General features: G+C 70.3%; 52 protein-coding genes (2 of these 52 running past the window's edge). 23 read left to right on the top strand and 29 right to left on the bottom strand.

All coding sequences use genetic code 11. From position 1 onward, the window contains the following. Together hemQ and ACIA1L_RS01755 are read right to left on the bottom strand one after the other, a co-directional pair. On the bottom strand, positions 1 to 631 hold the 5' portion of the coding sequence (gene hemQ, locus ACIA1L_RS01760) for a hydrogen peroxide-dependent heme synthase (protein WP_396070424.1). 71 nt of this gene lie to the left of the window's left edge; the window shows 631 of its 702 coding nt (coding positions 1-631); its start codon is at positions 629 to 631; the stop codon falls past the left edge of the window. Then, a complete protein-coding gene (locus ACIA1L_RS01755) occupies positions 628 to 2,031 on the bottom strand; it encodes a protoporphyrinogen/coproporphyrinogen oxidase (RefSeq protein ID WP_396070423.1) in 1,404 nt (467 codons plus the stop codon). Before ACIA1L_RS01755 ends, hemQ begins: the two co-directional genes overlap by 4 nt. Before the next feature lie 104 nt (positions 2,032 to 2,135). On the opposite strand from ACIA1L_RS01755, the gene ACIA1L_RS01750 reads away from it, so the two are divergent. Next, complete coding sequence (locus ACIA1L_RS01750; protein ID WP_396070421.1) at positions 2,136 to 2,318, top strand: hypothetical protein; 183 nt, start codon at positions 2,136 to 2,138, stop codon at positions 2,316 to 2,318. On the opposite strand, the gene hemE is transcribed toward ACIA1L_RS01750, so the two are convergent. Continuing rightward, positions 2,315 to 3,361, bottom strand: a complete 1,047-nt coding sequence (gene hemE, locus ACIA1L_RS01745) for a uroporphyrinogen decarboxylase (RefSeq protein WP_396070420.1) — start codon at positions 3,359 to 3,361, stop codon at positions 2,315 to 2,317. The two genes, ACIA1L_RS01750 and hemE, sit on opposite strands and share 4 nt — an antisense overlap. A 76-nt stretch (positions 3,362 to 3,437) precedes the next feature. Here hemE and ACIA1L_RS01740 point away from each other — a divergent pair, with 76 nt between their 5' ends. After that, positions 3,438 to 4,019 carry a DUF3000 domain-containing protein gene (locus ACIA1L_RS01740; protein ID WP_396070418.1) on the top strand — a complete coding sequence of 194 codons (582 nt, stop codon included), beginning with the start codon at positions 3,438 to 3,440 and terminating at the stop codon, positions 4,017 to 4,019. 35 nt (positions 4,020 to 4,054) lie between these two features. Here the strand turns inward: ACIA1L_RS01740 and ACIA1L_RS01735 are convergent, their stop codons facing one another. Continuing rightward, complete coding sequence (locus ACIA1L_RS01735; protein WP_396070416.1) at positions 4,055 to 5,053, bottom strand: trypsin-like peptidase domain-containing protein; 999 nt, start codon at positions 5,051 to 5,053, stop codon at positions 4,055 to 4,057. 161 nt (positions 5,054 to 5,214) lie between these two features. On the opposite strand from ACIA1L_RS01735, the gene ACIA1L_RS01730 reads away from it, so the two are divergent. From ACIA1L_RS01730 to ACIA1L_RS01710, 5 genes are all read left to right on the top strand, one after another. Continuing rightward, positions 5,215 to 6,531 (top strand): ribonuclease D, encoded by a 1,317-nt coding sequence (locus ACIA1L_RS01730; RefSeq protein ID WP_396070415.1) that lies wholly within the window; start codon positions 5,215 to 5,217, stop codon positions 6,529 to 6,531. 116 nt (positions 6,532 to 6,647) lie between these two features. Next, positions 6,648 to 7,844, top strand: coding sequence for a thiolase family protein (locus tag ACIA1L_RS01725; protein ID WP_396070413.1), 1,197 nt, complete (start codon positions 6,648 to 6,650; stop codon positions 7,842 to 7,844). A 50-nt stretch (positions 7,845 to 7,894) separates the two neighbouring features. Next, positions 7,895 to 9,910, top strand: coding sequence for a 3-hydroxyacyl-CoA dehydrogenase NAD-binding domain-containing protein (locus tag ACIA1L_RS01720; RefSeq protein ID WP_396070984.1), 2,016 nt, complete (start codon positions 7,895 to 7,897; stop codon positions 9,908 to 9,910). 146 nt (positions 9,911 to 10,056) lie between these two features. Then, on the top strand, positions 10,057 to 10,917 hold the full coding sequence (locus ACIA1L_RS01715) for a hypothetical protein (protein WP_396070412.1): 861 nt from the start codon (positions 10,057 to 10,059) through the stop codon (positions 10,915 to 10,917). 122 nt (positions 10,918 to 11,039) lie between these two features. Continuing rightward, positions 11,040 to 11,948 carry a hypothetical protein gene (locus tag ACIA1L_RS01710; RefSeq protein WP_396070411.1) on the top strand — a complete coding sequence of 303 codons (909 nt, stop codon included), beginning with the start codon at positions 11,040 to 11,042 and terminating at the stop codon, positions 11,946 to 11,948. A gap of 11 nt (positions 11,949 to 11,959) precedes the next feature. Here the strand turns inward: ACIA1L_RS01710 and ACIA1L_RS01705 are convergent, their stop codons facing one another. From ACIA1L_RS01705 to ACIA1L_RS01675, 7 genes are all read right to left on the bottom strand, one after another. Continuing rightward, positions 11,960 to 13,186 (bottom strand): sensor histidine kinase, encoded by a 1,227-nt coding sequence (locus ACIA1L_RS01705; protein WP_396070410.1) that lies wholly within the window; start codon positions 13,184 to 13,186, stop codon positions 11,960 to 11,962. Beyond that, the gene (locus tag ACIA1L_RS01700; RefSeq protein ID WP_396070409.1) at positions 13,183 to 13,872 is read right to left on the bottom strand and encodes a response regulator transcription factor; all 690 of its coding nucleotides are present in this window, start codon (positions 13,870 to 13,872) and stop codon (positions 13,183 to 13,185) included. The genes ACIA1L_RS01705 and ACIA1L_RS01700 overlap by 4 nt, the downstream gene beginning before the upstream one ends. Before the next feature lie 120 nt (positions 13,873 to 13,992). Next, a complete protein-coding gene (locus tag ACIA1L_RS01695; protein ID WP_396070407.1) occupies positions 13,993 to 15,324 on the bottom strand; it encodes a PQQ-binding-like beta-propeller repeat protein in 1,332 nt (443 codons plus the stop codon). Positions 15,325 to 15,327: 3 nt separating this feature from the next. Continuing rightward, positions 15,328 to 16,797, bottom strand: a complete 1,470-nt coding sequence (locus ACIA1L_RS01690; RefSeq protein ID WP_396070406.1) for a hypothetical protein — start codon at positions 16,795 to 16,797, stop codon at positions 15,328 to 15,330. A 45-nt stretch (positions 16,798 to 16,842) separates the two neighbouring features. Then, positions 16,843 to 18,768: a 1-deoxy-D-xylulose-5-phosphate synthase gene (gene dxs / locus ACIA1L_RS01685; protein ID WP_396070404.1), complete on the bottom strand. Its 1,926-nt coding sequence runs from the start codon at positions 18,766 to 18,768 to the stop codon at positions 16,843 to 16,845. Between the two features lie 96 nt (positions 18,769 to 18,864). Then, positions 18,865 to 20,154 (bottom strand): class I SAM-dependent RNA methyltransferase, encoded by a 1,290-nt coding sequence (locus tag ACIA1L_RS01680; protein ID WP_396070402.1) that lies wholly within the window; start codon positions 20,152 to 20,154, stop codon positions 18,865 to 18,867. Beyond that, entirely contained in the window at positions 20,151 to 22,199 is a 2,049-nt protein-coding gene (locus tag ACIA1L_RS01675; protein ID WP_396070401.1) for an APC family permease, read from the bottom strand. Before ACIA1L_RS01675 ends, ACIA1L_RS01680 begins: the two co-directional genes overlap by 4 nt. Before the next feature lie 115 nt (positions 22,200 to 22,314). On the opposite strand from ACIA1L_RS01675, the gene ACIA1L_RS01670 reads away from it, so the two are divergent. Both ACIA1L_RS01670 and ACIA1L_RS01665 read left to right on the top strand, forming a co-directional pair. Continuing rightward, a complete protein-coding gene (locus tag ACIA1L_RS01670) occupies positions 22,315 to 22,980 on the top strand; it encodes a potassium channel family protein (RefSeq protein ID WP_396070400.1) in 666 nt (221 codons plus the stop codon). After that, on the top strand, positions 22,977 to 23,657 hold the full coding sequence (locus ACIA1L_RS01665; protein ID WP_396070983.1) for a potassium channel family protein: 681 nt from the start codon (positions 22,977 to 22,979) through the stop codon (positions 23,655 to 23,657). Before ACIA1L_RS01670 ends, ACIA1L_RS01665 begins: the two co-directional genes overlap by 4 nt. Here the strand turns inward: ACIA1L_RS01665 and ACIA1L_RS01660 are convergent. The 4 genes from ACIA1L_RS01660 to dut all read right to left on the bottom strand — a co-directional run bounded on the left by ACIA1L_RS01660 (position 23,650) and on the right by dut (position 26,222). After that, positions 23,650 to 24,435, bottom strand: a complete 786-nt coding sequence (locus ACIA1L_RS01660; protein WP_396070399.1) for a DUF3159 domain-containing protein — start codon at positions 24,433 to 24,435, stop codon at positions 23,650 to 23,652. The genes ACIA1L_RS01665 and ACIA1L_RS01660 overlap by 8 nt on opposite strands. After that, entirely contained in the window at positions 24,432 to 24,812 is a 381-nt protein-coding gene (locus ACIA1L_RS01655) for an OB-fold nucleic acid binding domain-containing protein (RefSeq protein ID WP_396070398.1), read from the bottom strand. The genes ACIA1L_RS01660 and ACIA1L_RS01655 overlap by 4 nt, the downstream gene beginning before the upstream one ends. A gap of 174 nt (positions 24,813 to 24,986) precedes the next feature. Then, positions 24,987 to 25,733 carry a DUF3710 domain-containing protein gene (locus ACIA1L_RS01650; protein WP_396070397.1) on the bottom strand — a complete coding sequence of 249 codons (747 nt, stop codon included), beginning with the start codon at positions 25,731 to 25,733 and terminating at the stop codon, positions 24,987 to 24,989. Further along, a complete protein-coding gene (gene dut, locus ACIA1L_RS01645) occupies positions 25,734 to 26,222 on the bottom strand; it encodes a dUTP diphosphatase (RefSeq protein ID WP_396070396.1) in 489 nt (162 codons plus the stop codon). A 93-nt stretch (positions 26,223 to 26,315) separates the two neighbouring features. On the opposite strand from dut, the gene ACIA1L_RS01640 reads away from it, so the two are divergent. After that, complete coding sequence (locus tag ACIA1L_RS01640) at positions 26,316 to 26,810, top strand: DUF3093 domain-containing protein (RefSeq protein ID WP_396070394.1); 495 nt, start codon at positions 26,316 to 26,318, stop codon at positions 26,808 to 26,810. On the opposite strand, the gene ACIA1L_RS01635 is transcribed toward ACIA1L_RS01640, so the two are convergent. Both ACIA1L_RS01635 and ACIA1L_RS01630 read right to left on the bottom strand, forming a co-directional pair. After that, positions 26,807 to 27,667, bottom strand: a complete 861-nt coding sequence (locus ACIA1L_RS01635; RefSeq protein ID WP_396070393.1) for a hypothetical protein — start codon at positions 27,665 to 27,667, stop codon at positions 26,807 to 26,809. The genes ACIA1L_RS01640 and ACIA1L_RS01635 overlap by 4 nt on opposite strands. Before the next feature lie 162 nt (positions 27,668 to 27,829). Further along, positions 27,830 to 28,126, bottom strand: a complete 297-nt coding sequence (locus tag ACIA1L_RS01630; RefSeq protein ID WP_023561654.1) for a DUF4193 domain-containing protein — start codon at positions 28,124 to 28,126, stop codon at positions 27,830 to 27,832. 375 nt (positions 28,127 to 28,501) lie between these two features. Here ACIA1L_RS01630 and ACIA1L_RS01625 point away from each other — a divergent pair, with 375 nt between their 5' ends. Further along, positions 28,502 to 29,041, top strand: coding sequence for a LytR C-terminal domain-containing protein (locus ACIA1L_RS01625; protein ID WP_396070392.1), 540 nt, complete (start codon positions 28,502 to 28,504; stop codon positions 29,039 to 29,041). A gap of 5 nt (positions 29,042 to 29,046) precedes the next feature. Here ACIA1L_RS01625 and ACIA1L_RS01620 read toward each other — a convergent pair whose 3' ends face one another. After that, on the bottom strand, positions 29,047 to 29,865 hold the full coding sequence (locus tag ACIA1L_RS01620) for an inositol monophosphatase family protein (protein ID WP_396070391.1): 819 nt from the start codon (positions 29,863 to 29,865) through the stop codon (positions 29,047 to 29,049). 254 nt (positions 29,866 to 30,119) lie between these two features. On the opposite strand from ACIA1L_RS01620, the gene ACIA1L_RS01615 reads away from it, so the two are divergent. Both ACIA1L_RS01615 and ACIA1L_RS01610 read left to right on the top strand, forming a co-directional pair. Next, positions 30,120 to 31,673, top strand: coding sequence for an RNA polymerase sigma factor (locus tag ACIA1L_RS01615; protein ID WP_396070389.1), 1,554 nt, complete (start codon positions 30,120 to 30,122; stop codon positions 31,671 to 31,673). A 442-nt stretch (positions 31,674 to 32,115) separates the two neighbouring features. Beyond that, positions 32,116 to 32,355 (top strand): hypothetical protein, encoded by a 240-nt coding sequence (locus ACIA1L_RS01610; RefSeq protein ID WP_396070388.1) that lies wholly within the window; start codon positions 32,116 to 32,118, stop codon positions 32,353 to 32,355. A gap of 420 nt (positions 32,356 to 32,775) precedes the next feature. Here ACIA1L_RS01610 and ACIA1L_RS01605 read toward each other — a convergent pair whose 3' ends face one another. The 3 genes from ACIA1L_RS01605 to ACIA1L_RS01595 form a co-directional block, all read right to left on the bottom strand. Continuing rightward, on the bottom strand, positions 32,776 to 34,509 hold the full coding sequence (locus tag ACIA1L_RS01605) for a DEAD/DEAH box helicase (protein WP_396070387.1): 1,734 nt from the start codon (positions 34,507 to 34,509) through the stop codon (positions 32,776 to 32,778). Between the two features lie 126 nt (positions 34,510 to 34,635). Beyond that, positions 34,636 to 35,250 (bottom strand): trimeric intracellular cation channel family protein, encoded by a 615-nt coding sequence (locus ACIA1L_RS01600; RefSeq protein ID WP_396070385.1) that lies wholly within the window; start codon positions 35,248 to 35,250, stop codon positions 34,636 to 34,638. Positions 35,251 to 35,266: 16 nt separating this feature from the next. After that, entirely contained in the window at positions 35,267 to 35,485 is a 219-nt protein-coding gene (locus ACIA1L_RS01595; protein ID WP_396070384.1) for a DUF3039 domain-containing protein, read from the bottom strand. A gap of 196 nt (positions 35,486 to 35,681) precedes the next feature. Between ACIA1L_RS01595 and ACIA1L_RS01590 the strand changes: the two genes are divergently transcribed. After that, entirely contained in the window at positions 35,682 to 36,629 is a 948-nt protein-coding gene (locus tag ACIA1L_RS01590) for a pseudouridine-5'-phosphate glycosidase (RefSeq protein ID WP_396070982.1), read from the top strand. Continuing rightward, entirely contained in the window at positions 36,626 to 37,519 is an 894-nt protein-coding gene (locus ACIA1L_RS01585; protein WP_396070383.1) for a carbohydrate kinase family protein, read from the top strand. Before ACIA1L_RS01590 ends, ACIA1L_RS01585 begins: the two co-directional genes overlap by 4 nt. Here ACIA1L_RS01585 and ACIA1L_RS01580 read toward each other — a convergent pair. Continuing rightward, the gene (locus ACIA1L_RS01580; protein ID WP_396070382.1) at positions 37,516 to 37,866 is read right to left on the bottom strand and encodes a DUF3099 domain-containing protein; all 351 of its coding nucleotides are present in this window, start codon (positions 37,864 to 37,866) and stop codon (positions 37,516 to 37,518) included. The genes ACIA1L_RS01585 and ACIA1L_RS01580 overlap by 4 nt on opposite strands. A gap of 90 nt (positions 37,867 to 37,956) precedes the next feature. Here ACIA1L_RS01580 and ACIA1L_RS01575 point away from each other — a divergent pair, with 90 nt between their 5' ends. Further along, positions 37,957 to 40,332 (top strand): putative bifunctional diguanylate cyclase/phosphodiesterase, encoded by a 2,376-nt coding sequence (locus ACIA1L_RS01575; protein ID WP_396070981.1) that lies wholly within the window; start codon positions 37,957 to 37,959, stop codon positions 40,330 to 40,332. On the opposite strand, the gene ACIA1L_RS01570 is transcribed toward ACIA1L_RS01575, so the two are convergent. Further along, positions 40,329 to 40,907 (bottom strand): HhH-GPD-type base excision DNA repair protein, encoded by a 579-nt coding sequence (locus ACIA1L_RS01570; RefSeq protein WP_396070381.1) that lies wholly within the window; start codon positions 40,905 to 40,907, stop codon positions 40,329 to 40,331. The genes ACIA1L_RS01575 and ACIA1L_RS01570 overlap by 4 nt on opposite strands. Before the next feature lie 119 nt (positions 40,908 to 41,026). Between ACIA1L_RS01570 and ACIA1L_RS01565 the strand changes: the two genes are divergently transcribed. From ACIA1L_RS01565 to deoC, 4 genes are all read left to right on the top strand, one after another. Beyond that, entirely contained in the window at positions 41,027 to 41,707 is a 681-nt protein-coding gene (locus ACIA1L_RS01565) for a DUF4433 domain-containing protein (RefSeq protein WP_396070379.1), read from the top strand. A 5-nt stretch (positions 41,708 to 41,712) separates the two neighbouring features. Beyond that, a complete protein-coding gene (locus tag ACIA1L_RS01560; protein WP_396070378.1) occupies positions 41,713 to 42,792 on the top strand; it encodes a macro domain-containing protein in 1,080 nt (359 codons plus the stop codon). Between the two features lie 283 nt (positions 42,793 to 43,075). Next, positions 43,076 to 43,804, top strand: a complete 729-nt coding sequence (locus ACIA1L_RS01555) for a GntR family transcriptional regulator (RefSeq protein ID WP_396070376.1) — start codon at positions 43,076 to 43,078, stop codon at positions 43,802 to 43,804. Beyond that, positions 43,801 to 44,502, top strand: coding sequence for a deoxyribose-phosphate aldolase (gene deoC / locus ACIA1L_RS01550; protein WP_396070375.1), 702 nt, complete (start codon positions 43,801 to 43,803; stop codon positions 44,500 to 44,502). Before ACIA1L_RS01555 ends, deoC begins: the two co-directional genes overlap by 4 nt. Before the next feature lie 134 nt (positions 44,503 to 44,636). Here the strand turns inward: deoC and ACIA1L_RS01545 are convergent, their stop codons facing one another. Next, on the bottom strand, positions 44,637 to 47,870 hold the full coding sequence (locus ACIA1L_RS01545; protein ID WP_396070374.1) for an NACHT domain-containing protein: 3,234 nt from the start codon (positions 47,868 to 47,870) through the stop codon (positions 44,637 to 44,639). A 56-nt stretch (positions 47,871 to 47,926) separates the two neighbouring features. Between ACIA1L_RS01545 and dtd the strand changes: the two genes are divergently transcribed. Continuing rightward, complete coding sequence (gene dtd, locus ACIA1L_RS01540; protein WP_396070373.1) at positions 47,927 to 48,349, top strand: D-aminoacyl-tRNA deacylase; 423 nt, start codon at positions 47,927 to 47,929, stop codon at positions 48,347 to 48,349. On the opposite strand, the gene ACIA1L_RS01535 is transcribed toward dtd, so the two are convergent. Then, the gene (locus tag ACIA1L_RS01535; RefSeq protein WP_396070372.1) at positions 48,346 to 49,131 is read right to left on the bottom strand and encodes a sporulation protein; all 786 of its coding nucleotides are present in this window, start codon (positions 49,129 to 49,131) and stop codon (positions 48,346 to 48,348) included. The genes dtd and ACIA1L_RS01535 overlap by 4 nt on opposite strands. Positions 49,132 to 49,419: 288 nt before the next feature. Between ACIA1L_RS01535 and sigB the strand changes: the two genes are divergently transcribed. Further along, the gene (gene sigB, locus ACIA1L_RS01530; RefSeq protein ID WP_396070980.1) at positions 49,420 to 50,394 is read left to right on the top strand and encodes an RNA polymerase sigma factor SigB; all 975 of its coding nucleotides are present in this window, start codon (positions 49,420 to 49,422) and stop codon (positions 50,392 to 50,394) included. 404 nt (positions 50,395 to 50,798) lie between these two features. Here sigB and ACIA1L_RS01525 read toward each other — a convergent pair whose 3' ends face one another. Both ACIA1L_RS01525 and ACIA1L_RS01520 read right to left on the bottom strand, forming a co-directional pair. Further along, complete coding sequence (locus ACIA1L_RS01525; RefSeq protein WP_396070370.1) at positions 50,799 to 53,345, bottom strand: GNAT family N-acetyltransferase; 2,547 nt, start codon at positions 53,343 to 53,345, stop codon at positions 50,799 to 50,801. Positions 53,346 to 53,473: 128 nt separating this feature from the next. Next, positions 53,474 to 54,658: an acetoin utilization protein AcuC gene (locus ACIA1L_RS01520; RefSeq protein WP_396070369.1), complete on the bottom strand. Its 1,185-nt coding sequence runs from the start codon at positions 54,656 to 54,658 to the stop codon at positions 53,474 to 53,476. Positions 54,659 to 55,679: 1,021 nt separating this feature from the next. Between ACIA1L_RS01520 and ACIA1L_RS01515 the strand changes: the two genes are divergently transcribed. Next, positions 55,680 to 56,420, top strand: coding sequence for a metal-dependent transcriptional regulator (locus ACIA1L_RS01515; RefSeq protein ID WP_396070368.1), 741 nt, complete (start codon positions 55,680 to 55,682; stop codon positions 56,418 to 56,420). A 294-nt stretch (positions 56,421 to 56,714) separates the two neighbouring features. On the opposite strand, the gene ACIA1L_RS01510 is transcribed toward ACIA1L_RS01515, so the two are convergent. Together ACIA1L_RS01510 and ACIA1L_RS01505 are read right to left on the bottom strand one after the other, a co-directional pair. Beyond that, on the bottom strand, positions 56,715 to 57,257 hold the full coding sequence (locus ACIA1L_RS01510; protein WP_396070366.1) for a hypothetical protein: 543 nt from the start codon (positions 57,255 to 57,257) through the stop codon (positions 56,715 to 56,717). A gap of 63 nt (positions 57,258 to 57,320) precedes the next feature. Beyond that, positions 57,321 to 57,406: the 3' portion of a DUF5522 domain-containing protein gene (locus ACIA1L_RS01505; RefSeq protein ID WP_396070365.1), read on the bottom strand. It continues 148 nt past the right edge of the window; 86 of the gene's 234 nt are visible here — the last part of the coding sequence; its start codon lies beyond the right edge, outside the window; it ends in the stop codon at positions 57,321 to 57,323.

Raw genomic sequence — 57,406 nt, 5'->3', positions numbered from 1 at the left:
CGTGCCGGCGGGCGGTCGAGGCGCGCAGGTCCCGCATCAGGTCGACGATGCGGTACAGCTCGTCGGCCTCGAAAGCCAGCATCCACTCGTAGTCGCCCAGCGCGAACGACGCGACCGTGTTCGCCCGGACGTCCGGGTAGCCGCGGGCCATCTTGCCGTGCTCGGCGAGCATCGCGCGGCGCTCGTCGTCGGGCAGCAGGTACCACTCGTAGGACCGCACGAACGGATACACGCAGATGTACGGCCGCGGCTCCTCATCCGCCAGGAACGCCGGCAGGTGGCTCTTGTTGAACTCGGCCGGCCGGTGCAGCGCCATCTGCGACCACACCGGAGTCAGGTGCCGGCCCAGAGCGGTACGCCGGAACAGCCCGTACGCCTCCTGCAGCGCGTCCGACGACTCCGAGTGCCACCACACCATCACGTCGGCGTCGGCGCGCAGGCCGGCCACGTCGTACGTCCCGCGCACGGTGACGTCCTTGCCGGCGAGCTGCTCGAACAGCGCGTCCACCTCGCCCGCCACATCGTCGCGCAACGCGGGCAGCGGCGACGAGGCGCGGAAGACCGACCACATCGTGTACCGGATCGTGGCGTTCAGCTCGTTGATCCGGGCGGCGTTGGACTGCTCGCTCACAATTCCTCCAGGTGTTTCACCACATCGTCGGCGGCCTGCTCACCACTGGCTACACAGGCCGGAATGCCCACCCCGTCGTACGCCGCCCCGGCCAGCGCGAGCCCACCCCGGCCGGCCAGCGTGGCCCGGACCCGGGCGACCCGGTCGAGATGGCCGGGGGCGTACTGGGGTAGCCCGCCGCCCCAACGCTGCACCCACGAAGCCACCGGCGGCGGCAGGTCGTCACCGATCAGGCGCCCCAGCTCGGCGTGCGCAGTAGCGGTGAGCAGCGAGTCGTCGAGCTGGAGCCGCTCCTCCTCGCCGGACCGCCCGAGCGAAGCCCGCACGATCACCGGGCCACCCTCGCGGCCCAGGTGCGGCCATTTCCGGGTGAAGAACGTGGCCGCCTTGACGAGGGTGCCCTCGGCGGGCGGCACGAGGAAGCCGGACAGCTCGGGCAGCGGCGTGCCCGGTGGCAGTGCCAGCGCGGCCAGGGCAACGCTGGCGTACCGCAGCTGGTCGACCACGGCGGCCGTGATCGGGTCGACCCCGGTCAGGATGCGCGCTGCCGGCTGGGCGGGCACGGCCAGCACGACCGCGTCGACGTCGTCGGTCTGGGGGGCGGGCACCGGGCCGAGCAGCAGCCGCCAGCCGTGTGCCGTGCGGGTCAGCTCGCGCACCGGCAGGCCCAGGCTGATCCGCGCCCCGGCCGCGGCGGCGGCAGCGCCGATCAGGCGGCTCATTCCGCCGTCGACCGCACTGAAGATCGGGCGGCCGGGCACCCGCGGCGAGGCCGACTGCGCAGCCCGGACCGCGGCGCTGAGCGTGTGCTCGGTGCGGGCAGCGCGGGCGAGGGCCGGCAGGGTGGTCGCGAGGGACAACTGGTCGGCACGGCCCGCGTACACGCCGCCGAGCATCGGGTCGACCAGCCGGTCGGCGATCTCGTCGCCGTACCGGGCGCGGACCAGCGCGCCGACCGTCACGTCTTCGCCTGCGGCGAGCAGCGGGCGGCCCTCGTCGCGGTCGGCGTCCGCGGCCGGCCGCGCGACCGCGCCGAGCACACTCAAGTCTCCGGGTACGCCGACGAGCGTCCCGCCGGGCACCTTCTCCAGGCGGCCACCAATCGCCAGCGCGGCGGGAACGGCAGCGGGATGCACGAGCTTGCGGTCGAGGCCCAGGCGCCGGACGAAGGACACCGCCGCGGACTCGCCGCCGTCCGGGCCACCGGTCAGGAACGACTCGGCGCCGCGCTCCACAGTCGTGCCGGCGAGCTCGTCCGTGCGCAGCTTGCCGCCCAGGCGACCGGACTGCTCGTACACGATGATGTCGGTGTTGGCAGGCGCCCGATCCCGGACACGCACCGCGGCAGCAAGCCCGGCTATCCCGCCGCCGACGATCGCCACCCGCATCCGCACGCCCACCACACTCTCAGGTCCTACGCTCCCCCGACCACCGGGGTCCATGGATGTGATCCCGTTCGGGTAAACGCCGCCGGACGCCCGCCGGCCCGGCCTAGCCTGACGCCGTGGACTATCAGGTGAGCGTGACCGTCGAACAGTTGGCCGAGTGGTACGTGCGGCTGAAGGGACTCGCCGACGCCCATCACGGGCAGCCGACCGGCGACCGCCTCAAAGACCTCGCGCAGGAGATCTACGAGTCGGTGCCGTCCGAGTGGTGGGCCACCCAGCCGGAGCCGATCAAGAACTAACGAGCGCTCGCCGTGTGGATCAGATCCACCAGGCGGGTCAGCACCTCAGGGTCGGTCTCGGGCATGACACCGTGCCCGAGGTTGAACACGTGCCCGCGGGCCGCTCTGCCCTCGGTAAGGACCCGGCGGGCTTCCCGCTCCACGGACTCCCACGGCGCGAACAGCACGGCCGGGTCCAGGTTGCCCTGCACCGAGCGGTCCGGGCCGACGATGCCAGCGGCCGTGCTCAACGGCGTACGCCAGTCGACGCCGACCACGTCCGCCCCGGCCTCGCCCATCGCACCCAGCAGCACCGCGGTGCCGACTCCGAAGTGGATCCGCGGAATGCCGGCGTCCGCCAGCCCGGCGAGCACCTTCGCCGAATGCGGCATGACGTATGCGCGGTAGTCCGCCTCCGACAGCGCGCCCGCCCACGAGTCGAAGAGCTGGATCGCACTGACACCCGCGCCGACCTGCACGCGCAGGAACGCGAGCGTAATGTCCGCCAGCCGGGAGCACAGGTCGTGCCAGAGCTGCGGGTCGCCGTACATCATGGCTTTGGTCTTCAGGTACGTGCGCGACGGGCCGCCCTCGACCAGGTAGCTGGCCAAGGTGAACGGCGCACCGGCGAAGCCGATCAACGGCGTCGCGCCGAGCTCCGGCAGCAGCAGCCGGATCGCCTCGGCGACATAGGAGACGGCACCCGGCTCCAACGGCAGCACCCGGTCGACGTCCGCGCGGGTCCGGATCGGCTCAGCCACCACCGGGCCGGTGCCGGCGACGATGTCCAGATCGATCCCGGCCGCCGCCAGGGGCACCACGATGTCGCTGAACAGGATCGCGGCGTCCACGTCGTGCCGGCGCACCGGCTGCAGCGTGATCTCGGTGACCAGGTCCGGCCGGCGGCACGACTCGAGCATGCCCACCCCCTCGCGGATCTTGCGGTACTCCGGGAGGGACCGGCCCGCCTGCCGCATGAACCAGACCGGGGTGTGCGGCACGTCCAGGCCACGGCAGGCGCGTACGAAGGCGGAATCCGCAGATGAGTTGGTCACCCGGGCCATGGTGCCACGTGAGTGAACCGGCCCGTGCGGCGCGCCGCGCGCGGACACAAGGCAGTGATCGGCATAGGCTGCCTCCATGGCGCCCACCCCCGCACCACCCGAGGCGTTCACCCGCGCTGTGGCGGGGTTGCGAGCATCCGCGCCGCGTGAGGAAATCCTGCTTGAGGAGATCACCGCACCGCAGCGCCTGGCCCCGTACGGCTTTGCGCTCAGCGCCACGGTCCTGCGCGACGGCGACGAGGTCGCCAGCGGCCGGCTGATCCTGCTGCACGACCCGGCCGGCCACGACGCCTGGCAGGGCGACCTGCGCCTGGTCACGCTGATCACCGCGGAGCTCGAGTCCGACCTGGCCGGCGACCCGTTACTGCCCGCAGTCGCCTGGACCTGGCTGACGGACGGCCTCGACCAACATCAGGCGGCCTGCACCGCCATCGGCGGCACCATCACCCAGACCACGTCGACCCGCTTCGGCGAGCTGTCCGGCCCAGCCCCCACCGCCGACCTGGAGATCCGCGCCTCCTGGACGCCCACCTCCGACGACCTCGGCGCCCACCTCCTCGGCTGGTGCGCCATGCTCGCCAGCACAGCCGGCCTCCCCCCGCCCGGCGTCACGGCTCTAACATGGCCGGCCTCCGGCCAGCGGGCAGTGCGCCCCTGAGGAGCTGGTGTCGAGGGCGACTTTGGTCGCGCATCTCAACAGATCTTGAAGGCGTCGCAGGCGGTCTTGATGGGGACGGCCAGGCCGATGCCTTCGGCGTCGCGGGCTTTCGCCGTGGCGACGCCGATGACCTGGTCCGAAGAGTTGACGACCGGGCCGCCCGAGTTGCCGGGGTTGATCGGGGCGTCAAACTGCAGCGACGGGCCGCCGCCGGCACGGGTGGCGCTGACCACGCCGGTGGTGACGGTGTCTTCCAGGCCGAGCGGTGCGCCCACCACGACGACCTGCTGACCCGGCTTGACCGTGCCCGGCGCCGAGGCGAGCCCGGCGATCTCCCGGTTGGCGCGCAACAGGGCCAGGTCCTCGCCCTCGTTGACGCGGACGATCGTCGCGGCGACCCGGTCCTTGCCGCGCTCCAGGAACACCTCGCGGTCGCCGGACTTCCACACCTGCTCGATCACGTGGTAGTTGGTCAGCAGGTTCGCCTTGTCGGCGCCGGCAGCATCACCGATCGAGAACGCCGTACCCGTGAAGTCGCCGGCCCGGACCCGGAAGACACTCGGCAGCACCGACGAGGAGATCGCCTCGGGGTCGAAGACCCCGGCGAGCTGCTGCTCGAGCCGCTCGGCGCGGGCGGTGAGCGCCGTCTCCCGCTGTTGGGCCGCGGCGAGCCGGCTGGTGAGCTGGCTGTCGGCCCGTTCGAGCCGCCAGGCCATGAAGCCGGTGCCGCCCAGCAGCGCCAACACCACCAGGATCGGCCCGAGCCGGCTCCGGCGGCGGCCCTCGACCGGCTCCGCCACCACCGGGTACGGCGCCCCACCAGACCCCGAGGGCAGGTACGGGCCGCTGTCGCGCCGGGCCGGCCGGGGGTGGCCGATGGCCCGCGACGGAGCCGGCCGGCGGGACGCGGTGGCCCACTCGCCGGACGGATGGTCGGGCAGGCTGAGCAGCGGGTCCAGCGGCGGCCGGCGCTGGCCCGGCACCGGAGTCTGTCCCGGTCCCGGGACCCCGAACGGGTCGTAGGCGGTGGTCAAGTCCGGATCTCCGATCGTGAGGCTCCGGAGGTAGGTACGGATGAAAGGCACCCTCCGGACGGGTCGTCGGCCATCCGTTTTCCGCGATCAAGTGGATCGAGCTTCGACGCGCCGGTACCCGGCTGCACACGCGACAGGGAGTACCCCCGTACGGTTACGGAGTGACCGACGACGCATCCCCAGACCGTCGGGACTCGCCGGACCACGCGATCGACGGACCGCACGACGCGCCGACCGACACGTCCGGCGGTTCCGAGCCTGCCCGTGAATCTGTTCCGCTGACCGCGCCCCGGGACGGCACTCCCCGGCCGGTGGAGACCGCCGATGAGTTGGCTGAGGTGGTGGCCCGGCTCGCCGCCGGCTCCGGCCCGGTCGCCGTCGATGCCGAGCGGGCGTCCGGCTACCGCTACACCCAGCGCGCCTATCTGGTGCAGCTGCGCCGCGAAGGCGCCGGCACGGTGCTGCTCGACCCGATGCCGCTGGCCGACCTGAGCACGCTGGACGCCGCGCTGGCCCCCACCGAATGGGTGCTGCACGCCGCCAGCCAGGACCTGGCCTGCCTCGCCGAGCTGGGCATGAAGCCGCGGAAGCTGTTCGACACCGAGCTCGCCGCGCGGCTGTGCGGGTTCGAGCGCGTCGGCCTGGCCGCGCTGACCGAGCAGCTGCTCGGCTACTCGTTGGAGAAGCACCACTCGGCCGCCGACTGGTCGACCCGGCCGCTGCCGGAGTCCTGGCTCACGTACGCCGCTCTGGATGTGGAACTGCTCACCAACCTGCGCGACCTCCTCGCCGACGAGCTGGCCCGGCAGGGCAAGGCCGACTGGGCGGCAGAAGAGTTCGCGGCCCTGGTGGCAGGCGCCGACAAGCCGCCGCGCAGCCGACCCGACCCGTGGCGGCGTACGTCCGGCATCCACCGGGTCCGCGGCGCCCGCGCCCAGTCCCGGGTCCGCGCCCTCTGGTACGCCCGCGACGGCGTCGCCGCCCGCCGCGACTCGGCACCCGGCCGGGTGCTGCCCGACTCGGCGATCATCGCGGCCGCCGAGCTGGACCCGAAGGACGAGAAGACGCTGCTGGGCCTGCCGGGGTTCGGCGGCCGCTCGGTGCGCCGACTGGCCCGGGTCTGGCTGGACGCACTGGACGCCGCCCGCGCCCTGGGCGACGACGAGCTGCCGGTGAACCAGCCCGTCGAGGGTCCCCCGCCACCGCACCGCTGGGCCGAACGCGACCCGATCGCCGCAGCCCGACTGCAGCGCTGCCGTCAGATCGTCATCGCCACAGCCGAAGCACACACCCTTCCGCCGGAGAACCTGATCAGCCCGGATTTCGTCCGTAGGCTGGCCTGGTCGCCGCCGGAGGACGTGACCCCACAGGCGGTCGGCGACGCGCTCCGCGGTTTCGGCGCGCGTGACTGGCAGGTCGGGCTGATCGCGGACGCACTCGCCAAGGTGCTCCCGGAAGCCCCCGCTGCTACCGACTGACCAGGCATTTCATCGAGGTAAACACAGCTTTGCCACACGCACTGGCCGAGGTAGTTACCGGCGAGTAGCATTGCCTCGTCAAAAGCCCTGGGTTCACGCCTGCAAGGAGGCTTGTTGTGCCCCGAGTAAGCCGCGAGGTCGTCTTCGTCGACGGCGTACGCACCCCATTCGGCAAGGCCGGCGGCATGTACGCCGAGACCCGTGCCGACGATCTGGTGATCCGGTGCATCCGAGAGTTGATGCGCCGTAACCCGCAGCTCCCGCCCGAGCGGGTCGACGAGGTCGCCATCGCGGCCACCACCCAGATCGGCGACCAGGGCCTGACCATCGGCCGCACCGCCGCGCTGCTGTCCGGCCTGCCCAAGACCGTTCCCGGTTACTCGATCGACCGGATGTGCGCCGGCGCCATGACCGCGGTGACCAACGTCGCCGGCGGCATCGCGATGGGGGCGTACGACGTCGCCATCGCCGGTGGTGTCGAGCACATGGGCCGGCACCCGATGGGTGAGGGCGTCGACCCCAACCCGCGGATCCTGGCTGAGAAGCTGGTGGACCCGTCGGCGCTGGTCATGGGTTCCACCGCGGAGAACCTGCACGACCGCCTGCCGAACATCACCAAGGAGCGGACCGACGCTTACGGTCTCGCCTCCCAGGAGAAGACCGCCAAGGCGTACGCGAACGGCAAGCTGCAGCCCGACATGGTGCCGGTTGCCGTCCGCAGCACCGAGGAGGGCTGGGGCCTAGCCACCGCCGACGAGGCGCCCCGCGCGACCTCGATGGAGAAGCTGTCCACGCTGAAGACCCCGTTCCGTCCGCACGGCCGGGTCACCGCCGGTAACGCGGCCGGCCTCAACGACGGTGCCACCGCGGCGATCCTGGCCGACGAGGAGACCGCCCGCGAGCTGGGCCTCCCCATCGCCATGCGGCTCGTCTCGTACGGCTTCGTCGGCGTCGAGCCGGAGATCATGGGCTACGGTCCGATCCCGTCGACCGAGCGGGCCCTGAAGCTCGCCGGCCTGACCATCGACGACATCGGCCTGTTCGAGCTGAACGAGGCGTTCGCGGTGCAGGTGCTCGCGTTCCTCGACCACTACGGCATCGCCGAGGACGACGCGCGGGTCAACCCGTGGGGCGGCGCGATCGCCATCGGCCACCCGCTCGCTTCCTCGGGCATCCGCCTGATGACGCAGCTTGCCCGCCACTTCGCCGAGCACCCGGAGGTCCGCTACGGCCTCACCGCGATGTGCATCGGCATCGGCATGGGCGGTACGACCATCTGGGAGAACCCGAACTGGGAAGGTGCACAGAAGTGACGGCGCTGCCTGAGTACCCGAACGAGGTCGTGACCAAGGCGCTCGTCCGCATGGTCACCGTGCCGGGGCTGGACAAGCCCGCCGCGCTGATCACCCTCGACAACGGGCTGGACTACAAGAAGCCCAACAGCTTCGGCCCGGGTGGTCTGAAGTCGCTCGACGAGGCGATCACCAAGGCGACCGAGGCGGAGCCGGCGTTCATCGCGCTGACCGGCAAGCCGTACATCTTCTGTGTCGGCGCCGACATCACCGGCATGCCGCTGATCAAGCAGCGGGAACAGGCGGTCGCGCTGGGCAAGCTGGGCCACGAGGTCCTCGCCCGGCTGAAGAACTCCACCATTCCGACGTTCGCGTTCATCAACGGCGCGGCGCTCGGCGGTGGCCTGGAGTCGGCGCTGCACTGCCACTACCGCACGGTCTCCACCGGTGCGGCGGCGCTCGGCCTGCCCGAGGTCGCGATCGGCCTGGTGCCCGGCTGGGGCGGCAGCCAGCTGCTCCCCAACCTGATCGGCGCGCCCGGCGCGGCGCAGATCATCCTGCAGAACCCGCTGACCCAGAAGGTGCTCAAGCCGAAGCAGGCGGCCGAGATGGGCGTCGCGGACGCCATCTTCGAGGCGGCCGACTTCCTGGAGAGCTCGCTCGCCTGGGCTGCCGGAGTCGTCAAGGGTGAGGTCACCGTCGAGCGTCCCGAGATCGACCGGGACATGTGGGACGGCGTGCTGTTCTTCGCCAAGCAGCAGCTCGACGAGCGGCTGCACGGCGCGGTGCCGTCGGCCAACAAGGCCCTCGAGCTGCTCGCCCTCGCCAAGGAAGCTTCGTTCGAGGACGGCACCGCCGCCGAGACCGAGGCCCTGGCCGACCTGATCATGGGCGACGAGTGCCGGGCCAGCATGTACGCCTTCGACCTCGTCCAGCGCCGCGCCAAGAAGCCGGTCGGCGTGCCGGACAAGGACCTGGCCCGCAAGGTCACCAAGGTCGGCATCGTCGGCGCCGGCCTGATGGCGTCGCAGCTCGCGCTGCTGTTCGTCCGCCGCCTGCAGGTGCCGGTCGTGCTGACCGACATCGACCAGGCCCGGGTCGACAAGGGCGTCGAGTACGTGCACGGCCAGATCGACAAGCTGGTCGGCAAGCGCCGGATGGACGAGGGCACCGCGGCCAAGCTGCGCGGCCTGGTCAGCGGCTCGGTCGACAAGTCCGTCTTCGCCGACGCCGACTTCGTCATCGAGGCCGTCTTCGAGAACCTGGATCTGAAGAAGCAGATCTGGGCCGAGATGGAGAAGATCGTCGGGCCGGAGACGGTGCTCGCCACGAACACGTCCTCGCTGTCGTTGACCGCGATGGCGGCCGACCTCGAGCACCCCGAGCGGGTCGTCGGCTTCCACTTCTTCAACCCGGTCGCCGTGCTCCCGCTGCTGGAGATCATCAAGGGCGAGCGCACCGACGATGCCACCCTCGCGACCGCGTTCGCGGTCGGCAAGGAGCTGCGCAAATCCTGCGTGCTGGTCAAGGACGCCCCGGCGTTCGTGGTCAACCGGCTGCTGACCCGCTTCACCAGCGAGGTCTTCAAGGCCATCGACGCCGGCACCCCGCTGGCGACGGTGGACTCGGCGCTGGACCCGCTGGGCCTGCCGATGCGCCCGATCGCGCTGCTGCAGCTCGTCGGCCCGGCCGTGGCCTACCACGTGGGCGGCACGCTGCACGAGGCGTTCCCGGACCGCTTCGGCGACAGCCCCAACCTCAAGAAGATCGTCGACGCCGGCCTGCCCCTGATGGTCGACGACGAGATCAACCCCGAGGTGGTCAAGCTGGTCGAGGGCGGTGACGCCCCGCTGACCGCCGATGAGGTACGCCAGCAGGCGCTGGACGCGCTCGCCGAGGAGATCCGCCTCATGCTGGACGAGGGTGTGGTCGCCGAGGCGCAGGACATCGACCTGTGCATGATCATGGGTGCGGGCTGGCCGTTCCACCTGGGCGGCGTCACGCCGTACCTGGACCGCAGTGGCACGTCCGAGCGGGTCACCGGCAAGCGGTTCCTGCCGCTGGGCGTCGCGAACGTCCCCGCCTGACGCTTCATCCGCTAAATGCCCTCCGTGCCCGTTGCCGGGCGCGGAGGGCGTTTTTGTGCACCCCGACAGTGACGGGCCGGTGACACTACCTGCAACCAGCAGTGGGTACGCTCCCCCGGCCGACGTCTTTGAGTAACGGAGTTCGCATGTCACAGCCGCCCTACCCGCCCCAGCCCGGCCAGCCCGGTTCCGAGCCGGGTGGCGGCTACCAGCCGCCGGCGGCTCCCGGCTCGTACCCGCCGCCCTCGTCCGGCGCTGGTGGCTACCCGCCGCCGCCCGGTGGTGCCGGTGGCTACCCGCCGCCGCCCGGTGGTGCCGGTGGCTACCCGCCGCCCCCCGGCGGTCCCGGGGGTTACCCGCCGCCGCCCGGTGACGCGGCGTACCCGCCCGGCGGTGCCGCACCGCAGTTTGGTGGGCCCGCGCCGAAGAAGTCGTCGGCACTGAAGATCGTGCTGATCATCTTCGCCGTGCTGGCCGTTCTCTGCGTCGGCGGCGTTGCTGTCGTCTACTTCGCCGCCAAGGACACGGTCGACAAGGTCGTGGACGCGTCGAAGATCAAGGTGGTCGAGCCGGCCACCCTCGGCGGCCGTCCGAAGGCCAACGACCCGGCCCTGCAGAGCAACGTCGACGGCCTGAACGGCGCGATGTCCAACGTTCCCGGTGCCACCAGCTCGGTCGGCGCGTTCTACGGCGACCCCAAGGAGCAGGACGTCGTCATGGTGGCTGCGGCCTCCTCGATCACCGGGTCCCCGCAAGAGCGGTACGACGAGCTGATCAAGGGTCTGAACTCGGGCGGCATGCAGGTCGAGAACATGACCGACACCGACCCCGGCCCGCTCGGTGGCATCGCCAAGTGCGGCGACAGCGACACGAACGGCCTCAAGGTCGCGGTGTGCACGTGGTCCGACAACGGCAGCGTCGGCATGATTCTGATGCTCTTCAAGGGCAAGGCAGCGCTCGAGAAGGAGTTCATCTCGATGCGGGGCGAGATCGAGAAGAAGTCCTAGACCGTCCGTCGAGCCCCGTCGCACCGGCGTCCGTCCGGTGTGGCGGGGCTCGCGCCGTCCCGACCGCCCAGCAACCCCGGGATACGGCTAAGCTCGCCCCAGCCTGAGCTGGAGGAGCCTCGATGTCGCAGCCGCCCTACCCCGGTGGTCAGCCCTATCCGTTCGAGGGTCAGCCCCCGCCCACGCAGCCCTATCCGGTGCAGCCCGGCTACCCGGGGTCGCCCTACCAGGGCCAGCCGAACCCCGACGTGCCGCCCTCGGTGCCGCCCGGCTATCCCCCGCAGCCTGCGTACGGTGCGCCGCAGCCGGAATACGGTCCCGCGCCTTACCCGCAGTCCGGACCCCCGATGGGTGGATATCCGCCGCCGCTGCCACCACAGCCGAAGTCGCGGACCCTGCCGATCGTGCTCGTGTCGGTCGCCGTCTTCCTCGTGCTTTGCGTGGGCGGCAGCGTCGCGCTGTACCTGGTCGGCCGGAACGCCGCCGACGACGGCACCACCGCGCGGACGGCCGCACCTGCCACCCCGACGACCGGCACCCCGCAGCGGACTGAGGCCACCCCGGCGCCGGTCGCCGAGATCACCGTCGTGGAGCCCCGGACGCTCGGCGGGCGCCCCAAGCTGACCGACCCGCAGTTCGCTTCGGCGGTCTCCCAGCTGAAGTCGGAGCTCCAGACCATCCCCAACGCGACAGAGACGGTCGGCGCGCTGTACGGCACCGTCGCCAAGCAAGATCTGGTCATCGTCGCCGCGGTGGCAGCTCAGGTGCCGAACCCGGAGCGCGAGCTCAACGCCACCTTCCTCGGCGCGGGCGTCAGTGGCCTCAAGCTCACCGGCATCACCAGCACTGCACCGGGCGACCTGGGTGGTGTTGCCAAGTGCGGCAAAGGCGAGGCGGGCGGCGCGCCCGTCATCCTCTGCGCCTGGGCGGACGAAGGCAGCGTCGGCTGGGTCCTCTGGTACTTCGAGAAGATGAGCACCGCCAAGGCGGAGTTCACCGACCTCCGCGGCCAGGTCGAGAAAAAGAGCTGAGCTGAGGAACCTCAGCTCGGTGCGACGCCGAGGCCCTTGGCACGGCGTACGGACACCGAGGCGGCCACCACCGGGGTCTTGTCAGCAGTCGGCAGGCTGACGGTGACTTCGAGGCCGCCGCCGGGCTGAGCGACCGCCGACACCGTGCCGCCGTGGGCGTCGCAGACGGCGCGGACGATGGACAGGCCCAGGCCCGAGCCGCGGGAGCCGGTCCGCTCCCAGCCGCCCCGCCGGAACGGCTCGAACAGGCCTGGCACGTCGGCCGGGTCCACCTCGAAGCCGGTGTTGCCGACCACCAGCTGGGCCTGGCCGCCGACGATGCCGGTGCGCAGCCACAGCTTGCCCATCAGATGGTTGTAGCGGATCGCGTTCTCGATCAGGTTGCCCGCGAGCCGGTCGAGCAGGCTCGGATCGCCCACCACGGTGGCGGCCTCGAGGTCGGTCGTCACCTCGAGCTTGAGCCGTTCCGCTTCGGCCTTCACCGCGGACAGCGCGTTGTAGACGCTGGTCGACAGGTCGGCCGGGACCTTACGCACCAGGCGTCGGCCCGACTGGGCTTCGCTGCGGGCGAGCACCAGCAGCGCGTCGACCAGGCCGTTCGCCCGCTCAGAGGCGTTGCGCACCACCTTGGCCATCCGGCGGTACTCGGCGACGTCCGCCTCGTCGTCGCTGAGCGTCACGTCGATCTCGGTCCGCATCACCGCCAGCGGGGTACGCAGCTCATGCGACGCGTTGGCGACAAACCGTTTCTGCGACTCGAACGCACCAGCCAGGCGGTCCAACATCGCGTCGAAGGTGCGGGCCAGCTCGGCCACTTCATCATCCGCGCCGGAGTAGCGGATGCGCTGGTCCAGCGTCTCCTCGCCGAGCCGCCGGGCGGTGGCGGTCACGTGGTGCAGCGGTCGCAGCGCGCGCCCGGCTACGGCGTACGCGCCGGCGATCCCGATGATCCCGATGGCGAAGAGCGCCAGGAGGCCCTTGACGAGCACCTCCCGGGAGGCGTCGTTGACCATCCGGTCCTGCCAGGCGGCAGCCTCGTAGGTCTGCCCGTTAGCGAGCAGCACCTGGCTTCCCGCCCGCAGCTTGTCCTCCGGGCTGACCGCGTCGACGAGCAGCCAGGCGAGCAGGATGAGGATGCCGCCCGCACCCACGAGCAGGATGCCGTTCAGCAGGGTCAGCCGGAGCCGCAGGGTGGGCCGCAGCTTCAGCAGCTCGCGCCGGGTGGCATAGACGGTCACGCCGGGCCGCCCGGGCTCACCACGACCGGGTCGGGTACGCGATAGCCGGCGCCGACCACCGTCTCGATCAGCGGAGGATCGCCCACTTTCTTCCGCAGGGTCATCACGGTGACCCGTACGGTGGTGGTGAAGGGGTCGGTGTTGGCGTCCCAGACGCGTTCCAGCAGCTCCTCGCTGGAGACCACGCCGCCGCGGGCCTTGATCAGCTCTTCGAGGACGCCGAACTCCTTGTTGGTGAGCTCGATCGGCGCGCCGCCCCGGGTGACCACGCGGCGGGTCTGGTCGAGGACGAGGTCGCCGACGGTCAGCACCGGCGGCGCGGCCGGGGTGGCCCGCCGGCCCAGCGCCTGGACTCGGGCAACCAGCTCGTCGAAGGCGAACGGCTTGGGCAGGTAGTCGTCGGCGCCGAGCTGGAGGCCCTCCACCCGGTCGGCGACGGTGCCGCTGGCGGTGAGCATGAGCACCCGGGTGAGGGCGCCCGATTCGACCAGAGCGGCGCAGATCTCGTCGCCGTGCATGCCGGGCAGGTCCCGGTCCAGGACGACGACGTCGTACCGGGTGACATACGCCATCTCGTGGCCGCTCGAACCGTCGTAGGCGACGTCGACCGCCATGCCTTTGCGCCGTAACCCCCGCGCGATCGCGTCGCAGAGGTTCCGCTCGTCTTCCACCACCAGCACGCGCACCTGCGGGTCCTCCGGATCATTCGCAGCCCGCCGCCCAGCTTTACCGCAACGGTGTGAAGAGGCTGTGAGGGCCAGGCTACCCGTGGGTCACGATCTGGCACGAGCACCAGCCGGCCGACATCAGGGCTGGTAGCGGTATACCGTCGCGCCTTTCTCCACCATGCAGGCGACGTACCGGTCGCCGAGTTGGCAGTCACCGACGATCCCGGAGATCCGGCCGAGCGGCTGCACCGCCGAAGCGTCGGGCCGCAGCACCCCGAGAGCCTTGTCGCCGCCGTGTTCGAGCCTGCTCAGCAAGAGCGTGGTCCCCTGGTTCCACGAGCCGGTGAAGGTGAGCCAGGCGGACAGATCGGCCCGGGTGCTTCCGGTCTGCCGATCAGCCAGCCGCACCGGCCGGGCTTCCGACTGCGACACGAGGACCGCATCGTCTCCGGTCGCGAACAGTTGGTCCTCGGCGCCGGCGGACCACAACGGCTGGCCGGTGCGGGAGTCCAGGACAATCAGCTCCGTGGGGCTGCTCTGACACCACAGCAACATGCAGCCGCCGGGACTGCCTTGCGGGTCCGGCTGTTCGCCGGTCCAGAGCGGTGCGAAGCCCCCCAGCGCGTAAGCCGCGATCGTGCCGCCCTCGCCGTAGCCGTCGTAGTGGACCAGCACGCTCGAGCCGTCCACCTCCACCCACTGCGGCAGGGCGCCGTTCACCTTGGGCAACGCCCGCTCGTGCACCACCGCGCCGGTCTCGGCCGAGCGCTCGACGAGGCGGCCGGCGGCGAGCACGACAAGCGCCCCGCGCGGCTCTCTGCTCCATTCCGCCACGATCGACCCCGGCTCGGTAGCCGTCCAGAGCTGGCGACCGGTGGCGAGCTCGATGCCGGCCAGGGTGGTGCGCTGGGCGGGCTCGGTGTGCTTGCTGTCGCCCAGGCCGAACAACTGGCCGGGATTGCCGGAGCTGGGATCGTATTCGGTGCCCGGCCGGAATTCCTCGCGCTGCACGAGTCCGATCCGGTTGCCGAGCGGCTGGATGTACTCCGTGGCGGTCCAGCGGGTTTCGCCGGTCCGCGCGTCGAGGACGAGATAGTTGTCCTTGCCGCCCAGCAGGACAAGGTCGGCGCTGAGGGGATAGACCGCGTAGGGCCAGTCGGCGTCGGTTGGTGGGACCGGCACGTCCCACAGCTCGCGCACCGGCTCGATCGACCACCCGCGGACAGTGGGCCGTGCACTGTTGCCGTCGACGGTGACGACCCGATCGCCGACGAGCGCCATCTCGGTGCCGGCGGCAAACGGCACGTCGCCGACGTGCTCCCAGTGCAGTGAGCTCGCCGGCGCGGCGCCGCCGAGAACAAAAACCAGGATGAGGACGAGAAGCAGACCGAGCCGGCGATACACGTACGCGGGCGGCGGGCTGGCCGGGGGCTGAAGGAGCGGCTCAGTGCTCAGCTCGATCAGCGCCACCGCTCAACTCCTTCGTTCGTACGCCCAGACCGTCAGCCCACCCGATGACGAGCGGCAGACCAGGCGGTCCGACCCAGTCTGGCAGTCTCCCGTGCCGACCGGCAGCTCGGCCAACGGTCGCGGCCGGACGTCCCGCGGGCCGACGACCGCGACCATGGTACGACCCTGTGTCCCGGTGATCCGGGTGAGCACCAGGTGGTCCCCGCTCGTCCCCGGCACGAGCCGCCAGCCCTGCAGATCGGTGCGTACCAGGCCGTTGGCGGGATCGATGACGCCGGCAGGGTCGCCCTCGCCGGACGCGGTGCCGTAGGCGAGGGTCAGGCCGCCGCGTTGCTCGACGGACCGCCACCCGGGCCGGAGCCACACTTCGGCGCCACTGGCCGGATCGATCGCCCGGACCCCGTCAGCTCCGGCGACGCAGGTCAACGCTCCGCAGGCGGTGGCCCCGTACGCGGTGTCGCCGGGCCGGCTCCAGCGACGTTCCAGCGTCACCGGGTCGTACGCGGACACCGCGCGCCGCGCTGGCTCGTTGACGGGCGCCGATGCTCCTTGGCCGCCCCGATCCGGGTCGGCGGCCGACGCGGTCCAGCGGCGATCAGCGGGTCGGCCGAGCGCAGCCGAGGCGGAGGAAGCAGACGGGGCTGCGGGCGACGCAGCAACGGCTTCGCCGGCCGGGACCGGGTGGCGCAGGATCAGCTGGCCGCCGGAGATGACGGGGTTGTCCGGGCCGTAGTCCGCGGGCGGCAGTTCGGCGCTGGCGAGGATCGCGCCTGTGGTGAGGTCGTGCACCGCGGCCGTACGGTCGTCGTGCAGAAGCAGCATGCGCGCCGGAGCGTCGGCCGGGCCGGGCACGCCGAGCAGCACGGCCGTGGAGGGCACGGGCACCCGCCACTGGGCGCGGCCGGTCGCCGGGTCGATCGCCTCGACCGCGCCCTGCACGCGCCGGCCGGGGCCGGAGAAGCTTCGCACGGTCGAGACGGCCAGCAGGGTGGGGGAACCGGCGATGGTGACGACGCTGCCGGCGCGACGCCAGCGGGCGTGACCGTCGGTCAACGACACGGCTGTGGTGCCCCGGTCCAGCCGGGCTCCGCCGGAGTAGGGGCGCAGGAGCACCAGGTCCGCACCGGTCCGTAGCCGGAAGCTCGGCGCCTCCGCGCCGGCCTGCCAGCGCCGCTGCCCGTCGCCCAGGTCGTAGGCGGCGACCCTGCCGAGGCTCTGGACGAGCAGGTCGCCGCCTTCGGTCAGGACGTACGGGTCGGCGGCGGCGGCTTCCAGCGTCAGGACCGGACGGAGGGCGGGCGGCGGCGGTGCGGCCGACGCGGCGGTGCCGAGCAGCACGGTCACCGCGACGAGCATGGGCGCGAACCACCGGGGCACGGTGGGGCGCTGGGGCGAGGTGTAACTGTCGGGCTCGCCGCGCTCCAGGCCGAGATCGATGACTACCGTCGCGCCGCCGTACGTCTCCGCCGCCATACCCTCAAAGATAACGGCTTAATAACGCCAGTCGCCCACCACGCGTCACGATGTGGGCTGGTGCTCCCCGGCCGACTCGTGCTTCGAGGCCCACTCGGTCACGTCCCGGGCGATGTCCTGTGCGGTGAGGCCCAGCGAGCCGAGAATCTCGGCACGGGTGCCGTGCGGGTGGAAGCCAGCCGGGACACCGAAGTCCCGCAGCGGCACGGCCACGCCGGCGTCGCGCAGCGTGCTCGCCACGGCCTCGCCGACCCCACCGGCGCGGATGCCGTCCTCCAGGGTCACCACCAGGCGGTGCGCATCCGCGAGGCCGGCCAGCTCGATCGGCACCGGACGCACCCAGCGCGGGTCGACGACCGTGACGCCGTACCCCTGCTCGGCGAGCCGCTCGGCGACCTCCAGGCCGAGCTTGGCGAAGGCACCCACGGCGACCAGCAGCACGTCCTTGCGGTCGTCCTCGCGCAGCACGTCGACCGGGCCGACCCGGCGCAGCGCGGGCAGGGCGGCGGCGACCGACCCGCTCGGGAACCGCACGATGGTCGGGCCGTCGTCCACGGCGACCGCCTCGCGCAGCTCCTCGCGCAGGGTGGCCTCGTCGCGCGGTGCGGCGATCCGCAGGCCCGGGACGACGCCGAAGACGCTCATGTCCCAGATGCCGTAGTGGCTGGGGCCGTCCGGGCCGGTGACCCCGGCGCGGTCCAGCACGAAGGTGACCGGCAGCCCGTGCATCGCCACGTCCAGCAGGACCTGGTCGAAGGCACGGTTGAGGAAGGTGGCGTACACCGCGACGACCGGGTGCAGCCCACCCATGGCGAGACCCGCCGCGGAGGTCGCCGCGTGCTGCTCGGCGATGCCCACGTCGTACGTCCGCTCGGGGTACTTCTTCTGCAGCGCGGCGATGCCGGTCGGCTCGGCCATGGCTGCCGTGATGCCGACGATGTCGGGGCGCTCGTCGGCGATGGCGACGAGTTCCTCGGCGAAGACGTGCGTCCACTTCACGGTGGGAGCGGCCAGCAGCTTGCCGGTCTCGACGCTGAAGGCGCTGCCGGGCCCGTGCAGGCAGTCGGCCTCGTCCTCCTCGGCGGGCCGGTAGCCGTAGCCCTTGCGGGTCACCGCGTGCACGATCACCGGGGCCTGGAAGCCCTTCGCGCGGCGCAGCGCCGACTCCATCGCCTCGGTGTCGTGGCCGTCGATCGGGCCGATGTACTTGATGCCGAGGTCCTCGAACATCGCCTGCGGGTTGACCGCGTCCTTGATGCCCTTCTTGACCGCGTGCAGCACCTCGAAGGCGGGCTTGCCGACCAGCGGGGTCGAGCTCAGCGCGTTCTTGACCAGGTCGAGCACCCGCTCGTAGCCCGGGTTGAGGCGCAGCGTCGACAGATGGTCGGCCAGGCCGCCGATCGTCGGGGCGTACGACCGGCCGTTGTCGTTGACCACGATGACCAGCGGGTTCTTCGCGGCGGCGATGTTGTTGAGCGCTTCCCAGCACATGCCGCCGGTCAGGGCGCCGTCGCCGACGACCGCGACGACGTGCCGCTGTTCGCCGCGGAGCGCGAAGGCCTTCGACATGCCGTCGGCGTACGACAGGGCCGTGGAGGCGTGCGAGTTCTCGATGAAGTCGTGCTCGCTCTCGGCGCGGCTCGGGTAGCCGGTGAGCCCGCCGCGCTGGCGCAGCAGGTCGAAGCCGTCCTGGCGGCCGGTCACGATCTTGTGCACGTACGCCTGGTGGCCGGTGTCGAAGAGGATCCGGTCGCGGGGCGAGTCGAAGACCCGGTGCAGGGCGAGGGTGGTCTCCACCACGCCGAGGTTGGGGCCGAGGTGACCGCCGGTGCGGGACACCTTGGCGACCAGGAAGTCACGGATTTCGGCGGCGAGCAGGGTCACCTGCTCGGGCGTCAGGCGCCGGAGATCACCGGGGTTCTCGATGGTGCCGAGGATGCCGGCTGCCGGCTGATCGCTGCGCTCGCTCATGGGGCGTCAGTCTATCGGGGTCGGGCCCGCGCGCATCCGCCCCGATGCATTACTGCGATGTCCTCCACAAAACCTGCACATCAGCCGGACAGAGACTCACGTCACAGTGACATCGTCGGTGACCAGCAGCGCCACGCATTCCACGTGCTGAGTCATCGGGAAACAGTCGTACGCCCGGAAGCTTTCGACCCGCCAACCCGCCCCGGCAAAGGTCTTGATGTCCCGAGCCAACGCCGCCGGGTCACAGGCGACGTAGACGACCGCCCGGGGCTGTGCCGCGGCGACCGCCCGCACGACCCTGGCGCCGGCCCCGCTGCGCGGCGGGTCCAGCACGACCAGATCGACCGGCCCGGTGATCCGCCGCCGAGCCAGCGCGGCGTCGACCTTGGCGGCGACGACCTCCACCCCGGGCACGTCGGCGAGGTTGCGCCGGGCGGCCGCGACGCCCACCGGCGAGGACTCGACGACCGTGGTGCGTGCGCCAGTCCGGGCCGCCACTGCCGCGGCGAACAGGCCGGCTCCGCCGTACAGGTCCCAGCAGATCTCGCCGGGCTGCGGATCCAGCAGGTCGAGCACAGCGGTCACGAGCGTGTCCGCGGCAGCGGGATGGATCTGCCAGAAGCTGTCGGCGGGCACCTGCCACTCACGCCCGGCCGCCACCTCACGCACCTCGGGCGAGCCGGCGATGAGCGAGGTTTCCCCGTCCGCTTCAGCGAGCACCGATTCGTCCGGCGCGGCCGACCGGCGCGCGAGCACGGTGACGTCCCCACCGGTCGAGGCGACGGCCTCGACCGCGTCGACGCCAGGCCAGGTCCGGGCCGTGATGTCCAGCTCGTGCAGCCGAGGATGGGCGATCCGGCAGAAGTCGATCGGCACGACCTCGTGCGAGCGGTGCTTCAGCAACCCGGGGCGGTCCGCGGCGTCCACCGCGTAACGGATCCGCGAGCGCCAGCCCAGCGGTCCACCCGGCAGCTCCCGGACGGTCGGATCCAGCGCGTCGATCCGCTCACCACTCAACCCGCCGAGGCGGGCGAGCAGATCCCGGACCACCGCGGTCTTCCAGTCACGTTGCGCTCGCGGGGCGACGTGCTGCACGTCGCACCCGCCGCAACCCCCGGGATGCGCGTACGGGCAAGGCGCCGCAACCCGATCCGGCGACGCCTCGTGCACCTCCACCGCGTCCGCACGCAGGTAGCCCCGGTGCAGCTCGGTGATCTCCACGGTGACCCGCTCCCCCGGCAGGGCATGCCGCACGAACACCACCCGGCCGTACTCCCCGCCGAGCCGCGCCACACAGTGCCCGCCGTGTGCGGGAGCTCCCACTACCAGCTCGACCCGGTCCCCTTCGACCAGGTCGTCCCCGGCCACATCCACCGCCGCGGTCATCGGGCCTCATCCCGCTCGGAGGTGCCGACCGTGCCGGACTCCACCGGAGTGTCGGTGTGCCGGGTACGCGGTCCGCGGGCGGGCACCCTGGTGAAGTTCTTGTCGATCCGGTCGAGGTCGCGGTCCTGGCTGGAGCGCAGCTGCCAGGGCACGCTGGTCACCATCACGCCGGGCTCGAACAGCAGCCGGCCCTTGATCCGCAGCGCGCTCTGGTTGTGCAGCAGGTTCTCCCACCAGCGGCCGACCACGTACTCCGGGACGAAGACGGTGACCACGTCTCGGGGTGAGCCACGACGCACGCTCTTCACATAGTCGATGATCGGCTTGGTGATCTCCCGGTACGGCGAGTCGACCACGGTCAGTGGCACCGGCACCTGACGCCGCTCCCATTCCTCCTGGATCCTGCGGGTGTCCTTGTCGTCGACGTTCACGGTGACCGCGGTCAACGTGTCCGGCCGGGTGGCCCGGGCGTACGCCACCGCCCGCAGGGTCGGCAGGTGCACCTTGCTGACCAGCACGATCGCGTGGTTGCGCGAGGGCAGCACCGGCCGCTCGTCGGTCGGTTCGAGCTCCTCGGACACCCGCACGTAGTGCTTGCGGATGCTCAGCATGAGCACGTAGATCACGATCATCCCGACGATGGCGATCCAGGCGCCGAGCAGGAACTTGGTGATCAGGACGACGATCAGTACGGCCCCGGTCAGCGCCATGCCGACGGTGTTGATGCCGCGCGACCGGTACATCTGCCGGCGCCGGTTCGGGTCGCGCTGGGTCCGCAACAGGCGGTTCCAGTGCCGGATCATGCCGGCCTGGGACAGCGTGAACGACACGAAGACGCCGACGATGTAGAGCTGGATCAGCCGGGTCACCTCGGCGTCGAACGACACGATCAACACGATGGCCGCGATGGCGAGAAAGATGATGCCGTTGCTGAACGCCAGGCGGTCGCCGCGGGTGTGCAGCTGGCGCGGCAGATAGCGGTCCTGGGCGAGGATCGAGCCGAGCACCGGGAAGCCGTTGAAGGCGGTGTTGGCGGCCAGGAAGAGGATCAGGGCGGTGACCGCGCCGACCACGTACAACAGGGCCGAGCCGCTGCCGAAGACCGTCTCGCCGAGCTGGGCCACCACGGTCTTCTGCACGTAGTTCGGCGGGCCGGCGACGATCTGCTTGGCGTCCTCGACGAACTGCAGGCCAGTGGCGTGGGCCAGCATCACCATGCCGACCAGCATCATGATCGACACGCTGCCGAGCAGCAGCAGGGTGGTCGCGGCGTTCTTGCTCTTCGGCGCCTTGAAGGCGGGCACGCCGTTGGAGATGGCCTCGACGCCGGTCAGCGCGGCACAGCCGGACGAGAAGGTCCGCAGCAGCAGGAACACGAAGCCGATGCTGGTCAGATGGTGTTCCTCGGCGTCGATGGTCAGGTCCGCGCTGGGCGCCCGCAGGTCGTGGCCGAGCACGTAGACCCGGACCAGGCCGGTGAGCAGCATGCCGACGATGACCACGATGAACGCGTACGTGGGGATCGCGAACGCCGTCCCCGACTCGCGCAACCCGCGCAGGTTGAGCGCCGCCAGGATGGCGACCGCGCTGAGGGCGATGAGAATCTTGTGCTCGGCCACGAACGGGATGACCGAGCCCAGGTTGGTGACGCCGGCGCTGATCGACACCGCGACGGTGAGGATGTAGTCGACCAGCAGCGCGCTGGCGACCGCCACCCCGAACCGCGGACCGAGGTTGACCGTCGCCACCTCATAGTCGCCGCCGCCCGACGGGTACGCGTGCACGTTCTGCCGGTAGCTCGCCACCACGACGACCATGACGACCGCGACGGCCAGCGTGATCCACGGCGAGTAGATGAAGGCGGTGGCACCCGCGATGGACAGCGTCAGCAGGATCTCGTCGGGCGCGTAGGCGACGCTCGACAGCGCGTCCGACGCGAACACGGGCAGCGCGATCCGCTTCGGCAGCAACGTGTGTTGCAGCCGGTCGGAGCGGAAGGGCCGGCCGAGCAGCAGGCGCTTAGCTAAGGAGGTCGAACTCGCCACAAGCGCCAAGACTACGGCTGGGCACCCAAGGCTGTTGCCCGCCCCGGCCACCGCCCGCCGATCCGGCATGGCACGCTCAAGGCGAGAAGGCATCCTCCTGGGAGGCGCGAAAACCTTGCACGTGGTGATCATGGGCTGCGGGCGGCTCGGCTCGACGCTCGCGCACAAGCTCGATGCCCGCGGCCATTCGGTCGCCGTCATCGACCAGAATTCCGACGCCTTCCGCCGGCTCGGCGCCGAGTTCGACGGCGAGACCGTCACCGGCATCGGCTTCGACCGGGACGTCATGCGCCAGGCCGGTATCGAGCGGGCGGACGCATTCGCCGCCGTCTCCAGCGGCGACAACTCGAACATCATCTCGGCCCGGCTGGCCCGGGAGACGTTCGGCGTGTCGCGGGTCGTGGCCCGCATCTACGACGCTCGGCGCGCCCTGGTCTATGAGCGCCTGGGCATCCCGACCGTGGCGACTATCCGCTGGGCTGCCGACCGAATGGTCCGGCACCTGGTGCCGGAGGGCACCGTCGAGGTCTTCCGCGACCCCACCAGCGCCGTCTCGATCGTCGAGGCGCCGCTGCACCGCGACTGGGTGGGCAAGTCGCTCGCCGCGCTGGAGGACGCCGTCGGCACCCGGGTCGCCTATCTGATGCGCTTCGGCATCGGCTCGCTGGCGACGCCATCCACCGTCATCCAGGACGGTGACCAGGTGTTCCTCCTGGTCACCGACGACATCGTCGATGCTGTCCTCGCCGCGGCCGCGAGCGTTGGGGTGGGGGGACACTGACCATGCGAATTGCCATCGCGGGCGCCGGCAACGTGGGCCGGTCCATCGCCCAGGAACTCATCGGCAACGGCCACCAAGTGATGCTGATCGAGCGCCAGCCTCGCCAGTTGCGCCCGGAGCGGGTCCCTGCGGCCGATTGGGTGCTGGCGGACGCGTGCGAGGTCAGCAGCCTCGAGGAAGCTGATGTGGCCGGCTGCGACGTGGTCATCGCCGCCACCGGGGACGACAAGGCCAACCTGGTGGTGTCGCTGTTAGCCAAGACCGAGTTCGCGGTCAACCGGGTGGTGGCCCGGGTCAACCGCGCCGAGAACGAGTGGCTCTTCACCGAGCAGTGGGGTGTCGACGTTGCGGTGAGTAAGCCGCGTCTGATGGCCGCCCTGGTCGAGGAGGCGGTCACCGTCGGCGACCTGGTCCGGCTGATGACCTTCCGGCAGGGTGAGGCCAACCTGGTCGAGATCACGCTGCCCGCCAACGCACCGTACGTGGGTCAGCCGGTCCGTGACGTGCCCATGCCCCGCGACTCGGCGCTGGTTGCCGTGCTGCGCGGCAAGCGGGTGCTGGTGCCGACGCCGGACGACCCGCTGGAGGCCGGCGACGAGCTGATCTTCGTCTGCACCTCGGAGGTGGAGGACGCGGTCCGCGCCGTCGTCCTCGGCAAGATCGGCGAGGTCAGCTAGTCGGCTGCTGCTCTTGCTCCGCTGCCTGGGCCGCCGTCACCCGGTGCACGGCCCAGGCGGTGAAAGCCAGGGTGGCGGCGTAGATGGGCCAGCTGATCAGCACCCGGACCAGGCCGATCGCGTTCGCCTCGTCGGCAAGCCAGAGCCAGCCCTGCACGCCCGCGCGCACGAACAGCGAGGCAGCCCAGACCAACGTCAACCATTGAAACGTACGGAACAAGCGCGGGTTGTCGAACCAGTCGTGCTTGCCGCCGTTCGCCAGCACGCCCCACACGTACCCGATGATCGGGCGACGGACGGCGACCGAACCGATCAGAACGACCACCTGGCCCAGGGTGAGCAGGATGCCCGGCAGGTAGAAGTTCTTGGCGTCGCCGGTGCGCCAGGCCAGGAAGGCGCCGATCGCGATGCCGAACAGGCCGTTGACCGCGTGCCGGATCGGCTCCTTGCGGCTCAGCCGGTAGGCCCCGATGACCAGCGCCGAGCCGACGCTGCCACCGATCGCCCAGGCCAGCGCCGTCTTCTTCGGCAGGTCGAGGACGCTTTCGCCCAGCAGCACGTTGAGCAGCACGAACGCCAACACCGGCACGCTCGACTCGATGAGCCCGCGGACCCCGCCGAGTTGCTCGGAGATCTGCTCGCTCATCGAGGGAAGCGGTTCCTCCTCGTCCTGCGCCGGCTTGACCGGGTGCAGGTCGAGTTCCTCGACAACCTCCTCGGCGACCCGCTCCTCGACCGTCTCGTGGGCGGCGTGACGGGGTTCGCTGCCGGGTGTCACCGGGGCGCCTCCAGCTCGTAGTACGGGTTGTAGATGACCTTACGGTCGTCGCGGATAGCGATCCGGCCACGCGCGGTGAGCTGACGCCCCGGCTCGATGCCGACGATCGATCGGCGACCCAGGAAGACGAGCGTGACCACGTCACTGCCGTCGTAGAGGTCGGCCTCCACCGTCGGCAGGTTGGTGCGAGGAGTGTATGCCACCGTCCGCAGCCGTCCCGACACGGAGACGACCTGACCACGCTGGCACTGCCCGGCCGGCATGGCCCCGCACTTCGCGCTGTCTCGTTGCAGATCCTGCGCGTCGAGTTCCTCCGCGGAGGCCGTCAGCCGGTCCAGGAACCGGCGCAGTCCACTGGTGCGCTCATCGGTCGTCATGACCTCGTGCCACCTCTGTCGGCGAGATCCCACCGGCGGGGGTACCGGCGGACGGCCCCAGTGTGATCAGGGACCGTCCGTCCACGGTACGCCGGAAGCGCACCAGGTGACCTAGGTCACGGGAGGCAATTTCGATCTTCCGCCGCCCGCCCAGCCAGCACTCTCAGCGCTTTCTCAGCGGGGCTGCCGGCCGTTGGGCGGTACGTCCGGAGGTGTCGGATCCTCGTGCACGTGATCGTGGTGGTCGTGGTCGTGGTGGTCGTGGTCGTGGTGCCCGTGGTCATGCGCGTGCTGCTCGGCGGCCTCAGCCATCTCCCGCGGCAGACGCAGCGGCAACGCCTCGCGCACCGGGCGGGCCTCGTCGTCACGCACCACCACCAGACCGCGCAGGCACTCGCCCAACACGCCCTCCTGGCTCGGGTCAGCCGCGGCCAACCCCTGGAACAGGGCACGGACCATCCACCGCGGCCCGTCCACCCCGACGAACCGCACGTCAGCCGGGCCGTCGGGCGTGTTGACCCGCGCCGCCAGCTCCACGCCGTACGGGCCGTCGAACTCGCGCGGGGAGGCGCCGTCCGCCTTCATGGCGCCCGTGATCTCCTCGCGGATCTCGTCCCAGATCCCCTCGGACCGGGGCGCGGCGAACACGCCGACCTGAAGGGCGCTGTTGTCGTGCACCAGCACGATCTGCTCCACGCCGCCCTCCGGGTTGGCCTGCACCCGCACCTCGACGCCCTCGACCGCGGGAATCATCAGGCTGCCCAGGTCGAGCAGCTGGACCCCGCCGGGTGCCTGCGCACTGTCCCAGGGACCGAACTCGGGGGCCGGCGGCAGGTCACCCATGCTCTGGGCCAGCGCCGACGTCTGGGGCGCGTCGTCCGGGCGTTCGTGCCGCGGGCCTCCGCGCTTGCGGGAGAACATCTACCTGCCACCTTCCCGATTCGAAAAGACTGCTCCGGGTACGCTCGCGGCCCCCGCATGCCCGCCGGTGGAACCGTGGCCGCCGGTGCCGCGCGCGGTGTCGCCGAGCTCCTCGACAACGTGGAACACGGCCCGTTCGACCCGCTGGACCACGAGCTGGGCGATCCGGTCGCCCCGCGAAAGGGCCACCGCTCGCTCCCGATCATGGTTGATGAGATTCACCAGGATCTCACCGCGGTAGCCGGCGTCGACCGTACCGGGCGCGTTGAGCACCGTCACACCCAGGCGGGCTGCCAATCCGGAGCGTGGATGCACCAGTCCCACGTACCCGTCCGGCAGCGCGATAGCCACCCCCGTCGGCACCAGCTTCCGCTCGCCCGGTGCCAGCTCCACATCCTGAGCCGCGTACAGGTCGGCGCCCGCGTCACCAGGGTGCGCGTAGGCCGGTACCGGCAGGCCAGGGTCGAGCAGACGGACCTGGATGTCCACGGGCAAGAATCCTCACGTCGAGCGGATCGGGGCGGCACCCACCCTGCCATCCTGCCGTTCTGTCCGCCGGAGGCGCGCCGTACCCTCACCAGCGTGACATCCGCGCCCTCCGCCCGCACGGCCGAGCCCGCCGCGTACGCCGAGCGACTGCGCACGCCCTGGTGGATGTGGCTGACGGCCATCGCACTGGGCGGCCTGCTCAGTGCGGAGATCTGGATGGGCTACGACGGCCTCCGCGCCTGGGTGCCGTTCGTCGTGCTGATGCCGCTCTCGGCGCTCCTGCCCTGGTGGCTGGGCCGCCTCCGAGTAGCCGTGACAGCGACTGAGTTCCAGGTCGACGACGCTCGGCTGCCGCTCGGGGTCGTCGCGGACGTCGTTGCGCTGGACGCCGACGGTCGGCGTGAGGTGCTGGGCGTCGGGTCGCACCCGCTGGCCTTCGTGGTCCAGCGACCCTGGATCAAGGGCGCGGTGCAGGTGGTCCTCGACGACCCGACCGATCCCACCCCGTTCTGGGTGGTGAGCACGCGGCGCCCGGTCGAGCTGGCGACCGCCCTGCTTGCCGCGCGACGCGCGCAGGGCTCGGCCTAGCCGGCAATTTCCTTGCGCTTCTTGCGCAGGTCCTTGATCAGGCTGTCGCCCAGGTTGCGGGTGGCCCGGCGATTCAGATAGCTGGCGACCGCGGCACCGGTCAGCAGCGGACCCAACGTGGTGAGATTGCGGCCGAACCGCTTCAGCAGGCTCTGCTGGAGCTCCTTGCGGGCCGCGGTGCCGAGCACCGTGGCAATGCCGACGCCGGGGACCAGCGGGTTGACGCCACGCTGGCCGGACCACGCCTGAATCAGGGCCGCAGCGCGCTGCCCCGCGGTGCCGGTCACCGGGTGGCCGTACACCTCGTGCAGCTCACCGATCAGCTTGAGCTCGATGGCAACCACACCGACCGTCTCGGCGGCCAGCAGGACCGGAGCCGACAGCAACGTGGGCGTGGCAACCCACTCCAGCGAAGCCACACCGCCACCGGCAGCGCCCACTCCGGCGGTGGCTCGCGCCGCGTTGCGCACCAGCCGCTCGGCGAGCTCGTCACCGTCCAGGCCGGCGAAATGCCGGCGCAGCGTGGCCGCATCACGGATCGGCACGTGCGGAGCGACATCGGCGACCACGTCGGCCATCCAGCGCAACGCCGCCTTCGGGCGGAACAGCCGGCCCAAGCCGCTGCGGCGGACATCGCCCGCCAGCCGGCTCAGCAGGTGCCGCCGCTTGTCGGGGGCCAGATCGTCGGCCGTCAACGCCGCCACCGTGGCCCCGATGCCGTCGTCCCCGGCCGGGACGGCGGCATCCGCCTGCGGTCGTACGGAATCGGGATCTGCCGGCGTCCCTGCCGGGTCGACCTCGATGAGCTCACGCCCCGGCTCTGCGGTCGGTGCCGAGTTCTCGTCTGGGCGGCTCATAGTGGTCGACCTCCCGATCGTCTGCCGTCAGTGACCCCTCTACCCAAAGCGTCAGCCGGGCACACGGATCACTCGTCGCACGATCCCTGGCGAACGCTAGGGGTCACACGACGCCCGGCCGTCGACGACGACCGGGTGGCTCCCACACCGCCAGTACGCCGGTCAGGCGCACTCGCGGCAGATCAGTTCTCCGTTGCGTTCCACCGCCAGCTGGCTACGGTGGTGGACGAGGAAACAGCGAGCGCAGCGGAACTCGTCGGTCTGCATCGGCAGGACCTTGACGGTGAGTTCCTCGTCGGCCAGGTCAGCGCCGGGGAGCTCGAAGCTCTCCGCCACCTCGACCTCGTCGACGTCCACTGCGCCCGACTGCGAGTCGGCGCGGCGGGCCTTGAGCTCTTCGAGGCTGTCCTCGCCGAGGTCGACCTCGTCGCGACGCGGGGCGTCGTAGTCGGTGGCCATCGGTCTTCACTCTCCTGTATCGATGTGTCACTTGGCGTAAGTAACGCCGGCAGCGACGTTTCGGTTCCCGTTGTGACGGACTTTTCTCCCCGGCCCGGACAGCAGGGAACGATCGTCCGCCGAGGCGCCCACACCCCCTTGCGAAACAGCCCCGGCAAACGCGGCACCTTACCGCCCGGGTGCGAGGCTTGTACGTCCATGGGCGGCCAATTGTTCCCGATGTGACTGAGGCGACATCAAGGTAGGGGGCACAGCCCGAGGATCATCGTCGGCGCGCCGGAAACATTCCCGGTTTCCGCGCGCGTCGGGACTAGACGCTAACCTCACCGGCAGACCCGTCCGTCACTCCACCACCTCACCCGGGAGTTCTGGCCCATGAGCTTTGCGCGCGTCCGAGCGCTCGTCGTCGTCGGCGTGCTCGCCGTGGCTGCGGTGGTCTTCGTTGTGGTGGCACTGGTCCGCGACACCCAGGGGGACGCCGTCGCTGACGGTGGCTGCCCGGACGGCTCCGTCCACGCCGACGTGAACCTGCCCGACAAGGCGCAGGAAGTCACGGTGAAGGTCTACAACGGCACCGACCAGCCGGGCCTGGCGGACAACGTCACCAACGAGTTCAAGAACCGCCAGTTCCAGACCCAGAAGCCCGCCGAAAACGACAAGAAGGTCGACGGGGTCGCGGTCATGCGGTACGGCCCCGAGGCGGTCGGCTCAGCCTGGCTGCTGCGGGCGTACTTCCTCAATCAGGCCGAGGTGCAGTACAACCCCAAGCGCAAGGGCAAGGTCGTCGACATAGCGATCGGCAGCCAGTTCTCGCAGCTCGCCACGAGCACCGAGGTCAACCAGTCGCTCGTCGAACTGGGCGAGCCGCAGGTCCCGGCGGGCGCCTGCGCGGCACCGGACAAGAAGGACTCCTGACGGCGTCAGGGGCCGCCCGCGGCGTCGAGCTCCACCAACGCGTCATGCAATGCGGGGAACAGGGCCGGGGGCGCGGCCACCAGCATGTCGACGCCCGGTGCCCGTCCGTCGAGTCCGGACACTCGCAGGCCCGCCTCGGTGGCGATGAGCCCGCCAGCCGCGTGGTCCCAGGGCTGCAGACCCTTCTCGAAGTAGACGTCCACGCTCCCCTCAGCCGCCGCGCACAGGTCCAGCGAGGCCGCACCGAAGCGGCGAATGTCCCGCACCCGAGTGATCAGCCCGGCCAGCACGGCCGCCTGGTGCGCGCGCCGAGCCGGGTCGTAGCCGAAGCCGGTCGCCGCCAGCGCCTGGTCCAGATCCGTGCGTACGGAGCCGCTGAGGCGCCGCTCGCCGCGCCACGCGCCGCCACCCAGGGTTGCCGTCCACTCGTCGCCCGTCGCGGCGTTACGGACCACTCCAGCGACCACCTCGCCGTCAACTTCCGCGGCGAGCGACACCGCGTACTGCGGGAGGCCGTAGAGGTAGTTCACCGTGCCGTCGATCGGGTCGAGGATCCACCGGACCCGGCCGGCAGGAGCGGGGCTGTCGCCGTACTCCTCGCCCAACACGCCGTCGCCGGGCCGCTCGCGGCGCAGCGCCTCGACCACCTCGCGCTCGACGGCCTTGTCAGCCGCCGTCACCACGTCGGTATCGGTACTCTTCGTCTGCACGTCGGTGATCGCTTCCGCGCGCATCCGCCGGGCCGTCTCCGCGGCCTCCCGCGCGATCCGTACGGCGATTGCCAGCAGTTTCTCCGGCGCCGGCACCTCGGCGTTCTCAGCCACTCCACACCGCCCTCTCAGCGGCTACCATTCTCCCGCCCGGCGTACGAAGCGAGGTCGGCGACCCCCCGCGGCGTGCTGCGACGAGAGGATCTCGCTGGACGGCGCTACAATTCACCCCTGCCCTCGCTTCACGGACACCCGCCTGCAAGCCTCGTCCGCGATCCGCGGGCTCCCACACCACACCGGCCAGCCTCGTTTGCCGCGTGCTGCGCTGGGCCCTTGGCCATTGTTTCTCGCCCTCCGGAAGGTCATTCGTGACAGAAGCCCACCAGACCGGTGCCGACGTTCGCTCTCTCACCGAGGCCCTGATCGCCCACGCGCAGGGTGCGGGCGGGCAGATCACGTCGGCCGAGGTCGTGCAGACGGTCGAGTCCGCCGAGGTGACTCCGGCGCAGGCCAAGAAGATCCTCCGCGCCCTCGTGGACGCGGGCGTCACGGTCGTCGTCGACGGCTCGGCCAGCACCCGCCGCCGGGTCGCCGCCGCGCGCGCCGCCACCCCCGCCTCGAAGGCCACCACCGCCAAAGCCACCCGGGCCCCCGCGGCCAAGAAGGCCGCTCCGGCGCCCAAGCAGGCGACCGAGGGCGATGGTGCCGCTCCGGCCGCGCCCGCCAAGAAGGCCGCCGCGAAGAAAGCCGGCCCCGCTGCCAAGAAGGCCGCTGGCCCGGCCAAGGCCGCCAAGGGCAAGGACGGCGAGCCCGTCGAGGGCGAAGAGATCGATCCCGAAGAGCTCGCCGCCGACATCGAGGACGTCGTCGTGGAGGAGCCGGCCGCCATGGTGCAGGCCGCCGCCACCGACGCCGCCAGCTCGGCCACCGACGGCGACTTCGAGTGGGACGACGAGGAGTCCGAGGCGCTCAAGCAGGCCCGCCGCGACGCTGAGCTGACCGCCTCGGCCGACTCGGTCCGCGCCTATCTGAAGCAGATCGGCAAGGTCCCCCTGCTGAACGCCGAGCAGGAGGTCGAGCTCGCCAAGCGCATCGAGGCCGGGCTCTACGCCGCCGAGCGGCTGCGCGCCTGCGACGAGGGCGAGGAGAAGCTCGACCGCAACTTCGAGCGCGACCTGCGCTGGATCGGCCGCGACGGCGAGCGCGCCAAGAACCACCTGCTCGAGGCCAACCTGCGCCTCGTGGTGTCGCTGGCCAAGCGCTACACCGGCCGCGGCATGGCGTTCCTGGACCTCATCCAGGAAGGCAACCTGGGCCTGATCCGCGCGGTCGAGAAGTTCGACTACACCAAGGGCTACAAGTTCTCCACGTACGCCACCTGGTGGATCCGCCAAGCCATCACCCGCGCCATGGCCGACCAGGCCCGCACCATCCGCATCCCGGTGCACATGGTCGAGGTCATCAACAAGCTCGGCCGCATCCAGCGCGAGCTGCTCCAGGACCTGGGCCGCGAGCCCACCCCGGAGGAGCTCGCCAAGGAGATGGACATCACCCCGGAGAAGGTGCTGGAGATCCAGCAGTACGCCCGGGAGCCCATCTCGCTGGACCAGACCATCGGCGACGAGGGCGACAGCCAGCTCGGCGACTTCATCGAGGACTCCGAGGCGGTCGTCGCGGTCGACGCGGTCTCGTTCTCGCTGCTGCAGGACCAGCTCCAGCAGGTGCTCCAGACGCTGTCCGAGCGGGAGGCGGGCGTGGTCCGGCTGCGCTTCGGCCTGACCGACGGCCAGCCGCGCACCCTCGACGAGATCGGCCAGGTCTACGGGGTGACCCGGGAGCGGATCCGGCAGATCGAGTCGAAGACGATGTCGAAGCTGCGGCACCCGTCGCGCTCGCAGGTCCTCCGCGACTACCTCGACTGACGCCTCCCTCAGCCCGCAGCGTGTTGTTCTCGGGCGGCAGATTCGCTGACCGCCTGGGAAACCCGCTGCGGGTAAGGAAGGGCGGCGCGGACTTGCCGAGGCGTTCGACGCGCGCGGGCTGCCGGTTTTCGCTGTCAGCGAACCAAGATCAGTTTTCCGGGTAGAGACACGGACAGCTTGATGAATACCGGAAAAGCGGTCAGGTAGTCAACAGTCTGTGCCCTTTTGGTCACTACCCGTACATCATCGAGTGGTGACCAGACCGTTGTGCAGAAGTGATCGTTGACGTGGCACCCTTGGGGCACGGCACACTAGCCCGACCACGTGTGACTTGGGTCCCCCCGGGGCACAGTGGGAAGGTCGCAGCGGCCAAGGATGTTGCACGATGGGTGAGCAGTAGCCGAGGAACATGTTCATCGGTGACGACCAGAGGAGGAAGGCGATGACCCCGACTCTCACGCCGCCGGCGGGAAGCGTGGCCGGAACAGCAGCCGATGAACGGTGCGACCGCTGCAATGCAGCTGGAAAGCTCCGTCTGACCCTGGCTGGTGGTGGCGAGCTGGTGTTCTGCGGACACCACGCCAACAGGTACGCCGAAGACCTGGTGAAGATCGCGGTGCAGTACGCGGCCGACCCCGAGTTCTCGTGGCGCGGCGCAGATATGATGTCTAACTCCAACTAACCCCCAATAGGCAGCGAAAGGGCGTCCCGCCGCCGGGACGCCCTTTTTTCCTGCCCCGAACGGGGGAACCCGACCGCTCCACCACCCCGGAATCCAGCACGCTCCGTGATCACATCCGGTCTTCGCGCCGCCGGGGGCGACCCCAGCCACGGCAACTCTGCCCGCCCACCGCAAAAACCCGCCTACCCGAAATTTCCCCCGACGACCGACGACGTGGCATTCAACCCGCCACTGCGCCGAGCTGCCGAGCTATTCCAGACTCGGCCTGAATGCCGCAACCGCCAGATCCGCGGAATGCCCCGCGCTGCCCGGGTCAACCGAAGGGCGCGCCATAGAGCCGTCAGGGTGTATCAGAGCGCCGCAGCGTCCCGCGAATCACCGGGCTCACCCACGAACACCCGCACGCTTCCACCGACCGGCTCAGAGAGTCTGAACCGTGGCTATGCGTTCTTCGAGCTGCTCGATCGTGGCTTGCGCACTCGGCGGCCCACCACACAACCGCCGCAGCTCGGCGTGAATCTTGCCGTGCGGCACATTGGTGCGGTGGTGGTGCGCCGCGACGAGGGCGTTCAAGCGTCGGCGCAGCGACACTCGCCGCTCGGCAGCGCTCATCGACGCCACCGGTTCGCGCGGAGCTGGGACAGCCTCGCTGGCGGGAGCCGACGCCGCTGCCTTCTTCTGGGCGGCCAGCTGCTCCGATTGCCGCTTGGTCAGCAGCACAGCGATTTGATCCGAGGTCAGCAGGCCCGGCAGGCCCAGATATTCCTCTTCCTCGGGCGTACCGGTCCGGGCGCCGGTGCCGAACGAGGCGCCGTCGTAGATCACCTGGTCGAGTTCGGCGGTGGCCGACAGGGCCTCGAAGCGCTTCTCCAGCTCGCCGGCGGCGTCCTCGGACTGCTGGGCGCGGTCGAGGAGGGTGTCGTCGAGGCCGTCCGGATCCTTGGGAGCGCCGAGGATGTGGTCGCGTTGGACCTCCATCTCGCTGGCCAGGCCGAGCAGGTGCGGCACGCTGGGCACGAACACGGTCGCCGTCTCGCCGGGGCGGCGGGCCCGCACGAACCGGCCGATGGCCTGGGCGAAGTAGAGCGGAGTGGAGGCGCTGGTGGCGTACACGCCGACAGCGAGGCGGGGAATGTCGACGCCCTCGGACACCATCCGGACGGCGACCATCCAGCGCTCGTCGGAGGCGGCGAACTCGCCGATCCGGGCCGAAGCGCCGTCGTCGTCGGAGAGGACCACCACGGCCGGCCGGCCGGTGATCTCGCCGAGCAGTTTCGCGTAGGCGCGGGCGGTCTGCTGGTCGCTCGCGATGACCAGGCCGCCGGCGTCCGTGATCCCGTGTTCGCGCAGCTTCGACAGCCGGGCGTCGGCCGCCCGCAGCACCTGCGGCATCCAGTCACCGCGGTGGTCGAGGGCAGTGCGCCACGCCTGCGCGATCAGGTCCTTGGTCATCGGCTCGCCGAGGCGGGCAGCCAACTCGTCACCGGCGCTGGTACGCCAGCGGGTCTCCCCCGAGTACGCCAGGAAGATCACCGGCCGGACGACACCGTCGCGCAGGGCGTCGCTGTAGCCGTACACGGAGTCGGAGCGGGAGCGTTGGAGGCCGTTGTCGCCGCGCTCGTACTCGACGAACGGGATGGGGTTGTCGTCGGAGCGGAACGGGGTGCCGGTCAGCATCAGCCGCCGCTCGGCCTCGTCGAAGGCCTGCTTGACCCCGTCACCCCAGGTACGCGAGTCGCCGGCGTGGTGGATCTCGTCGAGGATCACCATCGTCGGGCGGGTCATCGTGCGCCGCCGGTGCACGGCCGGCGCCATGCCCACCTGCGCGTACGTGAGCACGGCCCCGTGGAAGTCCCGGGAGCTGTGCACGTCGGAGTTGCGGAACGCCGAGTCGAGTTGAATGCCCACCCGGGCCGCGGCTTGCGACCACTGGGTCTTGAGGTGCTCGGTGGGGCAGACCACCGTGACCGCTTCGATGGTGCCGTCGCAGAGCAGCTCGGCGGCGATGCGCAGCGCGAAGGTGGTCTTGCCGGCGCCGGGAGTCGCGACCGCCATGAAGTCCGCGGAGCGTTTGCGCAGGTAGCGCACGAGCGCCTTGCGCTGCCAGTCACGCAGGGCTGGGAAGGTTTCGAGATTCGGCAACGGCGGGCTCAAGCTGCGGAGATCCCTTCCATTCACACAAACGCCCCCGCGGAATGCCGCGGAGGCTGCGCCAAGCATAGCGGCGACAAGCTGGATCCCGTCGCGGCGTGACCGTCCCGGGCGCCGGATGGGCACCTGCTACGGCACGGCCACCGGGGCCGACCATCGGCGGTACAGGGCGAGCAGGCGTACACCTGTGACGCCGGCCGCGGACAGCGCCAGGGTGATCGGGTCGGCGACGTTGAGCCAGCTCAGGACGGTGACCGCGACCGCGCCGCAGAGCGCAGCAACCGCGTAGATGTCGCGTTGCAGGACCACGGGGATCTCCCCGGTGATCAGGTCGCGGGCCAGGCCGCCACCGATCGCCGTGAGCATGCCCACTAGGCAGGCACCCACCGGCGGCACGCCCGCGTCGATCGCCTTGAGCGTGCCGGTCACGGTGAACAGGCCGAGCCCGGCGGCGTCGAGCAGCAGCACCGTGCGGCGCAGGCGGTTGAGCTGGGGGTGCAACCAGAACACAGCCAGTGAGGCAACGATGGCAGTCACGGCGTAGCGCCAGTCGGAGAAGGCCAACGGCGGCACCGCGCCGATCACGAGATCACGCAGGATGCCGCCGCCCAGCGCTGCCAGGAAGCCGACAAACGCCACGCCAAACAGGTCGAGCCGCTTCGCCACGGCCGCGCTGGCACCGGAGGCGGCGAAAACCGCCACGCCGATCAGGTCCGCGACGAGCAGGCTGTAACTTCCCGTCACGCCCCCGCTACTCCGCTCAGACCTTCATCGACTCGTAGATCTCTTTGCACTGCGGGCATACGGGGGAACCCGGCTTCGGCGACTTGGTCACTGGGAATTTCTCCCCACACAAAGCCTCCACGAACGTGCCCATGACGGCGCTCTCGGCGATCTTCTCCTTGCGCACGTAGTGGAACATCTCCGGCCCGGTGTCCGCGTCCTTCGTCTCCGGGCGCTCGAGGATCTGCGTGCTCACGGCGGCTGCCTCTCGTCGGTGTCAGACTCGTCGGTCTGAGCCTCGTGGATCTAGGTCTCGTTCCCGCCGCTCGCCCCCCGGCCTCCGCGGCGGAAGCTCCAACCTGCAAGTCTGACACCTCACGCTTGGTCGGTCCAACGACAACAGCCCGGGCCAGGGCCGTACCGTTGCCATCGTGACCGATTCCACGCGGCCGGTGGGCCGCTTCACCATCCGATACGGCGATCATGTGACCCGGGCGCGCCGCGACGGCCGCCCGGTGGTGGCGCTGGAGAGCACGATCATCTCCCACGGGCTGCCGCACCCCGACAACCTGCGCGTCGCCCGCGAGATCGAACAGACCGTCCGGGACCACGGCGCGGTGCCCGCCACGATCGGCATGATCGGCGGCGAACTGATCGTCGGCCTCGAAGACGCCCAGGTCGAGCACCTGGCCTCCGCGGACGGGGTCGCCAAGCTCTCCGTCCGGGACCTGGCGATCGCCGCCGCCACCGGCGCAGACGGTGCCACCACCGTCGCCGCGACCAGCGCAGTTGCGGCGGCCGCGGGCATCGGCGTGTTCGCGACCGGCGGGCTCGGCGGCGTGCACCGGGAGGCGAACACCACGTTCGACGAGTCCGCCGACCTGACCACGCTGGCCCGTACGCCGATTGTCGTGGTCTGCGCCGGCGTCAAGTCGATCCTCGACGTGGGCGCGACGCTGGAGCGCCTGGAGACGCTGGGCGTGTCCGTCGCCGGGTACGGCACCCGGCGCTTCCCCGGCTTCTTCGTCACCGATGGCGGGTTCGACGTCGACTGGCAGCTCGACTCCCCCGAGGCGGTCGCCGCGGCGATGGCCGCCCGCGAAGACCACGGCGTCGGCGCGGGTGCGCTCGTGCTGGGCAACCCGCTTCCGACGGACGAGCAGCTGGACACCGACCTGCACGACCGGACGCTGGCGGAGGGCCTGGAGCTGCTGGCCTCGAACGGTGTCACGGGCAAGGCCGTCACGCCGTTCCTGCTGTCCCACTTCCACAGCAGCACGCAGGGCAAGAGCCTGGAGGTCAACGTCCGGATCATCCTGCGCAACGCCGCTCTGGCCGCGCAGATCGCCGCGGCGGCCGTACCGGCCCACACCGCGCTCGGGTTCGCCCTGCCGCAATGAGCACGCCAGCGGGGGCGGGACTGATCGTCGTCGGCGACCTGGTCACCGACGTGCTAGTGGTGCGGTCCGGGCCGCTCGCCGACGGCTCGGACACCGACGCCCAGATCACCATCGGCGGCGGCGGGCAGGCGGCCAACACGGCCGCCTGGCTCGCCCACGCCGGAGCCGCGGTGACCCTCATCGCGGCGGTCGGCGACGACCACGCCGGCCGGGAGCGGGTAGCCGAGCTGGCCGACGCCGGAGTGCACTGTGCGGTCGGCTGGCATCCAGGAGCGGCGACCGGCAGCGTCGTCGTGCTCAGCAGCCCTGACGAGCGGACGATGATCACCGACCGCGGCGCGGCCCTGCTGCTCGCCCCGATCGACGTCGCCGCCGCGGTCGAGGCCGCCGAAGACGTCGCCCACCTGCACCTGTCCGGCTATCCCCTGCTGCACCCGGAATCCCGGCAGGGCGGGCTTGCGGCGCTCGCGGCGGCCCGCTATCGCGGCCTGACAACCAGCGTCGACGCGGCCTCCGCGGCCCCGCTGAGCCAGGCGGGAGCTTTCCTGGATTGGGTACGCGACGTCGACCTGTTGCTGTGCAACGCCGACGAAGCCGAGGTCCTGGCTGGCCCCGGCACCGCGGAGGACCAGGCGGCGGTTCTCATCCGGAGCGTCCGCAACGTGGTCGTCAAACGCGGGGGCGAGGGTGCCGTCTGGGGATCGCGGGACGGGGTGTTGCGGTCGGTGGCGGGTGTCCGCGTACCGTCGCTCGATCCGACCGGCGCGGGTGACGCTTTTGCGGCGGGCCTGCTCAAGGCATGGTGTTCCGGCGCCGAGCCGGAAGCCGCGCTGACGGCCGGCGCCGCTCTCGGCGCCGCGGCGGTGCAGAAAGTCGGCGCTCGCCCCTAGGGCTCGACGTCGATGGTGCGGGGCGGGGTGGGCTGGTCGGCGGCCTCGTCGAGGGCGCGCGGGGTCGACTGCGGCTGTGGGGCCGGCGGGTGGGCTTTGCTCTTGGGTGGGCGGTCGTTGGCGATCAGGACCGCGGCCCAGGGCAGGAACACCATGCCGGCCGCGCACAGGATCAGCCAGAGCGGGAGCAGCGGGGCCTCGGCGCTGATGAGCACCGCACCCAGGATCAGACATCCGGCACGGATGCCCATCATCGTCACATAGCGGAGCTGTCGGCTGCGGAGTTGATCTTCTTGGCTGCGGGCGGCGTCGGTGATCAGCACCGGCCGCTCCGGCTGCTTCTTCACCGAACCATCCTCGCACTGCCGCAAACCCACATACCACCCGGCGTTCCTTCAGTACGGCGCACAGCGGCCGATCAAAAGCACGTGCCGACGATGTCCCTCGTCCCGAAGCGGCGCCGGTGGTCCGGCGTCGCGCTCGTGGTCGTGGTCGCCCTGGTGGGCGCCGCGGCCTCCTGGGGTGCCGCCATCGGCGCGGGCAACACCGAGCAGCGCTACACCGCCCAGCTCATGGACCGCTACACCAGCGACCTCAACCGGGCCATCTCCACCGAGCTGCAGCGGTACGGCGACACCCTGGCCGACGTCGCCATCGCCCTCGGCGCCCAGGACGACCTCAACGCCGAACACTTCAACTGGATCACCTCGAAGGTGAGCAACCGCCGCCTGCCCGGCGCCACCTCGCTGAGCTTCGTCGTCTCGTCGCAGGACACCGGCGTCGCGATGCTGGAGGAGTACTGGCGCGGCAAGGGCGCACCCGACCTGCGCCTGCAGCCCGTCAGCAAGGGCGTCGAGCACACGTTCGTCGTGTTCAACAAGTCCTTCGACGGCGTACCCGTCACGACCGGCCAGGACCTGACCAGCATCCCCGAGACCGACGAGACCCTGGACGAGGCCCGCATCGTCGGCGCGCTCGCGGTGAGCCGGGCGTACGTGTTCCCGGCCGACCGTGCCCTGCCGGTCGAGCAGCAGCAGCTTTCGTTCACCCTCGCCATGCCGGTCTACTTCAAGAACGGCCCGATCCGCGGCTGGCTCAACCTCGGCGTGCACGGCGGCGACCTGCTCAACGAGACCATGCGGGCGCAGGCGCACGGAGCGGTGACCGCCGAGCTGTCCGACCCGGACGGCGTCAAGGGCCGGGTCGTGGCCCAGGCAATTGCCGACGAGGCGCGCCCCTCCACGACGTTCAGCCGCACCTCGTGGATCACGGCCGGGCTGCGGCAGTGGAAGCTGCAGGTGCACCCCACCGAGCGGCTGCTCACCGAGACCGACCGGGGCATCGTCAGCTCCGCGTGGGCGCTGGGCCTGACCATCACCATCCTGCTGACCGCCCTGGTCGGCATCCTCACCGGCGCCCGCAACCGGGCCATGAGCAAGGTCGACTCGGCCACCGCCGCGCTGCGCCTCGACATCGAGCGCCGCCAGCAGGTCGAGACCAAGCTGCGACAGCGCGAGTACGAGCTGCAGCAGATGGCCCTGCACGACCCGCTGACCGGGCTCGCCAACCGCGCCGGCCTCGACGACCGCCTCGCCCGGACCGTCGGCGTCCGCGACGACGTGGCGCTGCTGCTCATCGACCTGGACGACTTCAAGCTGGTCAACGACGCCTACGGGCACGCTGCCGGCGACCTCATGCTGACCCGGATCGCCGAAATTCTCGGTTCCTCCGTACGGGCCGAGGACGTGGCAGCCCGAATCGGCGGCGACGAGTTCGTCGTCCTGCTCACCGACGTCCCGGACGCCGACTCGGCACTGGCCGCCGCCCAGCGCATCCTCGCCACCGCCGCGGCCTCCCCGGTCCAGCTCGGCGACGACGTCATGCCGGTCCGCGCCAGCGTCGGCGTCACCACCGCCCGCCCCGGCGACACCCCCAAGGACCTCCTGCGCCGCGCCGACATCGCCATGTACCAGGCCAAGAACCTCGGCACACACGGCGTCCAGCTGCACGACCCGTCGATGTCCGACGCCCGCGCCGCCGAAGCCCAGCTCGGCGACGACCTGGCCGGCGCCCTCGAACGCGGCGAGCTCACCGTGCTCTACCAGCCGCTGGTGGACCTGTCCGACAGCCGCCCGATCGGCGTCGAGGCGCTCGTCCGCTGGCACCACCCCGAGCTCGGCATGGTCTCCCCGAACCGGTTCATCCCGATCGCCGAACGCAACGGCCTGATCAACACCCTCGGCCTCTGGGTGCTGCGCGAGGCCTGCCAGCAGGTCGTGGGCTGGGACAGCGACACGTACGTCAGCGTCAACCTGTCACCCCGGCAGCTCCAGGAACAGACCCTGGTGGCGGACGTCCTCACCGTCCTGCAGCTCACCGGCCTCGAACCGGGCCGGCTGGTCCTCGAAATCACCGAATCCGCCCTGGTCGACGACGTCGCGGCCATCACCATGCTGGCCGAGTTCCGCGCCCACGGCATCCGGGTCGCGATCGACGACTTCGGTACGGGCTACTCCTCGCTGCACTACCTGACCCGGCTACCGGTCGACATCCTGAAGATCGACCGCAGCTTCGTGGCGGAACTCAACGGCACCCCGGAAGGCGCGGGCATCACCGAAGCCATCCTGCGCCTGAGCCACGCTCTGCACCTGACCACCGTCGCCGAAGGCATCGAAACCACTGAGCAGGCCACCGAGCTGCAAATGCTCGGCTGCGGCATCGGCCAGGGCTACCTCTTCGCCGAGCCGCTGCCCGTCGAGAAAATGGCCAGCCTGCTGGCCCGCTCGTCGCAGCCGCCGTCAGCGCTTTCCTAACCGTCCGCTGCCGCCTTCGCCGCCGCCTTCATCTGCTTCTTGTACGCCCGCACCTTGGTCAACGACTCGCCATCCACGATGTCCGCGACCGACTTGAACGAGTCCACCTCGCCGTACCCGCCAGCGGCTTCCCGCCAGCCCGGCGGCTGCACCCCGTACTGCTTGCCGAGCAGCGCCACGAAGATCTGCGACTTCTGCTTGCCGAAGCCGGGCAGGGCCGCCACCCGCTTGAGCAGCTCCTTGCCGTCCGCGGCATCGCGCCACAGACCGGCCGCCTCCCCGTCGTACGCGCCCACAAGCGCTCGACAGACCTCTTGCACCCGTACCGCCATGGCTTTGGGGAAGCGGTGCAGGGCGGGCGGCTTGGCGAAGATGGCGATCAGCTCATCGGGATCGAACTCGGCCAGCTCTTCCGCGGTCGGCGCATGCCCCAACCGCTGCGCCAGCACCCACGGCGAACTGAACGCCTTCTCCAGCGGAATCTGCTGGTCCAGCACCATCCCCAGGAGCAGAGAAAGCGGGTCGCGGTTGAGAAGTTCGTTCGCTTCCGGCGCGATCGGCAGCGACATACCCATGGGCGATCCTATTCTTCCCCGACGGTCACCGGACGCGTGAGCTTCTCGTCGCTGCCGATGGATGGCATCCTCGTTCCGCGACGCAGCCGGGGCCGCCGAGGGACGGAGACAACTACAGCATGCCTCAGTCGGTTGTTCCAGCCATCAGCGATCGGTGGATCTACCACTTCACCCACGTTGACAACCTCACAGCGATCCGAGCGTCAGGCCACCTCCGCTGCGACACCGTCGCTCGCGAAGGCCTGACGAGAACTGAAGTCGGGGCCCCGGACATCAAGGAGTCAAGGAGGCGGCGCACCATCCCCATCGAACCTGGTGGCCGCGTCGGGGAATATGTTCCGTTCTACTTCGCGCCCCGCTCCCCGATGATGTACCGAATCTCCTGCGATCGCCGCGACAGCATTCCGAACCGCTACGCTGGCGGCGACAAGCCGCTGGTCTATCTAGTGACGTCGGTGGGAGCAGTGGTCGCCGCCGGTGCTACATGGGTGGCGACAGACGGCAACGCAGCGACGGCGACGACCGAGTTCACCTCTGACCTGGACGACCTGTCCAGAATGGTCGATTGGCCGCTCATGACGGCGGATCGATGGAACAACACACAAGAGGATCCGGATCGTCAGCGAAGGCGGCAGGCGGAGCTACTGGTGTACGGCGAATTGCCGTTGAGCGTCATCCGATGGGTCGCTGTGCACGACCACGATCGAACGTCTCAGGTCGGTAAGATCCTGGCGGATCACGCGCTTGAACAGCGAATTATCGTCAGACCGCACTGGTACTACGGGTACGAACGGGGGTGAAGGACATGATCGAACGGGGCACAGGAAACCTCCTAACCGCGGATGTGGATGCGCTCGTGAACACGGTGAACACTGTCGGCGTCATGGGTAAGGGAATCGCGCTGCAGTTCAAGCGGGCGTTTCCGGCAAACTTCCGCGCTTATCAGGCAGCTTGTCAGCGTGGCGAGGTGAGACTTGGCCATGTCTGGGCCTTCGACACCGGCGTGCTGGGCCCCGGGCGTTATGTTCTCAATTTCCCGACCAAGCAGCACTGGCGAAGCTCATCCCGACTGGCGGATATCGAGACTGGCCTGGAGTCTCTCGTCAGAACGGTCGAAGAGCTCGGCATCAGATCCGTAGCCATGCCGGCCCTCGGCTGCGGCAACGGCGGCCTGTCTTGGAGTGACGTCCGGCCGTTGATTGAACAGGCGTGCGCTCGGATGCCTGACGTGCGGAGTGTCGTCTATGCGCCCGAGGGTGCACCGTCCCCCGAGACGATGCCGAACGCGACGTCGCGGCCACCGTTTACCCTGCCGCGCGCACTGTTGGTCGCTGCTACCAGCCGATACCTGGAGCGGGCACGCCTCCAGGAGGTGCGTGACGGTGTCAGCGAACTAGAGATCCAGAAGCTGGCCTATTTCCTGCAGGTCCTCGGTGCGCCCTTGAAGTTGAACTTCGTCCGCGGAACCTACGGGCCGTACGCGCCGAAGCTCGGGCCAGCGCTGGATGCGATGGAAGGGCACTACCTCACTGGCTTGGGCGACCGGTCAGCGCGGGTGACTGCGCTCGTCCCCATCAATGCCGTCCCCGGAAGCGCCGACGCGGCGGATGAGTTCCTGAGTCGCCACAGCGATGATCAGGATCGCCTGGCCTCATTGCTTCGCCTGGTCGATGGCTTCGAAACCCCGTACAGCCTTGAGCTGCTTGCGACTGTGCACTTCGCGTCGGGCCACAATCCCCGAACAGCCGATCCCGACGCACTTGCGGATCGAGTCGCGGCCTGGAGTCTCCGGAAAGCTCGAATGTTCACCGTCAAACATGTCGCTCTCGCGACTCGGCGACTCACCGAGCTGCGGCTTCTGCCGGCGTCGATCCCCGGAATCTGATGCCTGCGTCCGCATGGTTTTCTAGTTCTCCAGCGGAATCTGCTGGTCCAGCACCATCCCGATCAGCAGCGCCAGCGGATCCCGGTCGAGCAGCGCGTTAGCCTCGGCGTCGATGGGCAGCGAGAGCGTCATGCCGCCATCTTGCTACACGAAGCGCCGGGCCTCGTCCCACTCGGCGCCGACGGCTGCCTGCCAACCCGCGAGCGGCGTACGCCACATCCTCTAGACAACCTAGGCATCCATCCGGCAACCTCTAGGTTGTCTAGATGACCTGGAGGAGCCGATGGCGAAGACGCCGCTCTACGTGCAGATCGAGCGGGCCCTCAGAGCTCGCCTCGTCGGCGCTGAGCCGGGCGATCTGGTGCCTGCGGAATCCGCGCTCGCCGAGGAGTTCGGCGTGGCCCGGATGACCGTCCGCGCCGCGCTGAACGCGTTGGAGGCGGACGGGCTGATCGAGCGGGTGCAGGGCCGCGGGACCTTCGTCAGGCAGCGACCGGCTCCGCGCGCCGCGGCCACTCTGATGAGCTTTCACGACCAGGTGCTGAGCTGGGGCCGGCGGCCGGCGTCGCGGCTGGTGGAGGCCGAGCTGCGGCCCGCCAGCGACGAGGAAGTCACCGCGCTGCAGCTCACTGCCGCTACCCCGCGGGTTATCTCGATCGTGCGGGTTCGGCTGGCCGACGACATGCCGATGGCTATCGAGTACGCCAGCTTCCCGCCCCACCTCACCGCCCTGCTCGACGTCGACCTCGAAGCCGGTTCGCTGCACCGGAAGCTGCACGAGCTGGGGCTGCGACCGACGCTCGGCTCGTCGACGCTCAGCGCCCAGCTCGCCGGCGCTGATGGCGGGCACCTGCAGGTCGCCGCCACCGAGCCGCTACTCGTGGAGAGCCGGGTCATCGTCGACCAGCACTCGCAGCCGCTCGAACATTCGATCAGCCGCTATGTCGGCTCCCGCTACTCGCTGCACGTCACCTTCGACGTGCAGCCGCCCCGGACAGGAGATTCGCTATGAACGTCGCCAAGCTGATCGACCACGCGCTGCTGCGTCCCGAGCTGACCATCGAGGATGTCCGGCAGGGTTGCGCGCTCGCCGCGCGCTACGGCACCGCGTCGGTGTGCGTACGGCCGGGTGATGTGGCGCTGGCCGCGGCGGAGCTGCGCAGCACCGGCGTCCTGGTCGGCACGGTGGTGGGTTTCCCGCACGGCAGCACGCCGACTGCGGTGAAGGTGGCGGAGACGCGGGCCGTGGTCGAGGCGGGCGCGGACGAGATCGATGTGGTGCTAGCCATCGGCATGCTGCGCAGCGGTGAGCTCGACTATGTGCGCGAGGACCTCGCCGCGGTGGTGGCCGCCGCGCAGGGACGGGTGGTCAAGGTGATCTTCGAGACCGCGTACCTGTCCGACGCGGAGAAGGTGACAGCTTGCCGGCTGTCCGAGGAAGCGGGCGCGCATTTCGTCAAGACGAGCACGGGCTTTGCGCCTTCCGGCGCCACGCTGGCTGACGTCACGCTGATGCGGGCGAGCGTGTCGCCCGCCGTCGAGGTCAAGGCTTCGGGCGGCGTCCGTACGCTGGACGAGTTGCTCGCCTTCGCCGAGGCCGGGGCGACCCGCTTCGGCACCACCGCGACCGAGTCGATCGTTGCCGAGCAGTCCGCGCTGGAGCGCGGCGAGCGCCTGTCCGTGGCGCCGAGCGCGCCCGGCGACTACTGAAATCCCGCACCGTCCCGCAACACCGTCCCGGCCCGGCGGCTTGTGGTCCAGCACCGCCCCGACGTAGGGCCTTGTAACCCGGCGCCGACCCGGCCCGAAGGCCTTGTCATCCAGCGCCGTCGCGACTGGGCGGCTTACTGGTCCAGTGCTGCTACGACTCGGGCAGCCAGGGACCGGTCCGCTGCCAGCACATCGCGGGCGTGCGGATCGGTCAAGGCAGCCTCCACGCCGGGGGCGAGGTTGGTGCGTAGGTAGGCGGCGGTCCGGGGCGGCAAGGGTCCGCGCAGCTCGTGCAGGGCGGCGAGGACGCGGAGTTGGTCGATCGGGGCGAGCTGCAGCCGGAGCAGGTTCATCTCGTCCACGAGCGCTGGCAGCTCCGGACCGCCCGGCACGCGGGCGGCAGCGAGGCATTCCAGCACGTCGGGGACGAGGCGCCGAAAGTAGGTGCTGCGGACGAACGCGCGTAGCCAGCGCAGCACCTCGGGAACCGGAAGCCGCCCGGCGTCGCGGGTCAACATGCCCAGCAGCAGCCGGGCGGCCCGACCGAAGTGCAGTTGCGAAGCGGCCTGCTCGGCACCGCCGCCGAGGAGTGCGTCCACCGCGCGTGCGTAGCCGGTAGTCAGACTCTCCGGGTCACTCGCCGCGCCGACCCACACCCCGACCAGGGCGTGCGCCACGGATTCGGCGTCGTCGTCGCCGACGCCAACCACGGTGGTGACCGTGTCGGGCATCCACCGGGCCAGCGGCTCGACGGCCCACCTGATGAGGTCTTCGCCGGCGTCCGCGGTGAGGTGGAGCCGGTTCGCGGTCCGGTCGAACGGCACGCCACCCCAGGTGCCCTGGCGGACGCCGACCACGAACCACGACAGGTCCACGGCCGGGAATCGGCGCTCGCTCGTCGGATCCAGGACGAGGTCGCGGCGGTCGCCGTCCCAGGTGCGGATCACCGTCAGGGTGGCGATCAGCTCGGCCCACATGCCGGACGGAATCGCCGCCTCCCACTGCAGAGCCGCGCCGCGCAACCAGGCGGCCGGGTCCGCCGCGTGCACGAACAGTTCGGACGCCCGCAACGGTTCGTCGCAGGCCAGCGCGAGCAGGGTCAGATTCAGCGAGTACGTGGCCATCAGATGGTCCACCCGTTTGTCGGCGGGCTGATAGGCCTGGGCTGGGAACTCGGGTCGGGTCAGCGCGGCGCGGAGGGCGGGCACGAGCCACGCGCGCACCGCAGGCCGGTCCTCGCCAGCGAGCAGCGACGTGACGAACGGCAGCACGGTCGCGCGGGCGGACAGGGGTGCGTAGCCGAGCAGAGTCCTCAGCAGACCGTCGTCCCGGGCGGCACCGAGCGCGAGCGTAGAGACGGCTGCCTGCGCCGCTGTGTCACGCAACGCCCGGACCACCAGGCGGGCCACCAGAAACTCGCCGAACGTGGCGTGCAGGAACTCGTACGTCTGCAAGGTCCGATCGTCCTGTGTGGCACGCGAGCGCTGGATGAAGAAGAAGCGGCCGATCAGCTCCTCCCCCGCGGTCAGTGGCCGGTGGAAGGCCTCGGTGTGCCCGGCGCGCACCCGACCCAGGCCCAACGCGGCGAGGTCGGCGTCTAGTTCCTGCTCGGTGACGGACTGCCGGAGCCGGTTGAACATGGCGAACGCCACCACGGACAGCCGCACGAGTTCCTGTTCCACCAGTGCCGGGACCGCTGCCTCGGGTTCGCGCGGGTGCAGCCGGCGCACCTCCCGCTCGGCGAAGCTCCTGAGCAGGCGCTCGTACAGCTCGGCGGTCTCCAGAGAGTCGGCGTTCTGCAGGGCGAGGGTGGCGGCGTCGTAGAGCGCGAGCATCAGCAGCAGCAGCGGCTGTTCACAGAAGTCCGGGAACCGGGTGAACACGAGATCCGGCAGCGGGCGGTGGCCGGGGCGCTCCGCGTTCACCCGGTTCCACGTGGTCAACCAGGCGGAAACCTGGGCCTCGTCGAAACCCTCCAACCGGACGGCGAGCGCTCCGGCGGGGAGGCGGGCGCGGTCGGCGACAGAAAGCCGGCTGGTGACGACGACCGCCACCGGCCGGCCGAGTACGGCCTCACGCTGCTGGAATGCCGCCACCCGCTGCAGGTAGTCGGACTGGTGGATGCCGGTGGCCTGGATCAGCTCGTCGAAGCCGTCGAGCAGGATCACCGGCAGCGCACCTGCGGCGGCGCGGGCCAGGTCGGGCCAGGCGACGGTCTCCCCGATCGCCGCGCGGACGGCCAGTTCGACCTGGTCCTGGACGGGTGCCTCAGCCGGCACTTCACGCAGCACTACCCGGGCGACCAGGAAGTCCTCGGCGGGCAGGCGGGCCGCCAGCACGCGGGTCAGCGCCGACTTGCCAGCGCCGGGCTGGCCGAGCAGCACCAGCGGTGCCTCGATCGCCTGCGGCGTGGTCAGGTAACTCGCTAGAAAGACGGCCAGGTCGGTGCGTACTTCCCCGGTCCACCACGACTCCTCAGCCGGGGTGGCGTTCGCCGCGGCGTCCTGCACCCGGAACCGCGGATCGAGGTAGGCCTCCGCGAGCGACGGGGTCCGCACGTCACCCGCCTCAGCGCGCAGGACCGGCAGATCCAGATCGGCGCGGTACGCCGCGGCGAGAGCAGCCCGCCAGCCTTCGGCCTGCCGGCCAGAACTGGCCCGATCCAGCAACTCGCGCAGCTCTCCCAGGCTGTGACCGATGGCCCGGCGTTCCGCACGCTCGACCCACAGACCGAACTCGGGGACGTCACCGGCGAGACGCAGACTCATCTCCTCATAGCGGCGCAGGGCCAGCGCCGGCAGCCTCGTCGTGATCAGGTGGCGGGCGGCCCGGCGGTCCCGATCGGTGGCCTTTTCCCAGACCGCCAGATTTTCCAGGAAGCTGTGCAGGCGCCCGCTGACCATCACGAAAAACGTGCTGAGCTCGGCATGCGGGGAAAGCACCGCGGACGGGACGGGGACCTGTGCATAGAGCAGGCCGGACAGCCAGTGTCCGTCCACGCGGGTGCCAGTCGAGAGCATGATCTGCTCGTTGCGGGTCAGCTCCGGGGAGTCCAGTTCGGTCTGGGCCACCACCTCGTCGAAGGCTTCGAAGTAGGCGGCCAGCACCAGGACGCTATGGGCAGCCTGGAGCCGGGTGCTGCGGTCGTGGCGCGCCAACCCCCGTACGGAATCATGGATTTTGGTCGTGACGACGTGGCCGAGCCGGACCATCTCGGTCTTGGCGTCGAAGAGCGAAAGAGCCGCCGCCGAACCGCCCGCGGTTGCCACCGACAGGGCGCCGCCGGCGAGGTCCTGCAGCGCGCGGGCGGCGGGGCCAGCCCCGTCGAGCAGCTTGACGGCATCGATGTAGCGCAATCCGCGGGCCATCGGACCATGATGTCGGCTGCGCCGCTCGGGGTCGACACCGGTACGCTCACGGGGCGATGAGGGCTTTGATACAGACCGTGAGCCGGGCCAGTGTGACCGTGGGCGACGAGGTCGTCGGCAAGATCGAGGACGGCCTGCTCGTCCTGCTCGGCGTCACCCACACCGACACGGTCGAGACCGCCGCAACGATGGCCCGCAAGGTCCATGAACTGCGCATCCTCGACGACGAACGCTCGGCGGCCGACGTCGGGGCGCCGCTGCTGGTGGTCAGCCAGTTCACGCTCTATGGCGACGCGCGCAAGGGTCGGCGGCCAAGTTGGCTGGCGGCCGCCCCCGCGGAGGTCGCCGAACCACTGGTCACCGCCGTGATGGACGCGTTGCGCGCCCGCGGGGCGACCGTGGAAACCGGCCGGTTCCGGACCCACATGCTCGTGGAGAGCATCAACGTGGGCCCGCGAACCGTCCTACTTGATCTCTAGAAGAAGCCGCGGCGCTGCGCGGACTGCTGCAGCCAGCCGTTGAGCTGCGCGGTCCAGTCAGTCTGGTCGACCGTGCGGTAATCCACGTCGAAGCGCCCGAACGCGTCGTGACCCTCGGTGAACAGCCCGCCGCGCTTGTCGACCTCCAGCACCACCTGCAACTGGTGTGGCGTCGGGATGAACGTGACCTCGAGCTGGGTGATGCCGTGCGCGAACTGCGGCGGCGGGTAGAACTCGATTTCCTGGTAGAACGGCAGCTGCTGCTGCACGCCATACACCCGGCCACTCTCCACGTCAGCCCGGCTGAACCGGAAGCCCAGCCGCAGGAACGCGTCGAGGATTCGCTCCTGGGCCGGCAGCGGGTGCACGGCCACGGCGTCCAGGTCACCCTTGTCGACCGCGCGGGCCACTTCGAGCTCCGTACGCAGCCCCATGGTCATGCCGTGCAGGTGCTGCCCGTACACCTCGGTGATCGGGGTCTCCCACGGCACGTCGAAGCGGAACGGCACGTCATACCGCGCGCCCGCGTCCAGCCGGAAGGAGCCGGTCAGGCGCTGGCGGTGGAACTCCTGGTCGGTGTTGTACTCGGTGTCGCCGCTCTCCACCTCGACCCGGGTCAGCAGCCCGATCGCCACGTACTCGATGTCGACGGCATGGTCGCCGCCCATGACATGCACCTGGCCCTCGAGGTAGCCACCGGGGCGGCAGTTCGGGTTGGCGAGCACCGTCTCGACGGACGGACCGCCCACGCCCATCGCCTGCATCATCCGTTTGAAGACCACCGAACCTCCTCGTCGACCCGTTGTTCTGCGAGATTACCGCTCCGCGCCCCCGTATTCGGAATTGCACCGGCTTCGGTTATGTCCGATCAATCCGGACGCCTGTCACCCTCGGTGACCTCAGCGTTCTCCCTGATTCATGCCACCGCGCGATTGCCTTACCTCGACTTAACGCCCCGCCGTCCACACTTCTCATCACCAGCCACTAATGCGGCGGGAAACGCACGACATCGGTTTGAGCGGGGAGGGGACTGAAAGATGGTCCTGGAGATGAAGGCGACGGAGCCGACGATGGCTACCGAGAACATCATGACCGACGGTGTCGAGGCCCTGGCCGACTTGGACGCCGTCGACGAGCGCGGCATCTCCGCCGACCTCGTCCGGGCATACCTCAACGGCATCGGCCGGACCCGCCTGCTCACCGCGGTCGAGGAGGTCACCCTCTCCAAGCGGATCGAGGCCGGCCTCTACGCCGAGGAGAAGCTGGCCGACGCGGGCCCCGACCTGGCCCCCCTCTTCAAGGTCATCATCACCGAGGGCCGCGCCGCGAAGAACCACCTGCTCGAGGCCAACCTCCGGCTCGTGGTCAGCATCGCCAAGCGCTACACCGGCCGCGGCATGGCGTTCCTGGACCTCATCCAGGAAGGCAACCTGGGCCTGATCCGCGCGGTCGAGAAGTTCGACTACACCAAGGGCTACAAGTTCTCCACGTACGCCACCTGGTGGATCCGCCAAGCCATCACCCGCGCCATGGCCGACCAGGCCCGCACCATCCGCATCCCGGTGCACATGGTCGAGCAGGTCAACCGGATGGTCCGCGCCCGCCGCGACCTCGCCGCCCAGCTCGGCCGTGAACCCGTCATCGCCGAAATCGCTCAAGCCATGGGCGTGCCGGAGTTCCAGATCATCGAGCTCATCTCGTACGACCGCGAGCCGGTCAGCCTCGACCAGGCCGTCGGCGAGGACGGCGAAAGCGCCCTCGGTGACTTCGTCGCCGCGGTCGACCCCAACGCCGAGCCGGGCAGCACCGTCGCCCAGGGCGAACTGCGCAGCGAGGTCGAGATCGTGCTCGCCACGCTGTCCGAGCGCGAGTCCGCGGTCATCCGACTCCGCTTCGGCCTGGACGACGGCCGGCAGCGCACGCTCGACGAGGTGGGCCGCGAGTTCGGCCTCAGCCGCGAGCGGATCCGGCAGATCGAAAAGGTCACGATGTCCAAGCTGCGGGACCCGCAGCGGGCGTCGCGGCTGGAGGCTTACGCCAGCTGACTTTGTTCCGAACCCTGAGGAAAAGGCCGGTCGCCCTCGTGGCGGCCGGCCTTTTTTCGGTGCGATGCACTGTGGGGTGGATGCGAGTGGTGTCTGTGCTCCGTAATCACCGGCAGGGCGACGCATCGACGGCTTCATTCTGTGCGGGAGTCGATCGTGGCTGATCCGTGCGGGGATGCTGTGGCTAACTGCGGCGCTGACGCTTGGGCGTTTTGGCGGGGAGCGCCGCTCTCCGGGCGGTCAGGCTTGATCCCTGCGTGCGGCGATCCCCGCCAAAACGCCGTTGTGGTGCTGCTGAGTCGCTGCGCTGCCGTCCTGTGCTCGTCCGCGATGCCGCCGCCTGGCTCGGCCGATGAGCTTGCGTCGCCATCTTGCATCGCCGTCCTGCGTCGCCGGTCGGGTGTTCAGGCGGTTTGGAGGCGGCGGGGGCCGGTGTCGGGGCGGGGGCCTGGGTTGCCGATTTCGATTGCCGCGTGTAGGACCGTGAATCCGCCGGGGCGGGCGAGGACCGGGTTGAGGGACAAGGCCCGGACGCGGGGGTGTTCGTCGGCGAGGCGGCCGACGCGGAGGAGGAGGTCGACCAGCGCGGCGCGGTCGACCGGTTCCGAACCGCGGTAGCCGTGCAGCAGTGGCGCCGCGCGCGGTTCGTCCACCAGGGCTTCGGCAGCCCGGTCGGTGAGTGGGGCCGCGCGCCAGGCCAGGTCGCCGAGGAGTTCACTGGCTACGCCGCCCAGGCCGAAGCCGATCACGGGGCCGAATGCCGGGTCCTCGACCACCTCGATCGTGCAGGCCACGCCGGGCGCCACCATGGATTGCACCAGCACCTGGGGACCGAAAGCGGCGGACAGTTCCGCATAGGCGGTGCGTACCTCGCCCACGCCGGATAGGCCGAGGCGGACGGCGCCCAGGTCGATGCGGTGGCGCAGCGCCTGACCCGCTGCTTTCAACGCGACCGGAAAGCCGAGGGATTCCGCTGCGACCACCGCTTCGGTGAGGGTCGCGGCTGCGGTGGACGGCTGCATCGGGATTCCGTACGCGGCCAGCAGCTCCGGCAACGGCCCATCCACCTCCGCTGCACCCGGGTCCACATCGGAAAGGACCGGCATGATCCCCGGCGGCCGGCGCAGCCAGTCGGCGTACGTCGCGACGCGGCCGAGCGCTCGCACCGCCTCCTCCACTGACGGGTATGCCGGCACCTTCGCGGGCAACGCCCCGAGCAGGAAGGTCGCCACCGTGGGCTTCTCCCCGGCCAGCGCCACGCTGCCGAGCGCGGCTGCGAAATCTGCGTCCTCGTCGGAAAGCTGGCCTGGCAGCGGCGGCGCGAACACGACGACGAGCGCGTCGACCCGGTCGTCGACCGCAGCGTCGGCCAGTGCGTCGGCAAAGTCGTGCGCGCCGGCCTGGGGGCTGATGTCGTGCGGGTACCCGTCGGCCACCACCAGCCCGTTGACCCGGCATGCGGCGACCGCCAACCCCGACAGCGCGGAGGAGTTGCCCACCACGGCGACCCGGCGGCCGGTCGGCAGGGGCTGGTGCGCGAGCAGGACTCCCACGTCGAACAGCTCCGCGACGGTGTCGACCCGGATGACCCCGGAGCGGGCGAACAGCGCTGTGACCGCGTTCGTGTCCGGGCCGGGGAGGTCACCGGCCAGACCGGGCGGGCGGCTGGCCGATGCCACCGCGACGACGGGCTTCACCCGACTCATCCGCCGGGCCAGCCGGGCAAACTTGCGCGGATTGCCGAACGTCTCGAGATAGAGCAGCACGGCATCGGTGCCGGGGTCCTCCTGCCAGTACTGCAGGAGGTCGTTGCCAGAGACGTCGGCCCGGTTGCCCGCAGAGACGAAGCTCGACAGGCCCAGGCCTCGCCGGTCGGCCTCGGCCAAGAGCGCCACACCGAGCGCACCGGACTGGCTGAAGAAGCCCACCCGTCCGGCGGCCGGCAGGTGGGGAGCAAGCGTCGCGTTCAACCGTACGGAAGGGTCGGTGTTGGCGATGCCCAGACAGTTAGGGCCGACGACGCGCAACCCCGCGGCGTGAGCCGTGTCGACCAGTGCCCGCTGCGCGAGCGCGCCCTGCGGCCCGGTTTCGGCGAAGCCGGCCGAGATGACGACCAGGCCACCCGCTCCCGCCGCGGCCGCATCAGCCACCGCCTCGGCGACCCCGTCCGGGGGCACGGCGATCAGCGCCAGATCCACGTCGGCACCAGCGGCGGCCGCTGACCGGTACGCCGGGAGACCCGCCACCCGCTGCGCATTGCGGTGCACGGGCACGACTGTCCCGGTGAAGCCTCCGTCGCGGAGGTGGGCGAGCAGCGCTGCGCCGATGCCCTGCCCGCTCGCACTCGCCCCGTAGACGGCGATGCCCCGCGGATGGAGCAGCCGCGCGATGGACCGCGCCTCCGTACGCTGCTCGCGGCTCTCCTGCACCTCCCGTGACTTTTCCGTGGGCGCGATCGGGAAGCTGAGATGCACGACCCCGTCCGCGTACTGGCGTTGAATCTGGTAGCCGAAGTCGCTGAACACCCGCAGCATGCCGCCGTTTTGTGGCAGCACTTCGGCAACGAATCGCGATATTCCGTTGTCCTGCGCGGCGTCGGCAAGGTGTTCGAGCAGCACCGACCCGATGCCGCGCCCCTGGTGTGCGTCCTCGACGACGAAGGCCACCTCGGCTTCGGGAGAGTCGGGGCCCAACCGTTCATAGCGGCCGACTGCCATGATCCGAGGGCCGGACACGATGACGAAAGCTTCCCGGTCCCGGTGGTCGACGTTGACGAACCGGTCGAGGTCGCGTTGCGGAATCCTCGGGTACGGCGAGAAGTAGCGCAGATAGCGGGTGCGGTCACTCATCCGCGAATGGAACGCCACGATGGCGGACGCATCATCCGGCCTGATCGGCCTCAGGTGCACGGCGCTGCCATCGGACAGCAGCACGTCGACCCCTCTGCTCACCGCGGTCAACTCCTCAATTTGCGCCGTCGGTCTTGCGTACTTATCGCCGTCGGTCCTGCGTACTCATTCGGTCGGCCGGCTCGGGCCGATCCCAAGGTCACACTCGTTGTTCGGCATCGACATGCTGCTCAGTCGCGGGGGTCGTGCGGGTCGAGGCCGTGCAGCGGAAAGATCGCCATCCGGGTGGCGATGATGGCCTTGTCCACCGGGTCGGGGGCTGTGCCTGGCTCCCACCGCTCGATCGCGGGCGGCGATCCGTCCGTCATCGTCGCCGGAACCGTGCCGCCCGGACACCGATCAGCCGCGAGCCGACGCCAGCCCGGCGGCGTCGCCGTCGCCGGGTCCAGGGGTTCTCCGGTAGCCACCGCGAGCAGATGCGCCCAGGCTCGGGGCACCACCTCCACCAGCGCATATCCCCCGCCGCCTGTGGCAACCCACCGGCCGCCGGTTACCTCGTCGGCCAAGGCACGCAGGGCAATGTAAGCGGCGCGCTGGCCGTCCACCGACAGCCGGAGGTCGGCAAGGGGGTCGAGGCGGTGGGCATCCGCGCCACACTGGGTGAACAACAGCTCCGGCTCGAACGCCCGCACAACCGACGGAACGATCGCATGGAAGGCACGCAGCCAGCCGGCGTCGCCCGTGCCGGGCGGGAGGGCGATGTTGACCGCGGTGCCCTCCGCCCCGGGACCGCCCGTCTCGTCCGGGAAACCTGTGCCCGGAAATAGAGCCAGCGGGGACTCATGCAGGCTCACGGTAAGCACGCGCGGATCGTCATAGAAGGCCGCCTGAACCCCATCGCCGTGGTGAACGTCGATATCCACATATGCGACCCGGCGGGCACCCAGGTCGAGCAGGCGCGCGATGGCGACTGCGGGATCGTTGTAGACGCAGAATCCCGCGGCCCGGGCCGGCATGGCGTGATGGAGCCCACCGGAGACGTTGACGGCACGGGTCGCCGCGCCGGTCCAGACCGCCTCGACGGCCGCCATCGTGGCTCCGCAGATCCGGGCGGACGCCTCATGCATATCGTCGAAGACCGGATTGTCCGCGGTATTGAGCCCCCACCCTTGAAAGAAAGGATCGATGGGCGCCATCCGCACCGCGTCCAGGTAGTCGGCGCGATGCACCCGGGTCAGGTCGGCGTCGGTGGCCGGCTTCGGCACCACCATGTGCACCCCCGGCCGGTCGAACACACCAAGCTCGCGCGCCAGCGCCATCGTCAGCTCGACCCGCACGGGGTTGAGCGGGTGATCACCCATGTCGTAAGCGAGCAGCGCCTCGTCCCAGATCACTGCCGTCGTCCCGTCCGCCATGCCCGCCACTCTGCCACGCCGGGGTGACGAAAATTGGGTTGTCCACAGGTCGCTAGTTTGTCCACAGGCCAAGAAATTCGGGTGGCTTCCGACCTGTCCACAACGGACCATGGATCCAGTCGGCTCGCGTTGCCGGCACCAGCACACCCGCATAAGACGCTCCTGCAGCCGAGCCCGCGGTCAGCAGCACCGAACGCCTGACCAGCCCAGCGTCGAACGCCCGACCGGCCCACGTTGAGCGCTTGACCAGCCCAGCGTCGAACGCCCAACCGGCACACGTTGAGCGCTTGACCAGCCCAGCGTCGAACGCCCAACCGGCCCACGTTAAGCGCTTGACCAGCCCAGCGTCGAACGCCCAACCGGCACACGTTGAGCGCTTGACCAGCCCAGCGTCGAACGCCCAACCGGCCCACGTTAAGCGCTTGACCAGCCCAGCGTCGAACGCCCAACCGGCCCACGTTGAGCGTTTGACTAGCCCACGTTGAGCCCCTGACCGGCCTCAGCGGCTGGGTCTGCCAGGCGGTCTGGTTAACCAGCCAGACCATGCATCAGCCCGCCATCGCTGCGACCGCCGCGATCGGCTCACACCGGTAGGTCGTCGGTCGGGCAAGGCAGGTCCAACGGACTCGTCCGGTCTTGCGGGGCGAGTCACCTTGTGGTGATCCGTGATCGAGATAGGTCGCGCCAGCGCCTTGGAGGTGAATGTGCCCAGTTTTGCCAGCCTCACGAAGCCATTAAGTCGGACAATCAGCGCGAGGTGGGCACATGTGCTTGACATACAGGCTGTACCATGGCGTCCAACTCGGGACTTCGCCCATGTGCACGGGGCACTGGCCGAGATGCCGCTGTCGATGCGGACACCTGCGCATCATGACCGCTTTGCGCGGTCGAGATCGCAACAGGCGCTTCTCCAGGTCGCGGCTCCGTTCCTCACCGCCCTCACGGCCCGGGGAGATTCGGCGGCGATCGCAGGCTCGATTACGCTTGACCAGCACCGCGCAGCTCCGAAGGGTTGAGATCGATGGCGACCAGGACACACAACACGAGCGGCACGAACGCCCACAAACACGACCTCGTGGACACGACCGAGATGTACCTGCGGACGGTCCTCGAGCTCGAGGAAGAAGGCGTGCCCCCGCTCCGTGCTCGGATTGCGGAACGACTCCATCAGAGCGGACCCACGGTCAGCCAGACGGTTGCCCGGATGGAACGCGACGGGCTCCTCACCGTCGAAAACGATCGGCACCTGCTCCTCACCGAGCAGGGTCGAGTGGCAGCGGTCGCCGTCATGCGCAAGCACCGGCTGGCTGAGCTGCTCCTCGTCAACGTCATCGGCATGCCCTACGAGGAGGCCCACGAGGAGGCCTGCCGCTGGGAGCATGTGATGAGCGACGCCGTGGAGAAGAAGGTCTACGAGCTGCTCAACCGGCCGACCCGTTCGCCGTACGGCAACCCGATTCCCGGGCTCGAAGTGCTGGGGCCCGCACCCGAGGAACCGGTGAACACGAGCACCGCAGCGTTGAACGCTGGCGAGCGCAACCTGGCGTTCCCCGGACTCACCGGCAGCGTCGTCGTCCGCCGGATCTGCGAAAGCGTCCAGACGAACGCGGATGTCCTACGCCAGCTCCACACCGCAGGCATCGACCCCGGCGCAACGGTCACGGTGGCCCAGGAACGCGACGGCGTCACGATCGACCGGTCAGGTGACAAGATCCGACTTCCCCGTGAGGTCGCCTCCCGGGTCTTCGTCGACGCCCGCTGAAGCTTTCGACCAACCAGCGGCCCAGAGCCGGATCAGCGCTGAACCGCAGCCGGCTCGGGCCATCGCGGCCCAGCGAAAGGCTGCGGGGACTTCGCAGCCTTGAACGGGCTGGGAGGCTGCGACCTTGACGGACGGTGGATTCCACAGTCCTGGAGGTCGGTAGTGCATGCGGCAAGCGGAAGCTGCCGGGTCGATTCCTGCCCTCGGAAGTCGACACACACGGGTAGGGGCGCCGTTCGCCTCGATGCCGAGATGCCGATCACCTGGGAAAGCCAGCTCGACGACTTCGTGGGTTCAGCCGTTGGTCGTGCTCATGGCTTTAGCCAGGTCGAAGAGTTTCGTTTGCATCTGTTCGACCTCGTCGGCCTTCGCGTCTTTGGCAAAGGTGAATTGCAGGGTCTGCAACTGGTCAGCCTCGCTCAGCCAGCCAATCTCGATCTCCGGGCCATGGTCACCGGATGCGGTGGAGACCAAGCGGTAGCCCGCCTGGCCCAGCCCCTTCAGCTTCTTGGCTTTCGCGGGCTTCAACTCGGCGAACAGCTGCGCGTCCGCCTTGGTGCTCTCCACCACGGACAGCACGAGGTACGGCCATTGCCCGGCGGTGGTCTGCACTACACAGGTGGAGGTGATGCCCACCGCGTCGGAGGCGGCAACGCTGAACTTGACGCCGATCATCCGCTCGAGGAAGGCGTAGTCCCAGAAGATGCAGGCGCCGCCGGCCGTGGCCGCGGGTTCGACGGGGATCTCTACGGGCGGCAGCGGAACGTCAGGTTGCTCGCTCGAGCAACCCGCAAGCAGCGCCATGGCGGCGCCGAGGGCGATGAGACGCGTCCGCACCAGGGTCCTCCCGAATATTTCGGGCACACCGTACTGTGCGCGGCGGGCCGGCGGAAGACCGGCTCAGGCATCATCCACGTACGGACAGTGACGGCAGCCGCGGCCGCAGCAGGTGCCCCGCTTGGCGAGAAATCCGGCGGTCAGCACGA

Origin of the sequence: Actinoplanes sp. NPDC051859, from assembly GCF_044452725.1 — a bacterium.
Taxonomy (GTDB): Bacteria; Actinomycetota; Actinomycetes; order Mycobacteriales; family Micromonosporaceae; genus Actinoplanes.
This window is presented reverse-complemented; position numbering and strand designations above follow the sequence as displayed.

Coding starts and splice junctions, on each gene's coding strand:
- hemE (WP_396070420.1), bottom strand. CDS start 3,361: ATGGCCCGGGTGACCAACTCATCTGCGGATTCCGCCTTCGTACGCGCC.
- ACIA1L_RS01740 (WP_396070418.1), top strand. CDS start 3,438: ATGGCGCCCACCCCCGCACCACCCGAGGCGTTCACCCGCGCTGTGGCG.
- ACIA1L_RS01720 (WP_396070984.1), top strand. CDS start 7,895: ATGGTCACCGTGCCGGGGCTGGACAAGCCCGCCGCGCTGATCACCCTC.
- ACIA1L_RS01715 (WP_396070412.1), top strand. CDS start 10,057: ATGTCACAGCCGCCCTACCCGCCCCAGCCCGGCCAGCCCGGTTCCGAG.
- ACIA1L_RS01710 (WP_396070411.1), top strand. CDS start 11,040: ATGTCGCAGCCGCCCTACCCCGGTGGTCAGCCCTATCCGTTCGAGGGT.
- ACIA1L_RS01690 (WP_396070406.1), bottom strand. CDS start 16,797: ATGGCGGCGGAGACGTACGGCGGCGCGACGGTAGTCATCGATCTCGGC.
- dxs (WP_396070404.1), bottom strand. CDS start 18,768: ATGAGCGAGCGCAGCGATCAGCCGGCAGCCGGCATCCTCGGCACCATC.
- ACIA1L_RS01680 (WP_396070402.1), bottom strand. CDS start 20,154: ATGACCGCGGCGGTGGATGTGGCCGGGGACGACCTGGTCGAAGGGGAC.
- ACIA1L_RS01655 (WP_396070398.1), bottom strand. CDS start 24,812: ATGACGACCGATGAGCGCACCAGTGGACTGCGCCGGTTCCTGGACCGG.
- ACIA1L_RS01650 (WP_396070397.1), bottom strand. CDS start 25,733: ATGTTCTCCCGCAAGCGCGGAGGCCCGCGGCACGAACGCCCGGACGAC.
- ACIA1L_RS01635 (WP_396070393.1), bottom strand. CDS start 27,667: ATGAGCCGCCCAGACGAGAACTCGGCACCGACCGCAGAGCCGGGGCGT.
- ACIA1L_RS01630 (WP_023561654.1), bottom strand. CDS start 28,126: ATGGCCACCGACTACGACGCCCCGCGTCGCGACGAGGTCGACCTCGGC.
- ACIA1L_RS01625 (WP_396070392.1), top strand. CDS start 28,502: ATGAGCTTTGCGCGCGTCCGAGCGCTCGTCGTCGTCGGCGTGCTCGCC.
- ACIA1L_RS01610 (WP_396070388.1), top strand. CDS start 32,116: ATGACCCCGACTCTCACGCCGCCGGCGGGAAGCGTGGCCGGAACAGCA.
- ACIA1L_RS01585 (WP_396070383.1), top strand. CDS start 36,626: ATGAGCACGCCAGCGGGGGCGGGACTGATCGTCGTCGGCGACCTGGTC.
- ACIA1L_RS01575 (WP_396070981.1), top strand. CDS start 37,957: ATGTCCCTCGTCCCGAAGCGGCGCCGGTGGTCCGGCGTCGCGCTCGTG.
- ACIA1L_RS01570 (WP_396070381.1), bottom strand. CDS start 40,907: ATGGGTATGTCGCTGCCGATCGCGCCGGAAGCGAACGAACTTCTCAAC.
- ACIA1L_RS01565 (WP_396070379.1), top strand. CDS start 41,027: ATGCCTCAGTCGGTTGTTCCAGCCATCAGCGATCGGTGGATCTACCAC.
- ACIA1L_RS01560 (WP_396070378.1), top strand. CDS start 41,713: ATGATCGAACGGGGCACAGGAAACCTCCTAACCGCGGATGTGGATGCG.
- ACIA1L_RS01555 (WP_396070376.1), top strand. CDS start 43,076: ATGGCGAAGACGCCGCTCTACGTGCAGATCGAGCGGGCCCTCAGAGCT.
- deoC (WP_396070375.1), top strand. CDS start 43,801: ATGAACGTCGCCAAGCTGATCGACCACGCGCTGCTGCGTCCCGAGCTG.
- ACIA1L_RS01545 (WP_396070374.1), bottom strand. CDS start 47,870: ATGGCCCGCGGATTGCGCTACATCGATGCCGTCAAGCTGCTCGACGGG.
- dtd (WP_396070373.1), top strand. CDS start 47,927: ATGAGGGCTTTGATACAGACCGTGAGCCGGGCCAGTGTGACCGTGGGC.
- sigB (WP_396070980.1), top strand. CDS start 49,420: ATGGCTACCGAGAACATCATGACCGACGGTGTCGAGGCCCTGGCCGAC.
- ACIA1L_RS01520 (WP_396070369.1), bottom strand. CDS start 54,658: ATGGCGGACGGGACGACGGCAGTGATCTGGGACGAGGCGCTGCTCGCT.
- ACIA1L_RS01515 (WP_396070368.1), top strand. CDS start 55,680: ATGGCGACCAGGACACACAACACGAGCGGCACGAACGCCCACAAACAC.